The organism is Chitinophaga silvisoli (assembly GCF_003412465.1).
Lineage (GTDB): Bacteria > Bacteroidota > Bacteroidia > Chitinophagales > Chitinophagaceae > Chitinophaga > Chitinophaga silvisoli.
Genome location: NZ_QTJV01000004.1, coordinates 173,015 through 230,685, shown reverse-complemented (window position 1 = coordinate 230,685; position 57,671 = coordinate 173,015). Strand labels below are relative to the sequence as shown.

Annotated in this window: 48 protein-coding genes (2 of these 48 running past the window's edge); 34 read left to right on the top strand and 14 right to left on the bottom strand. The window is 46.2% G+C overall.

Features of this window, described 5'->3' with window-relative positions:
* The 8 genes from DXN04_RS13015 to DXN04_RS12980 all read left to right on the top strand — a co-directional run.
* On the top strand, nucleotides 1-871 hold the final stretch of the coding sequence (locus DXN04_RS13015) for a SusC/RagA family TonB-linked outer membrane protein (RefSeq protein WP_116853790.1). The gene continues 2,327 nt to the left of window position 1, outside the view; only the last 871 of its 3,198 coding nucleotides appear in the window; its start codon lies beyond the left edge, outside the window; the stop codon is at nucleotides 869-871.
* Between the two features lie 39 nt (nucleotides 872-910).
* Nucleotides 911-2,347, top strand: coding sequence for a SusD/RagB family nutrient-binding outer membrane lipoprotein (locus DXN04_RS13010; protein ID WP_116854315.1), 1,437 nt, complete (start codon nucleotides 911-913; stop codon nucleotides 2,345-2,347).
* A 399-nt stretch (nucleotides 2,348-2,746) separates the two neighbouring features.
* Entirely contained in the window at nucleotides 2,747-5,977 is a 3,231-nt protein-coding gene (locus DXN04_RS13005) for a SusC/RagA family TonB-linked outer membrane protein (protein ID WP_116853789.1), read from the top strand.
* Nucleotides 5,978-5,996: 19 nt separating this feature from the next.
* The gene (locus tag DXN04_RS13000) at nucleotides 5,997-7,337 is read left to right on the top strand and encodes a SusD/RagB family nutrient-binding outer membrane lipoprotein (protein ID WP_116853788.1); all 1,341 of its coding nucleotides are present in this window, start codon (nucleotides 5,997-5,999) and stop codon (nucleotides 7,335-7,337) included.
* Between the two features lie 102 nt (nucleotides 7,338-7,439).
* Entirely contained in the window at nucleotides 7,440-7,754 is a 315-nt protein-coding gene (locus DXN04_RS12995; RefSeq protein WP_116853787.1) for a DUF3467 domain-containing protein, read from the top strand.
* A 48-nt stretch (nucleotides 7,755-7,802) separates the two neighbouring features.
* Nucleotides 7,803-8,876, top strand: coding sequence for an Ldh family oxidoreductase (locus tag DXN04_RS12990; RefSeq protein ID WP_116853786.1), 1,074 nt, complete (start codon nucleotides 7,803-7,805; stop codon nucleotides 8,874-8,876).
* A 69-nt stretch (nucleotides 8,877-8,945) separates the two neighbouring features.
* The gene (locus tag DXN04_RS12985) at nucleotides 8,946-10,268 is read left to right on the top strand and encodes an aspartate kinase (RefSeq protein WP_116853785.1); all 1,323 of its coding nucleotides are present in this window, start codon (nucleotides 8,946-8,948) and stop codon (nucleotides 10,266-10,268) included.
* Between the two features lie 286 nt (nucleotides 10,269-10,554).
* Nucleotides 10,555-11,229, top strand: coding sequence for an SdpI family protein (locus tag DXN04_RS12980; RefSeq protein ID WP_158568990.1), 675 nt, complete (start codon nucleotides 10,555-10,557; stop codon nucleotides 11,227-11,229).
* 80 nt (nucleotides 11,230-11,309) lie between these two features.
* Here DXN04_RS12980 and DXN04_RS12975 read toward each other — a convergent pair whose 3' ends face one another.
* Nucleotides 11,310-11,780 (bottom strand): hypothetical protein, encoded by a 471-nt coding sequence (locus DXN04_RS12975; protein WP_116853783.1) that lies wholly within the window; start codon nucleotides 11,778-11,780, stop codon nucleotides 11,310-11,312.
* Between the two features lie 113 nt (nucleotides 11,781-11,893).
* Between DXN04_RS12975 and DXN04_RS12970 the strand changes: the two genes are divergently transcribed.
* Entirely contained in the window at nucleotides 11,894-12,646 is a 753-nt protein-coding gene (locus DXN04_RS12970; RefSeq protein WP_072362664.1) for an XRE family transcriptional regulator, read from the top strand.
* Nucleotides 12,647-12,954: 308 nt separating this feature from the next.
* Nucleotides 12,955-13,251, top strand: a complete 297-nt coding sequence (locus DXN04_RS12965) for a cupin domain-containing protein (RefSeq protein ID WP_116853782.1) — start codon at nucleotides 12,955-12,957, stop codon at nucleotides 13,249-13,251.
* Nucleotides 13,252-13,499: 248 nt separating this feature from the next.
* On the opposite strand, the gene DXN04_RS12960 is transcribed toward DXN04_RS12965, so the two are convergent.
* The 9 genes from DXN04_RS12960 to guaA form a co-directional block, all read right to left on the bottom strand.
* The gene (locus DXN04_RS12960; RefSeq protein ID WP_116853781.1) at nucleotides 13,500-14,396 is read right to left on the bottom strand and encodes a histone deacetylase family protein; all 897 of its coding nucleotides are present in this window, start codon (nucleotides 14,394-14,396) and stop codon (nucleotides 13,500-13,502) included.
* Between the two features lie 133 nt (nucleotides 14,397-14,529).
* Nucleotides 14,530-15,189 carry a ligase-associated DNA damage response endonuclease PdeM gene (gene pdeM / locus DXN04_RS12955; protein ID WP_233525586.1) on the bottom strand — a complete coding sequence of 220 codons (660 nt, stop codon included), beginning with the start codon at nucleotides 15,187-15,189 and terminating at the stop codon, nucleotides 14,530-14,532.
* Between the two features lie 13 nt (nucleotides 15,190-15,202).
* Nucleotides 15,203-17,665 (bottom strand): ligase-associated DNA damage response DEXH box helicase, encoded by a 2,463-nt coding sequence (locus DXN04_RS12950; protein WP_116853779.1) that lies wholly within the window; start codon nucleotides 17,663-17,665, stop codon nucleotides 15,203-15,205.
* A 61-nt stretch (nucleotides 17,666-17,726) separates the two neighbouring features.
* Nucleotides 17,727-18,758, bottom strand: coding sequence for a S66 peptidase family protein (locus tag DXN04_RS12945; protein ID WP_116853778.1), 1,032 nt, complete (start codon nucleotides 18,756-18,758; stop codon nucleotides 17,727-17,729).
* Between the two features lie 189 nt (nucleotides 18,759-18,947).
* The gene (locus tag DXN04_RS12940) at nucleotides 18,948-19,451 is read right to left on the bottom strand and encodes an Lrp/AsnC family transcriptional regulator (protein WP_116853777.1); all 504 of its coding nucleotides are present in this window, start codon (nucleotides 19,449-19,451) and stop codon (nucleotides 18,948-18,950) included.
* Nucleotides 19,452-19,514: 63 nt separating this feature from the next.
* Nucleotides 19,515-21,107: an ATP-dependent DNA ligase gene (locus DXN04_RS12935; RefSeq protein WP_116853776.1), complete on the bottom strand. Its 1,593-nt coding sequence runs from the start codon at nucleotides 21,105-21,107 to the stop codon at nucleotides 19,515-19,517.
* Nucleotides 21,104-22,111 carry a ligase-associated DNA damage response exonuclease gene (locus DXN04_RS12930; RefSeq protein ID WP_116853775.1) on the bottom strand — a complete coding sequence of 336 codons (1,008 nt, stop codon included), beginning with the start codon at nucleotides 22,109-22,111 and terminating at the stop codon, nucleotides 21,104-21,106. The genes DXN04_RS12935 and DXN04_RS12930 overlap by 4 nt, the downstream gene beginning before the upstream one ends.
* Nucleotides 22,112-22,179: 68 nt before the next feature.
* A complete protein-coding gene (locus DXN04_RS12925) occupies nucleotides 22,180-23,469 on the bottom strand; it encodes an ABC transporter substrate-binding protein (RefSeq protein WP_116853774.1) in 1,290 nt (429 codons plus the stop codon).
* 135 nt (nucleotides 23,470-23,604) lie between these two features.
* Nucleotides 23,605-25,143 carry a glutamine-hydrolyzing GMP synthase gene (guaA, locus tag DXN04_RS12920; RefSeq protein WP_116853773.1) on the bottom strand — a complete coding sequence of 513 codons (1,539 nt, stop codon included), beginning with the start codon at nucleotides 25,141-25,143 and terminating at the stop codon, nucleotides 23,605-23,607.
* Nucleotides 25,144-25,241: 98 nt separating this feature from the next.
* Between guaA and DXN04_RS12915 the strand changes: the two genes are divergently transcribed.
* From DXN04_RS12915 to DXN04_RS12865, 11 genes are all read left to right on the top strand, one after another.
* Nucleotides 25,242-25,961 carry a head GIN domain-containing protein gene (locus DXN04_RS12915; protein WP_116853772.1) on the top strand — a complete coding sequence of 240 codons (720 nt, stop codon included), beginning with the start codon at nucleotides 25,242-25,244 and terminating at the stop codon, nucleotides 25,959-25,961.
* Nucleotides 25,961-26,635: a class I SAM-dependent methyltransferase gene (locus tag DXN04_RS12910; protein WP_116853771.1), complete on the top strand. Its 675-nt coding sequence runs from the start codon at nucleotides 25,961-25,963 to the stop codon at nucleotides 26,633-26,635. Before DXN04_RS12915 ends, DXN04_RS12910 begins: the two co-directional genes overlap by 1 nt.
* 239 nt (nucleotides 26,636-26,874) lie before the next feature.
* Nucleotides 26,875-27,795 carry a hypothetical protein gene (locus DXN04_RS12905; protein ID WP_116853770.1) on the top strand — a complete coding sequence of 307 codons (921 nt, stop codon included), beginning with the start codon at nucleotides 26,875-26,877 and terminating at the stop codon, nucleotides 27,793-27,795.
* 272 nt (nucleotides 27,796-28,067) lie between these two features.
* Entirely contained in the window at nucleotides 28,068-29,204 is a 1,137-nt protein-coding gene (locus DXN04_RS12900) for a beta-ketoacyl-ACP synthase III (RefSeq protein WP_116853769.1), read from the top strand.
* 81 nt (nucleotides 29,205-29,285) lie between these two features.
* Nucleotides 29,286-29,687, top strand: a complete 402-nt coding sequence (locus DXN04_RS12895; protein WP_116853768.1) for a hypothetical protein — start codon at nucleotides 29,286-29,288, stop codon at nucleotides 29,685-29,687.
* Nucleotides 29,688-29,702: 15 nt separating this feature from the next.
* Nucleotides 29,703-30,707 (top strand): BtrH N-terminal domain-containing protein, encoded by a 1,005-nt coding sequence (locus tag DXN04_RS12890; RefSeq protein ID WP_116853767.1) that lies wholly within the window; start codon nucleotides 29,703-29,705, stop codon nucleotides 30,705-30,707.
* Between the two features lie 8 nt (nucleotides 30,708-30,715).
* Complete coding sequence (locus tag DXN04_RS12885) at nucleotides 30,716-31,462, top strand: ABC transporter ATP-binding protein (RefSeq protein ID WP_233525585.1); 747 nt, start codon at nucleotides 30,716-30,718, stop codon at nucleotides 31,460-31,462.
* Between the two features lie 9 nt (nucleotides 31,463-31,471).
* On the top strand, nucleotides 31,472-32,758 hold the full coding sequence (locus DXN04_RS12880; RefSeq protein WP_116853766.1) for an ABC transporter permease: 1,287 nt from the start codon (nucleotides 31,472-31,474) through the stop codon (nucleotides 32,756-32,758).
* A gap of 108 nt (nucleotides 32,759-32,866) precedes the next feature.
* Nucleotides 32,867-33,124 (top strand): phosphopantetheine-binding protein, encoded by a 258-nt coding sequence (locus tag DXN04_RS12875; protein WP_116853765.1) that lies wholly within the window; start codon nucleotides 32,867-32,869, stop codon nucleotides 33,122-33,124.
* A gap of 8 nt (nucleotides 33,125-33,132) precedes the next feature.
* Entirely contained in the window at nucleotides 33,133-34,347 is a 1,215-nt protein-coding gene (locus tag DXN04_RS12870) for a beta-ketoacyl-[acyl-carrier-protein] synthase family protein (RefSeq protein ID WP_116853764.1), read from the top strand.
* A gap of 16 nt (nucleotides 34,348-34,363) precedes the next feature.
* Complete coding sequence (locus DXN04_RS12865; protein WP_158568988.1) at nucleotides 34,364-35,377, top strand: beta-ketoacyl synthase chain length factor; 1,014 nt, start codon at nucleotides 34,364-34,366, stop codon at nucleotides 35,375-35,377.
* Here the strand turns inward: DXN04_RS12865 and DXN04_RS12860 are convergent.
* Together DXN04_RS12860 and rpsT are read right to left on the bottom strand one after the other, a co-directional pair.
* Entirely contained in the window at nucleotides 35,338-37,068 is a 1,731-nt protein-coding gene (locus DXN04_RS12860; RefSeq protein WP_116853762.1) for a M14 family zinc carboxypeptidase, read from the bottom strand. The two genes, DXN04_RS12865 and DXN04_RS12860, sit on opposite strands and share 40 nt — an antisense overlap.
* Before the next feature lie 92 nt (nucleotides 37,069-37,160).
* Nucleotides 37,161-37,415 carry a 30S ribosomal protein S20 gene (gene rpsT / locus DXN04_RS12855; RefSeq protein WP_116853761.1) on the bottom strand — a complete coding sequence of 85 codons (255 nt, stop codon included), beginning with the start codon at nucleotides 37,413-37,415 and terminating at the stop codon, nucleotides 37,161-37,163.
* A 286-nt stretch (nucleotides 37,416-37,701) separates the two neighbouring features.
* Between rpsT and DXN04_RS12850 the strand changes: the two genes are divergently transcribed.
* The 3 genes from DXN04_RS12850 to DXN04_RS12840 all read left to right on the top strand — a co-directional run bounded on the left by DXN04_RS12850 (nucleotide 37,702) and on the right by DXN04_RS12840 (nucleotide 43,242).
* Nucleotides 37,702-40,437 (top strand): 2-oxoglutarate dehydrogenase E1 component, encoded by a 2,736-nt coding sequence (locus DXN04_RS12850; RefSeq protein WP_116853760.1) that lies wholly within the window; start codon nucleotides 37,702-37,704, stop codon nucleotides 40,435-40,437.
* Between the two features lie 60 nt (nucleotides 40,438-40,497).
* On the top strand, nucleotides 40,498-42,069 hold the full coding sequence (odhB, locus tag DXN04_RS12845) for a 2-oxoglutarate dehydrogenase complex dihydrolipoyllysine-residue succinyltransferase (protein ID WP_116853759.1): 1,572 nt from the start codon (nucleotides 40,498-40,500) through the stop codon (nucleotides 42,067-42,069).
* Nucleotides 42,070-42,150: 81 nt separating this feature from the next.
* Complete coding sequence (locus tag DXN04_RS12840; protein ID WP_116853758.1) at nucleotides 42,151-43,242, top strand: RsmB/NOP family class I SAM-dependent RNA methyltransferase; 1,092 nt, start codon at nucleotides 42,151-42,153, stop codon at nucleotides 43,240-43,242.
* Between the two features lie 37 nt (nucleotides 43,243-43,279).
* Here DXN04_RS12840 and mnmA read toward each other — a convergent pair whose 3' ends face one another.
* A complete protein-coding gene (mnmA, locus tag DXN04_RS12835) occupies nucleotides 43,280-44,374 on the bottom strand; it encodes a tRNA 2-thiouridine(34) synthase MnmA (RefSeq protein ID WP_116853757.1) in 1,095 nt (364 codons plus the stop codon).
* A gap of 137 nt (nucleotides 44,375-44,511) precedes the next feature.
* Between mnmA and DXN04_RS12830 the strand changes: the two genes are divergently transcribed.
* The 5 genes from DXN04_RS12830 (at nucleotide 44,512) to DXN04_RS12810 (ending at nucleotide 50,467) form a co-directional block, all read left to right on the top strand.
* On the top strand, nucleotides 44,512-45,972 hold the full coding sequence (locus DXN04_RS12830) for a tagaturonate reductase (protein WP_116853756.1): 1,461 nt from the start codon (nucleotides 44,512-44,514) through the stop codon (nucleotides 45,970-45,972).
* An 8-nt stretch (nucleotides 45,973-45,980) separates the two neighbouring features.
* Nucleotides 45,981-47,375 carry a glucuronate isomerase gene (uxaC, locus tag DXN04_RS12825; RefSeq protein ID WP_116853755.1) on the top strand — a complete coding sequence of 465 codons (1,395 nt, stop codon included), beginning with the start codon at nucleotides 45,981-45,983 and terminating at the stop codon, nucleotides 47,373-47,375.
* Between the two features lie 13 nt (nucleotides 47,376-47,388).
* Complete coding sequence (locus DXN04_RS12820; RefSeq protein ID WP_116853754.1) at nucleotides 47,389-48,387, top strand: sugar kinase; 999 nt, start codon at nucleotides 47,389-47,391, stop codon at nucleotides 48,385-48,387.
* 1 nt (nucleotide 48,388) lies between these two features.
* Nucleotides 48,389-49,048 (top strand): bifunctional 4-hydroxy-2-oxoglutarate aldolase/2-dehydro-3-deoxy-phosphogluconate aldolase, encoded by a 660-nt coding sequence (locus DXN04_RS12815; protein ID WP_116853753.1) that lies wholly within the window; start codon nucleotides 48,389-48,391, stop codon nucleotides 49,046-49,048.
* Between the two features lie 114 nt (nucleotides 49,049-49,162).
* The gene (locus DXN04_RS12810; protein WP_233525584.1) at nucleotides 49,163-50,467 is read left to right on the top strand and encodes an MFS transporter; all 1,305 of its coding nucleotides are present in this window, start codon (nucleotides 49,163-49,165) and stop codon (nucleotides 50,465-50,467) included.
* An 84-nt stretch (nucleotides 50,468-50,551) separates the two neighbouring features.
* Here the strand turns inward: DXN04_RS12810 and DXN04_RS12805 are convergent, their stop codons facing one another.
* Nucleotides 50,552-52,198 carry a UxaA family hydrolase gene (locus DXN04_RS12805; protein WP_116853751.1) on the bottom strand — a complete coding sequence of 549 codons (1,647 nt, stop codon included), beginning with the start codon at nucleotides 52,196-52,198 and terminating at the stop codon, nucleotides 50,552-50,554.
* Nucleotides 52,199-52,609: 411 nt separating this feature from the next.
* Between DXN04_RS12805 and kduI the strand changes: the two genes are divergently transcribed.
* The 5 genes in view from kduI to DXN04_RS12780 are tightly spaced (at most 25 nt apart) and all read left to right on the top strand, a layout consistent with a single transcriptional unit that may run on beyond the window.
* Nucleotides 52,610-53,446: a 5-dehydro-4-deoxy-D-glucuronate isomerase gene (gene kduI, locus DXN04_RS12800; protein ID WP_116853750.1), complete on the top strand. Its 837-nt coding sequence runs from the start codon at nucleotides 52,610-52,612 to the stop codon at nucleotides 53,444-53,446.
* A 22-nt stretch (nucleotides 53,447-53,468) separates the two neighbouring features.
* Nucleotides 53,469-54,233 carry an SDR family oxidoreductase gene (locus DXN04_RS12795; protein ID WP_262512471.1) on the top strand — a complete coding sequence of 255 codons (765 nt, stop codon included), beginning with the start codon at nucleotides 53,469-53,471 and terminating at the stop codon, nucleotides 54,231-54,233.
* A 22-nt stretch (nucleotides 54,234-54,255) separates the two neighbouring features.
* Nucleotides 54,256-55,305 (top strand): LacI family DNA-binding transcriptional regulator, encoded by a 1,050-nt coding sequence (locus tag DXN04_RS12790; protein WP_116853748.1) that lies wholly within the window; start codon nucleotides 54,256-54,258, stop codon nucleotides 55,303-55,305.
* Between the two features lie 25 nt (nucleotides 55,306-55,330).
* The gene (locus DXN04_RS12785) at nucleotides 55,331-56,488 is read left to right on the top strand and encodes a glycoside hydrolase family 47 protein (RefSeq protein ID WP_116853747.1); all 1,158 of its coding nucleotides are present in this window, start codon (nucleotides 55,331-55,333) and stop codon (nucleotides 56,486-56,488) included.
* On the top strand, nucleotides 56,485-57,671 hold the 5' portion of the coding sequence (locus DXN04_RS12780; protein WP_116853746.1) for a DUF2264 domain-containing protein. 64 nt of this gene lie beyond the right edge of the window; the window shows 1,187 of its 1,251 coding nt (coding positions 1-1,187); its start codon is at nucleotides 56,485-56,487; its stop codon lies off the right edge, out of view. The genes DXN04_RS12785 and DXN04_RS12780 overlap by 4 nt, the downstream gene beginning before the upstream one ends.

Here is a 57,671-nt window from a genome sequence, read left to right as displayed (position 1 = left end):
GATCAACGCCGGTGATATCCAGAACCAGGGTATTGAATTGTCTGTATTCGGTACTCCTGTCAAAACAAAAGACTTCTCCTGGACCATCAATGTAAACTGGTCACGTAACCGTAATAAAGTAGTATCCCTGCCTGGTATCGACAAACTGCAGTTGGGTGACTACCAGGGAGGTATCACTGTGAATGCAGTATTAGGCCAGCCTTATGGAACTATCACCGGATCTGATTTCATCTATAAAGATGGTCAGAAAGTAGTAGATGCAGATGGTTATTATGAAATCACCAATACTTCCAATCACACAATTGGTAATGTAAACCCTGACTGGATTGGTAGTATTTCCAATACACTGAAATATAAAAACCTGGCCCTGAGCTTCCTGGTCGATGTACGTCATGGTGGCGACATGTTCTCACTGGATATGTACTATGGTCTGGCTACAGGTCTCTTCCCTGAAACAGCACTTGTTAATGATCTGGGCAATGAGTCGAGAGCACCCCTCAGCGAAGGCGGTGGGGTAATTCTGCCTGGTGTAACTGAAGATGGTAAACCAAACGCTACACGTATCGCAAACGAATACGGTACCTATGGTTACTATTACAATCCTGACAAAGCATTCGTATACGATGCGAGCTATATCAAACTGCGTGAACTATCGCTGACATACTCTTTACCAACATCTGTGATCAGACACATCAATCCTTTCAAAGGAGTTGATTTTTCACTGACAGGCCGTAACCTCTGGATCATCCACAAGAACCTGCCTTATGCAGATCCTGATGATGCGCTCAGCTCCGGCAACTCACAGGGCTTTACAGTAGGTGCTTATCCTGCAGTAAGAACATTTGGTGCTAATGTGAGATTACGTTTCTAATCAGTGGAGTAGATGTTTAAAAAAAGTAAAAAAGCAATCATGAAAAAATATATCATATACGGTTCCTTTGCTGCTATGGGCATACTGTCTTCAGTATCCTGTACCAAAAATATTACCGACTTAAATACAGACCCGACTAAACCCAGTGCTGTCAGTTCCTCAGCTCTGTATGCAAGCGCTACAAAAGAAATGGCAGATGCGATCACCAGTACAAACGTAAACCTGGGCATCTTCAGACTCATTGTTCAGCAATGGACAGAGACCACCTACATCGATGAGAGTAACTATAACCTCGTCACCAGAACCATTCCAGACAACTTCTGGGATGCTTTCTACACAGATGCTTTAATGGATCTGAAAGAAGCAAAAAAAGTACTGGAAGCAGATGTAAATACAGATGCTACTGTAAAGAAAAATATGCTGGCGCAGATTGATGTAATGTCAGTATATGGTACATCAGTATTGGTGAATACATTCGGTAACGTACCATATTCCCAGTCACTGAATTCAGATAGCCTGTTCAACAAATACGATGATGCACATACCATCTATACAGATCTGATTGCACGCCTGAATGCAGACCTGGCTAACTTCGACGAAAGCGCAGCAGGTATGGGTGCTTCCAACATGCTGTTCAGCAGTGATGAAATCGTAAACTGGAAAAAATTTACCAATTCACTGAAACTGCGCCTCGGTATCCTGCTGGCTGATGTTGATCCGGCTACAGCACAAACCATCGTAACAGAAGCATCTGCAGGTGCATTCGATACACAGGGAGAATATGCAAAATTCCCTTATTCAACTATTCCGCCAAACACCAACCCACTGTGGGAAGACCTGGTACAAAGCGGTCGCCAGGACTTCGTAGGTTCCAATACATTTGTTGATTATATCAACTCGGTAGAAGATCCAAGAAGACCTTTCTATTTCACAACAATTGGCGGTATCTATAAAGGTGGTACAAATGGTGTGAAGAGCCCGTATGCAAATTATTCTCATCCTGGTTCACTGCTGGAGAAGAAAGATCTGCCCGGTGTATTCATTGATTATTCCGAAGTAGAATTCATCAGGGCCGAAGCCGTAGAAAGAGGCTGGGCAGTAGGCGGTACCGCTATGACCCACTATAACAACGCAATCACCAACTCCATATTATATTGGGGTGGTACAGAAGAAGATGCCCTGACTTATCTGGCCAGACCTGATGTAAATTATCTGACTGCCGCCGGCGACTGGAAACAAAAAATCGGCATGCAGGAATGGATTGCGCTGTACAACCGCGGCTTTGATGCCTGGACAGCACAGCGCCACCTGGATTATCCACAACTGGTACCTCCACCAAAGGCACAGTCCGGATATCCTGTTCGTTTCACTTACCCGATAGCACAACAGAACCTGAATACAGAAAATTACAATCAGGCAGCTTCAGCTATTGGCGGAGATGCAGCAGAGACGAAATTATTCTGGGATAAATTTTAATAAGCAATACCCTAATTATTAGAAAAGGTTGCCGGTTTTTACCGGTAACCTTTTTTTTGCCTAAGCGCCTCCTTATCAAGTGTAAAAAACACGTCCCCTAAATTTCCGGATCCTTACCGCCGCAGTCAATCTTCATACCTTCCTGCGCAATTGAACCATTTATAATAACTGTATGTTATAATAGTAATTTGACGCTTTAAGGAAACTCAAAATCTAATTAACTCGAAGTCTAAGTAACTCAAAGTCTAAAGAAAGGAACCGTGCCCTGATCCTAATCGTCAGGAGCTCTCAATTGTAAGTTTTTTATTCTATACCATCCTCATACTACATGAAACTGTACCGCTATGCGGTATACGACTGTTTTATGCCATATGGTAAACATAATAAATCAACATCGTTATGTTAAAGCACTTACTTACCTTTTTCATTATTGTTACATTCATCACAGGGATACATGCTCAACAGTATGTTGTAACCGGTAAAGTCACCGGTCCTGATGGTGCCCCCGTTCCCTTCGCTACCGTTCAGGTCAAGGGAACTACCAGAGGTACTACTGCCGACCAGGCCGGTAATTTTAAGATAGCCCTGGAAACCGAAAGGGCAATCTTACAAATTCGAAGCGTAGGCTATACCATGAAAGAAGTGCCAGCAACCAGCGGTGGGGTGGTCAATGTCTCGCTGGCACAGGACAATCAAAATCTTCAGGAAGTAGTCGTTACAGGTCTCGGTATCAAACGTGAAAAGAAAGCATTGGGTTATGCAGTACAGGACGTAAAAGGTGACGAACTCACCAAAGCCAGTCAGGGCGATGCGCTCAGGGCTATGTCCGGTAAAGTGGCCGGTATGCAGGTCATCGGCTCCGGTGGTACACCAGGTGCCGCTACATTCATCAAATTGAGAGGTACGAACTCTCTCACAGGAAACAACCAGCCACTGTTTGTAATAGATGGTATTCCGGTGGATAATGGACAAAACTATTCAGGCGACCCTTCAGATGGTACGAACAACCTGCTGCAGGGTGCTTCCAATACCAACCGCGGTGCGGATATCAACCCCGAAGACATTGAAAGTATCTCCGTCTTAAAAGGACCAGCCGCCGCAGCCCTGTACGGTATCGATGCTGCAAACGGTGCAATTATCATCACTACCAAAAAAGGAAAATCAGGCAGAATGCAGGTAGATTTCAGCACCGGCGTTTCCTTCGATGTAGTAAACCGCCTGCCAGGTATTCAGAAACAATTTGTAAAAGGCTCAGGTGGTGCCATCGCACCCTACAGCTCCAGCAACCGTTATTCATGGGGTGCCAATATCGATACCCTCTACTGGGATGGCAATGCCAATGAATTTGATAAACACGGTAATGTAGTAGGTGCTTCTAATCCTAATGCAAAAACAAAGTTTGTTCCCTACGATAATACGAAGGATTTCTGGCGTACAGGCGCTACTTACAATAACTCACTCTCCTTTACAGGTGGTACAGACGCTGCTACTTACCGCATGTCTGTTTCTCACATGTATCAGAACTCCATTGTTCCGCTACAGAGTTATACACGTACTACGATCTCCATGGCAGGTACATTGAAAATCTCTGAAAGAGTGAAAGTATCTGCCAATATGAGTTATACAAATGATGGTGGTAATATGCCTCAGAACGGTAGTAATACTTCAGGTATTATGCTCGGCCTGACAAGAACGCCTATCAATTTTGATAACTCTAACGGAGGACTGAAAGCAGATGATCCCAAAACATACCTGTTATCAAATGGCTTAGTCAGGTCATATAGAAATGGTATTTATGACAACCCTTACTGGACCATCAATAAAAACCCATATACAACAAATGTTAACCGCCTGATCGGTAGCACCCAACTTGACTGGAACATCTGGAAAGACCTCTCCCTCACATACAGGATAGGTACGGATGTATACCAGGATAACCGCCACCAGTATTATGAAATCCAATCCGGTGCTTATTCCGGTGGTCGTGTGTTTGATGACAGGTATACATATAGGAGTGTGAACTCAGATGCGATTCTGACCTGGGCAAAACAACTCTCCAAAGATTTCAGACTGGATATCAAACTCGGTAATAACTATTACTCCCGCAAACTGGATGAGCTGTATGCACAGGGGGATGGTCTGACAGCTGCAGGGTATGACAACATCAGTAATGCGACTGTTCAGAAGTCATATAATTTCGTTACACCCTATAGAAGAGTATCCGGGTATTTTGATATCAACCTTGATTTCAAATCAATGTTGTTCCTGGAAATAACAGGTCGTAATGACTGGTCCTCCACATTACCCAAGAACAGTAATTCCTTCTTCTATCCCTCTGCCAGCTTAGGATGGGCATTCACAGAGCTGGAAGGGCTGAAGGATAATGATGTGCTCAGTTTTGGTAAGATCCGTTTATCAGTAGCACAGGTAGGTAAGGATCCTGGTGAATTCCGTACCCGCTCATTCTTTGCACCTACCACCTTTGCAGATGGTTATACATCAGGGGTTTCTTTCCCGTATGATAGTAAGGGTAGTTTCTTCCTGGACAATGTACTGGGTAACCCTGGTCTGAAACCGGAAAAAACAACTTCATATGAAGCCGGTTTGCAACTCCAGTTTTTACACAACAGAATAGGATTGGATGCGACCTATTATTATTCAAAAGGTACAGATCTGATCGTACAATCACCGATAGCAGGTACTTCCGGCTTCCAGTTTGTAACCCTGAATGCGGGTAGCATCCGGAACAATGGTGTGGAAGTTACCTTAAACGGTAAGATCATTGCAGACAAACCATTCACCTGGGATATGAATATTAACTATTCCATGAACAGGAGTAAGGTACTGAAACTGGCACCAGGTATCAGCCAGATTACAGTTAACGGTTTTACAGGTACAGTGATCGCACACCTGCCTAATGAACCCGCAGGTATCATCTATGCATATGGATGGCTGAGAGATGGTAATGGAAATATCGTGATCAGCGATAAAGCTGATGACTACGGTTATCCGGTAGTATCTACAGAACAAAGGGCAGTAGGTAATCCGAATCCTAAGTTCCTGATGGGATGGGGAAATACATTCAGCTATAAAGGATTCACATTATATACACTCGTAGACTGGAAATGTAAGGGTGATATCTGGAATGGTACCCGTGGCTCACTCCAGGCCATCGGGACATCCAAATATACGTTGAACCGGGGAGAGGAACATACATTTGCAGGGGTAATGGGGCACTTAAATGACGCAGGTGAACTGGTGCACACACAAGGTAGTACGGAAGTAGCCGGTGCAGGTCCAACCAATACCACAGCAGTACCACTGGATGAAGCCTGGTACCTGGGTAATGGCGGTGGTTTCGGTGCACAAACAGAGACCTTTATCGATGATGGTTCTTATGTAAAATTGCGTGAAGTAACCTTATCCTACGATTTCAAAGGATTCAGAGAATCTAAGTTTATCAGGGGGATCACGGTAAGTACGTTTGCACGTAACATTATTTTATGGACACCCTACAAGGGAATTGACCCGGAAACAAGTTTGACAGGGGCTACAAATGCACAGGGTATTGATTACTTCAATATGCCCGGTACCAGCAGTTTTGGTCTGAATTTGAAGTTCCATTTCTAAACCGTTAAAAAGTAAGATCATGTTACGAACAATCAAACTTATCATACCCGTATTGATATTAGTGATAGCGGCAGGAAGTTGTAAACGGGCATATTTTTATGACGGTATCAACGAAGATCCTTCGCAGCTGCACAATCCAACGCCCTCTTCTATGTTAGCGGGAGTGGAACTGACCTCGGCTTACAACTGGGGCGGTGATGCTTCCAGATTTGCATCGCTGTTTACACAGCAAACCACAGGCGCTGCAAACCAGTCTGCTAACTACAGTCTCTACAACCTGACACCAGACGATGTGGATAATATGTGGAATGGCGGATTCTATGCAGGTATCATGTCAAACTGTGATACGCTGATTAAAATAGCTATCTCAGAAGGACAACTCCACTATGCAGCAATCGGTATGATTCTGATGGCTACTAACCTGGGTCAGGTGACTGATTTTTGGGGAGACGTACCCTATTCAGAGGCATTTCAGGGTTTGAATAACACATCGCCCGCCTACGATAAACAACAGGCGCTGTACGATACACTGCATGCCCTGCTGGACAGAGCTATCACTTATTTAAGTACTGACGACGGAGCTGCATTTCAGCCAGGTACTGGTGATGACCTCATGTACAAGGGAGACCTTGAAATGTGGATTAAATATGCGCATTCACTCAAAGCCAAATTCTATCTGCATACAGTAAAGGTGAATTCTTCAGCTATCACCAATACGCTGGCACAAATAGATGATGGGTTTGCTGAAGGGGAGGGCGCATATATCAGTTTTGTAGGCAGCAGTGCAGTAACCACTCAAAACCCCTGGTTCCAGTTCAATGATCAGCGGGCCGATATATCATTTGAGGGATATCTGAACGATACCATGGCTGCTGCGGGCGATCCCCGGTACGATGTCTACTTTGATCCTTCAGACAATACTTTGCTGGGTTCCCTGTATGGTTCACCCAATTCCCCTGTGTACTTTATGTCCTACGATGAACTGAAGTTCATCGAAGCAGAGGCACAATTCAGGAATGGCAACAAAACTGCCGCAGCAACCGCATATAATGCAGCAGTGGCTGCAAACCTGATGAGAACTATTAACAGTACGGCATATCTGGCAACTGTATCAAAGACAGCAGCCAATATTACACTGCAGGATATTATGGTACAAAAGTACATTGCGTTGTTCTTAAGCCCCGAGACATGGACGGATTGGCGCAGAACCGGGTATCCGGCACTCACGGCACCTCCCGGTAATGTGCTGAATGGCTCATTGCCAAGGTCACTTTATTATCCGAGCAGTGAGGTAAGGTATAATACGAATACCCCTTCGAACACCACTTTGACGAGAAGGGTCTGGTGGGATGCTCATTAAGCGGAAATTCTAAAAGAAATGGCTGCCTTTGGGCGGCCATTTCTTTTTTAGAATTTATTTTACATCCTCTTTTTTACATTTGTACCGAAAATTAAATCTAACATGGAAAATCAGCAGGAAGAACAAAGCCAGCTTAATATAGAATTGACCGAGGATATGGCAGAAGGTACCTACGCCAACCTGGCGATAATTACCCACTCCAATGCAGAATTCGTAGTCGATTTTGTGAATGTAATGCCCGGAATGCCTAAGGCTAAGGTAAAATCCCGCGTTATCCTGACCCCTCAGCACGCTAAGCGTTTTATGAAGGCAATGTTGGACAACATTAAGAAATACGAATCGATTCATGGACCTATCCAGGACCAGGAGCCGGTATCCCTCCCTATGAATTTTGGAGGACCTACCGCCCAGGCCTGATAAGCACCGGATCAACTGATACAAAAATCAATAGCACGGAAATCCATCATGAGCCAGATTTTCTCCTATCCTCATTTAAGGGAATTTACCCAGGAAGTTTTTAAACGCATGGGCTGTTCTGACGAGCATGCAGCTACAGCCAGTGAAGTTTTATTATCAGCAGATCTCAGAGGGATTGATTCTCATGGGGTAGCACGCCTTATAGGTTATGTACGCCTTTGGGAAAATGGTCGTGTGAATGCCACCCCCAATATCCGGGTGGTGCATGAAACGCCCAGTACAGCTGTAGTAGATGGTGATCGTGGCCTGGGGCTGGTAGTAGCCCCTTATGCCATGGAAGTAGCCATCGCGAAAGCCGCCAATGTAGGTAGCGGCTGGGTAAGCGTTAAGAACTCCAACCACTTCGGTATTGCCGGCCAGCACGCCATGATGGCGCTGGATAAAGATATGATAGGTATGGCGATGACCAATGCCAGTCCACTGGTAGCGCCTACTTTTGCCACAGAGCGCATGTTGGGAACCAACCCTATCGCCGTGGCCATCCCCGCCAAAACCCAACCCGCTTTTGTAGCGGATTTTGCTACTACTACTGCAGCCAACGGTAAACTCGAAATCCTGCAGCGTAAAAGCCAGGAAGCACCTACCGGATGGATCCAGGATAAAGAAGGACATTCCAGCACTAATCCTCATGAACTCAAAGATGGCGGTGCCTTGCTGCCACTGGGAGGCGACCGTGAACACGGTAGTCATAAGGGATATTGCCTGGGAGCAATCGTAGATATATTTTCAGCAGTGCTGTCAGGAGCCAATTATGGCCCCTGGGCACCTCCATTTGTCAGTTTCCTGCCATTGGCACCTGATCCGGTAGGAGAGGGGCTGGGCCATTTCCTGGGAGCAATGCGTGTAGATGCATTCCGCCCTGCAGATGAATTTAAGGAACATATGGACAAATGGATCACCCGTTTTAGAAATGCAACACCGGTGGCCGGGGAACAGGTATTGATTCCCGGTGATCCTGAACGTGAAATGGAGTCCCATCGCCGTCAGGGAGGTATTCCATTGCTGGATCCGGTAGTGAAAGATCTGAGAGAAGTAGGGGAGAAATTTAAATTGAGCTTTTAAAGTCAGGAATTAAGCGCGAACTTGCGCTTTTTATAACAGTTACGTCAAACACATAACAATACAACAGTAATGAAGATCTTAAAATTTGGCGGCACATCGGTAGGTAAACCTGAACGCATGCATGCCGTGGCCCAACTGGTGACTGCTGATGACGCTCCAAAAATCGTAGTGTTGTCTGCATTATCCGGTACTACCAATGCCCTGGTTGAGATAGGTACATCCCTGTCTGAAGGTAAAAAGGAGCAGGCTAAGGGGCAGATAGACAAGCTGGAAGCTCACTACCGCTCATTTATTGAGGTGCTGGTGAAACAGCCTGAAGCACGCGCAAAGGCTGGTGCTGTTATTGACGAACATTTTGAGTTCCTGAACATCATCCTGAAGATTAGCTTCAATGAAGCTTTGAACAAGGATATCCTGGCACAGGGCGAATTGTTGTCTACCAAACTGTTCAGTGTTTACCTGGAAGAAGCAGGCATTAAGTCCGTATTGCTGTCAGCACTGGATTTCATGAGCATCGACGAGTACGAAGAGCCTGAAATTCCTAAGATTAAAATCCGCCTGGGCAACCTGCTGGATAAACATAAAGGAGAAAAGATCTTCGTTACACAGGGTTATATCTGCCGCAATCACAGGGGAGAGATAGACAACCTGAAACGTGGTGGTAGTGATTATTCTGCATCCCTGATCGGTGCTGCTATCCAGGCTGAAGAAGTGCAGATCTGGACAGACATCGATGGTATGCACAATAACGATCCACGTGTAGTAAATAAAACATTCCCAATCGATCAGCTCTCATTTGATGAAGCTGCAGAGCTGGCATACTTTGGTGCCAAGATCCTGCATCCCGCGTCTATCTGGCCTGCACAGCACTTCAACATCCCGGTGAAGCTGCTGAACACAATGCAGCCTGAGGCACATGGTACCATTATCACTGAGTTGCCTAACGGCGATGGTGTGAAAGCGGTAGCAGCCAAGGATGGCATCATTGCCATCAAGATCAAATCCAGCCGTATGTTGCTGGCATATGGTTTCCTGCGCAAGATCTTCGAAGTATTTGAGAAATACCGAGTACCTATCGATATGATCACTACTTCAGAAGTAGCTGTTTCCCTGACAATAGAAAATACACCACAGCTGGACCAGTTGCTGAAAGAACTGCAGCCATTTGGTTCAGTAGAACTGGATCATCATCAAACCATCGTTTCTATCGTAGGTAATGAAGTAGCAGCAACACCTTCTATCCTGAAGAAGCTGTTTGAAGCGCTGAATGAGGTGCCTTTGAGAATGATCTCTTATGGCGGTAGCCGTCATAATATATCTATCCTGATTGGTGGTCAGCATAAGGAGAAAACTTTGCAGCTGCTGAATAAAGGGCTGTTTGGTCTGGAATAGTCATGAAAGTTTTTATAAAGGAACAGGTCGTCTCCAATAAAGGGGACGACCTGTTTTTTTATGGTGATTGTGAGGGAAAGCCTCGGCGGTAAAAATACTAACATTATTAGTAAATACTAAAAATATTAGCATAATAACAAGTCAATAACAAAAGCTGTTTAGTTATTTGGCCTTTCGCACAAATTAGCCGCCCGGATTCAAACAATTGCCCTTCACAAGTGTAATATATATGTATGCCAACGGTATAGTATTTGTCGCATTTCATTTACACCAAATCCATGTTGTTATGAAAAAGACGGATTTAGGACAAGAACTATTATTGTTGCTCTTACTGTTGATGCCCATGGCATATTTAGGAATCATCTGGCCATCTATGCCGGATCTGTTTCCAAACAATTACAGCGTGACGGGCATTCCGGAGCGGGTAGGCACCAAGGGTGATTTCCTTTTACTCATGACCTTCCTGTTTCTCACCAATCTCATGTTATACTTTCTTTTCCGTTATCTACCTCACGTAGATCATGCTGACTTTCCCGAAGCAAACGAGCACCTGCAGCGGCAGCAGTACTATAGAATCCGCTTCTCCATTCACATATACCTGGCAGTCTTTACCAGCGCCATCATCTGGATGGTTAGTACAGGCAAATCCTTGATGATGGAGCGTTGGGTATTTACGGGAGTGGGTATATTAATCGCCGTAATAGGACTTTATTTGCGCAGATTACAACCTAATTATTTTGTGGGGGTACGTACACCGTGGACGCTGCAAAGCACGGAAATATGGCAGCAAACGCATCTGATGGCGGGCAATTTATGGATGTGGACAGGTATAGCCACATTCCTGTCAGGATTCTTTTTACCCGTAGTAAGCGGGGTATTTGTATTGATTTTTATAGGGGGTATACTGGCAGCGTTGCCATATATCTATTCATTCCGTTTATATCATACGGATAAGGGGTGACAATGATGAAAAAACGACGAAAGTAAAAGGGGCTGATGTGATCACATCAGCCCCTCTGTATTATTGTAAGATAGCGTCGATTAATATAACCATCCTCTCATAGCACCTGCCTCACGGAAAGGCCATGGAGTCAGCAACAGCACCAGTATAAGGACAATACCAAAGAAGATAAGTCCTTTCTTGTGCTTTAATGCATCAGTTGCAGCCTTTTTCACTTTTGCACGGCCAATATGCACCAGTACAAATGCAAGTACAGCCATGGTAATGTGCTCAACTGCGTAAAAGCGGTGTACACCACTTTTCATCACAGCGCCCATGCCCATTTCGGAAATTGCCTTGAAAGCAAAAGGACTGGATACAAAGTACAATAACAGACCTACGAGTAACTGCAGGTCAAAGAAAATCATAAAGAATAAACCAGCCTTGTTGTCAGCACCAGTAAAAGGTGTTTTGCCACTAACGCCTTTCCATGAACGGTAAACGGCCCAAATGCCAGCCAGTAAAATTGCCCACCTTAACAGGGAGTGAATAATAAGCAACGGTGTATACATAAATCTTTGAGTTGGATTTCCGGACAAAAATAAGTGAGAATCACCGGATTTATTTGGTTATTCCAAAAATTATATACTAAATTTGTTAGTAATTCTACTAAATAATTTAGATTATGTCAGTTGTATGCCGCAATTTAAAGTTTCTGCGGAAGCAGAAAGGATGGACGCAGCAGGAGTTTGCTGATAAATTAGGGATCAAACGTTCCCTCCTGGGTGCTTATGAAGAAGAGCGTGCAGAGCCCCGTACAGAAGTACTGGAACTGGTCAGCGATATGTTCCGTGTATCTATTGACGACCTGTTACGCCGCGATGTGGGTTCCCAAAAAGATACATTCCTCGAAAAGCGCCGTCAGCAAAAGCTGGGAACTAACCGCCAGGTCATAGAGTTTGTACCCGTAAAAGCTGCCGCCGGTTATCTGGCAGGTTATAATGATGATGAATTCATCGAAGAACTGAACACCTTCACACTCCCTATGATGGGTGCCGGTAGTTACAGGGCTTTCGAAATCGCCGGAGATTCAATGTTACCTACCCCTTCCGGTTCCGTCATCGTATGCCACAAAGTAGACGGTTGGGAAGATATCCGTAACAATGAAGCCTATGTCGTGGTGACCAGCAGGGAAGGGATCGTGTACAAACGTTTGTTAAAGAGTAACCGCACAAAAGGTAAACTGACACTGGTATCAGATAATCCCCAATTTGAGCCTTATTCCGTAGGAATGGATGAAGTGCTGGAACTCTGGCAGTCCGATGCTGTGATTAGCAAAGCTGGTCCGCAAAGCAGACTGAGTGTGAATCATCTGGCTGATATGGTAAGCCATCTCCAGGACCAGGTGAATATGCTGAAGAAAAAGGCAAGGAATTAATTACAACCTCAATTTACTTTTTGAATAGATAAAATGCATAGGCTTCTAAGCATTGGGAGAGCTATGCGCGGGGACGACGTATGTCGTCTCCTGATCAAAAGAATTATTCCAATCAATCGTTCGTTCCATTAATCGTTCAGGCACTCAGTAGCTTGTTCAGGCATAAAATAGCTTATTCAGGTAACCGCTTAATCAATCATTCACTCAACCTTAAAACGAGAATCAAAGTAACCAAAGAAAGTCATTCAATAAATAATTAAAGCTACTTACTCCAACCCCCTTTATTTAATAATCTCAAAGATTGAACTATGCGTATAGCATTCGTTGACGCATTGCGCCAGCTGGAAAACAGTGGAGAAGCAGCCGTGACCCTATGGGAACACAATACAATGAGGGTAGTATTGGTAGCCCCTGAGGATGTTTACACACAAGAACCGGATTCGCAAAATGAAACGTACATCGTCATGTCAGGATGTGCGGAACTGCAGTATGAAGACAGGACCATAGACCTTGATTCAGGGGATTATCTTTTCGTACCCGCAGGAACCTGGCATCAATTCATTAATGCAACAGAGGATTTTACGCTTTGGAAAATTATTAGTTAATAAGATTTTTTAAAGCGGGAAATATTTTCACTTGTAATAAAAAGACTCTTTTCTAAAAATGAAATAAACCTTTCACGAAAATGGAATCTTCTATTAACTAAAAAGAAAACTTCCATTCAATAAAAGGAAGCTTTTATTAATTGAAAAAAGAATCTTCTATTCAATGAAACCTGCCTTCAGGTAAAAGAAAAGATACGACCCTCTTGCAGAAAATTATCATCTAAACACCGCCGTTCTTAGAGAAAAAATCAGAAGATGGCTGCCGCTGTTTTGAATGTATTACAATGCGCATTCACAATATGCCTCAGCTGTGGGGAATACCCTCCACCCATCGCTACCGCACAGGGAATGTTATATTGTTTAACCGTATTTAAGACCAATTCATCTCTGCAGCGGCATCCATTTTCAGTTATCTTCATCCTGCCATAACGATCCGTCGACAATATATCCACCCCGGATAAATAAAACACAAAATCAGGCCGCTCCCTCTGCATCAACAACGCCAGACTATCAGCCAGCTTACTTAAATATTCTTCATCCGTAGTGCCATCAGGTAAACCAATATCCCACATCGACCGCTCTTTATGAAAGGGATAATTATGCTCACCATGCATACTAAATGTAAACACCTGTTTATGCCCCTCAAAGATGGCAGCCGTCCCATTTCCCTGATGTACATCCAGGTCAATAATCATCACATACCCCGCCAGTTGATGATGCAACAGATAATTAGCCGCTACTGCAAAATCATTCATCAGACAAAACCCTTCACCCCTGTCAGCAAACGCATGATGCGTACCTCCCGCTACATTCAACCCAATTCCATGCTCCAGCGCATGCAACGCACAGTCAATAGTCCCCTGGCAAATCACCCTTTCCCTCATTACAAGTCCCGGCGATTGCGGTAGCCCTATCCGGCGTACTTCCTTCTCACTAAGTTGCTGATTTTTTAATTTATCCCAATATCCGGCTGTATGCGTCAACAGGATCGTTTCTTCACTCACAGGCTGAGGTTTATGAAACACATCCGCTGTAACAACTCCTTCACGCAGCAACTGCGCCGGAATCAACTCATACTTCGCCATCGGAAAACGATGCCCCGCAGGTAAAGGATGTGCAAATATGGGATCGTAAGCTATCAACATGACCTTATCTAAATAACTAAAACTAATCTTTAAAACATGATCGGGAATATTACTACTCAACCTGCAAGAACACTATTTCAGAAATATCCCCCATCAATCAGGAGCACCATTTCAACTACGCAGCCCATCTCGCCTACCCAATTTTTAAAACACTATTATTCGCAATCACAAACACCGCATCCGCTTCCTCTGCATCCAGCATCGCCAAACCCGTAAACCTCCCGAAAGCCGGCAATATGCTACAATTACGCCCGAAGTAAAAACACGGCAACCGCAATCGTTGCCTCCCAGCACCAGACACCGCTACCCCCGGATGAATATGTCCCGAAAAAGTATACTTCGTATCATCCCCCTCCTCACACGGCTCATGCGCAAAATGGATCTCATTAATCTGCAACTCATCATACACCTCCACATCCAGCTCCACATACACCTGCTCCTTCATAATATCATGATTCCCCTTCACCAGCTTAAACCGGATCTTCGGGAACTGCTGCCGCCACAACTTAAACAAAGGCACATCATTATTATGACTACTATGAAACATATCACCCACAATAATCACCTGCGCCGGTTGATAAACAGTTATCAGCTTTTGTAAACGATACAAATCATCCTGCCCGATATGGGCAGGAACAGCAATACCCGCCTTCCTGAAATGCGCAGACTTTCCAAGATGAATATCCGATACAATCAGTGCCTGCTCTTCTTTCCAGAATACAGCCCTATGGGCCGATAACAGCCATGTTTGATTCCTGAAATTATATACCACTTCCTCCATAGATCTCTGCAAGGTCCGATTTTAATTAAAACTCCGGACGCATTTTTTTAATCCTATCCTCCAGTTTCTCACTTGTCAGTTGCTCACGCAAACTATCCACCTTAATCGGGAAGCAAAACGGTGTCAACTCCTCAGGATAAGTAATCACAATCTTACTATTATAAATCCTGTCAAGACTCTCCCTCAATCGCGCCTCTTCCATCTGGTAAAAGAAAGCCTCATTGAAAGCCTGCCTTAGCAACAGGTTTTGTGAATCATATTCAGTAAATACATTGAAAAGTAATGAAGCCGATGATTGCAAGTGCCTGCTCTGTTTATGCTTACCCGGATAGCCCTGGAAAATCAATCCCGCTATCACCGCAATATCCCTGAATTTCCGCCGCGCCATCTCCGTAGAGTTCACGCTCGCCTGCAAATCGATACTCAGATGATCCAATGAAAACAATTCATACACATCATCCGGTGTCAGCGGAATCGGTTGATCAGAAAGCAATTCAAAACCATAATCATTCATCGCAATAGAAAAAGTAATCGGCGTGCGCTTACTCAGTCTGTAAGCCAGCAAAGTGGCCATCACTTCATTCACCAGTCTCCCTTCAAACGGATATGCGAACAAATGATACCCATCCCTCGTATGAATCATCTCTATCAGCAACTCATCCGCTTTTGGCACGTGAGACAGATATTCCTGTAAATTAAAAAGTGGTTGTAAAACCTGCAATTCAGGTTCCGTCGTATTCCCTGAAAGCGCTTCATTAAATGTCTCGCGCAGCACTTTCCCAAGGTTCGGCGAAAGCGGCAATCTTCCTCCCATCCAACTGGGTACAATCGCCTTCTTCGCATTGGATTTTCTCACCAATACCGTCATATCCTTGATCATCACAAACTCCAGGATACGACCTCCCAGGCTGAATGTATCCCCAGCAGTCATCCGGGCTATAAACCACTCCTCGATCATGCCTATAAATCCACCACCCATGAACTTCACTTTCAGCATGGCATCACTTACAATCACTCCAATATGCAGGCGATGACGCATAGCCTGCATACGACTCCGGCAGATGAAGAAATTACCTTCTCTGTCTATCTTTTTAAACTCATCGTAGCTATACAATGCATCTCCCCCCGTAGTCAGAAAAGCCAGCGTCCATTCCCATTCATCTTCCGTCATATCGCGGAAGCAGAAGGTATCCTTCACTTCTTCCCATATTTCAGGCGCATGAAAGCCATCAGAGATAGCAAGTGTCATCAGGTATTGCAGCAATACATCGTAGGCGAGAATCACAGGCATACGGCTTTCAACGATCTGCTGTGCAATAGCCGACTTCAGTGCCGCAGCCTCCACCAGTTCGAGACTATGTGTAGGCAGAAACCATATTTTGCTGGTAGCGCCGGGTTGATGTCCGCTACGGCCGGCACGTTGTAAAAATCGCGCCACCCCTTTAGGACTACCTACCTGGATCACCGTATCTACCGGCCTGAAATCCACACCCAGGTCCAGGCTCGAAGTACAAACAACTGCCTTAAGCGTGCCGGTATGCAGGGCTTCTTCTACCCAGATGCGTAGTTCCATATCAATAGAACCATGGTGCAGGGCCAGGGCACCGGCAAGGTCAGGACATTGCCGCAAAATCTCCTGGTACCAGATCTCCGTTTGAGAGCGCACGTTTGTGAAAATCAAAGTAGTCTTGCTCTCATTCACAATCGGCAATGCCTTGTAAAGCAGCCTTGTACCCAGGTGTCCCGCCCAGGGATATTTTTCTATCTCGTCAGGGAGAATACTTTGCAGCTCTATTTTCTTATCCAGTTTGGCCCGTACGATCACGGCTTCGGGATCAGGCGTTCCGAGCAGTACGTCCATTGCCTCTCCCAGGTTCCCGATAGTAGCCGAAATACCCCATATGCGCAAAGGAGAACGCCCTTCTTTTTTCGCTAATCCTTTCAGTCGGCTCAGGCCTAATTCTATCATCACACCCCGCTTGGTACCCAGCAGTTCATGCCATTCATCTGCTACAACTGTAGTCAGCGATGTAAAGACTTTCGGATATTCTTTTTGTCCGATCAGGAGGTGCAGACTCTCAGGAGTGATCAGCAGTACTTCCGGCATATTTTTTTTCTGGGCGGCACGGGTAGATACCGGCGTATCTCCGCTACGAATACCCACCTGCCAGGGGATGTTTAGCTCCTGCAGCACTTCTTCCATGGCACGCGCAATATCCTTGGCCAGCGCCCTCAGCGGCGTGATCCATAGTAATTGCAGGCCATTCTTTGTTTTGGAATGATAATCCTTCGGATGGCGGTTGATCCAGTCGATAACGACTCCCAGGAAAAGAGAAAAGGTTTTACCGTAACCGGTAGGTGCATTGACAAGGCCTGATTTACCCTGCAAATAATAAGTCCAGGCTTCTTCCTGGAAAGCAAAAGGCTGCCGGTCTCTGGCGGTCAGCCAGTCTGTAATCACTTTCCATCCACTCGCGGTATTTTTCATGAGTGTATGAAATTAAGGAAAAAACATAAGGGCTAACAGTACAGGATCAGCTTTCATGAATTCAACTTATTATTTCTTTTAAAGATACACGGTTATTCTGAACTTCTAACTGATGCATCACCCCACATTTCAAGGCATAATTTCCCTTCTGATGACCTACCGGAAAATTGAAACAAACAGGGAAAGAAAAATCCTTTACTTTTTCTTTCACGATATCGAAAACAGTCCTGCCAAATTCCTCTCCCGGATCATCCGGTTTGAGCCTGTTAAACCCACCAATCACAAGTCCTGCCAGGTTATCCAGTTTATGTGCACGCTGTAAACTATTGAAATAACGATCTATAGTATACAGATATTCACTCACCTCTTCCACGAAGAGAATTTTACCAATGGTATTGATTTCTGAGTTGGTACCCAATACACTTGCCAGCATAGAAAGATTCCCGCCAATGAGCACACCTTTCCCTGTACCTGTTCGGTTATTAGGATCTGCCGGTGTCAGGTATTGCATGGGCTTACCCGTTAGTGCCTGTTGAATAGAGAGGATCGTTTCCTGCACCACAGATTCTGCTTTTGCAAAATCGTCAGGGAAGCTGTTACACATTTTGGAATGCAGCGATGCAATGCCGAACAGCCGGTTGATATGACAATGTAATACGGTGATATCGCTGAACCCAATCACCCATTTAGGATGCTGCCTGAAATTATTGAAATTCACCTGGTCGATAATGCGGGCGCTGCCATAGCCACCTCTTGCACACATGATCGCCTGAATAGAAGGATCATCCAGCATCGCCTGCAAATCCTGCAGCCGTTCCGCATCAGTGCCGCCAAAACTAAAATCACTTTTCCCTACGGTACTACCTACACGGATTTTGAAACCCCAGCTCTGCATAGTACGTATAGCGGGCATGATTTCTTCCTGCGTGATATGACCTGCCGGGCAGGTAATACCAATAGTATCACCGGGCTTAAGATAGGGGGGGAGTATAGTAAAATTCTCATCTTCTGCTATCGGTGCAGGAAGATGAGAAAATGCGGAAAGCCCCAGCGATGTGATGGCAAGAGAAGAAAGAAAATGCTTACGATTCATGTTATTAATGTAAGCATTAATCGGCAATTTTTATGTAGGTTGAATACGCTTTTCCGCCCAATGACGATAACCCGCTTATTCGCACCGATGGCCTTCTTATATTTAGGATAAGTATAAGAGTCGGATTGTAAAACAAGTCCGGTTAAAGTCTTTGGTATATTCCGGATAAGGGATGATTATGGTACTGAATTAATACACTACACGGTGTGTAGCCTTGATTACAGACATCACGAACACACTCTCCATGTGACCGATATTGTCCAGTTCTCCCAGCTTATTCACATTAAAGTCGTGGTAAGCGATCATATCTTTTACCTGTACTTTCAGCATGAAGTCGAATTGTCCGGAGATGTTCAGGCATTCCAGCACCTCGGGGAAGGAGGTGATTTCCTTGATGAATTTGCTACCTGCTTTCTTACCATGCTCTTTGAGGGAGATATAGCATAATACAGTCAGGCCTTTGTCGATTTTGCTGGGGTCTACAATGGCAGCATACTGACGAATAACGCCGGCCTGTTCCATCTTACGGATACGCTCGTAAACGGGGGTAGCGCTCAGGTTAAGACGCGCTGCCAGGTCGCGGATGGTCATCTTGGCATCTTCTTCCAGCAGTTGGAGGATGGCGATGTCTTTTTCGTCCAGCGCAATTTCGGTTGCGGTATCTTTTTTAATTATGTTGTTACCCGGGTTCATATTGTATAGAATATTATTCCAATTAGCCTGCGAAAATAAGTACAATATACTAAATTTCCCCCGTTATTGCTTGTGCATTTTTAATAATAATTGCAGATCTTCCAGGGTATTAATCTCCTCAGGCGGCTTATCCTTCCGCCAGCGGTTGATACGGGGAAAACGCAGCGCCACCCCTGATTTATGCCTGTTGGAAGCGGCAATTCCCTCAAAGGCAATCTCAAAAACCAGTTCCGGTTTCACAGTTCTCACCGGCCCAAATTTCTCTATCGAGTTCCTTTTCACCCAGTTATCCACCTCATTGATTTCTTTGTCCGTCAATCCTGAATACGCTTTTGTAAAAGACACCAGCTGATCCCCATCCTTCACCGCAAATGTGTAATCAGTATACAAATTTGAGCGCCGTCCATGCCCTTTCTGTGCATAGATCATCACCGCATCTATAGTCAATGGATCTATCTTCCATTTCCACCAGTCCCCTCTTTTCCTGCCTACCTGGTAGGGGGAATCCTTTTTCTTCAGCATCAATCCCTCGCTGCCCTGTTCGCGGGACTTTGACCGGAATTCAATCAAGGCATCCCAGTTATGAAACGTGATCACTGGCGATAACCGCAAGGCCGGATGATTCACCTGCTCTACCACCTGCTCTAACAACACTCTTCTTTCAGATAATGGCGATGTCCGGATATCTTTCCCTTCCCACTCCAGCAAATCATAACTCAGGAACACCACCGGTGCCTCCTGCAATTGTTTCTTCGTCACATTCTTCCTGCCTATACGCGTCTGCAAAGTCTGAAATGGTAATGGAAAATCGTTTGTATACGTTAAGATTTCCCCGTCTATCACCGTACCCTCCGGTAAATGCTCCAGCAGTGGCCCATACTCCGGAAACTTCTCTGTGATCAGTTCTTCCCCTCTTGACCATACAAATAATTGTCCCTGCCTTTTAATGATCTGTCCCCGGATCCCATCCCATTTCCACTCCGCCTGCCATTCCTCTGGTGAACCCAGTACATCAGGTGCCGTCTCCAATGGATAAGCGAGATAAAAAGGAAAAGGCTTCGATGCGTCAGCACCAGTTACATCCTCATTCAATAAGCTGTCCAGTGTAATCTCGCGGGGATCCCAATTCCCGCTGATCATATGCGACAAAGTAGGAGCCGGAATATCATGTGTATTGGCCAGCGCATTCACCATCATCTTTTGCGATACCCCAATCCTGAAACTACCAGTAATCAGTTTATTGAACACAAATCTTTCACTGGTATCCAATTCTTCCCATGCATTGAGAATGAATTTTTGTTTCTCTTCTTCCGATGCTTTTTCAAGCGCCAGCAGCCCTTCCAGCCAGTAATGCAATGGATGCACCGCAATACTTTTTCCTTCAGGTAACAACAGTGCAATGGTCTCTGCCAGGTCGCCTACAGTATGATAACACTCTTCAAATAACCAGGAAGGTAAATTGGTCATTTGCAAACACCATGTGGCCAACTGGGTTGCATTCACGGTTCTCTTTGGCCGCCGCCCTGTAAACAGTGCCAGGACCCAAATGCTATCCTTTGGATCAGCACTGCCAAAATATTTGCTCAGCGCATCCAGTTTTTCATTTGTCTTCGTGCTGTTACTCAGCAATTTGATGAGGTCTGCAAATGCTTTCATGATGGATTCGTTTCTTCTTCTTCAGTGACACCATATTCTGTTTTTACCTCTTCGGCAGGAATCCCATTCTCCTGCAGGTAGCGGGCAAAGGCACTACTAAACCCATGCGTGGTATACACCTTCTCGGCTCCCGTTGCTTTCACGGCGGAGAGCAACCCATTCCAGTCAGCATGGTCAGAAAGAATAAAACCCGCATCTGCATTCCTCCTCCGCATATGCCCCCGTACCTGCATCCAGCCGCTACATACACCTAGTGAATAAGGATTGAATCGCCGCATCCAGGTAGTATCTGCAGCCGAGGGAGGGCCGATCACCAGGTTATTTTTAAACACACTATGCGGGGTCTCCGGCGTAATACGATGCAGTTCAGGCAGATCCCAGCCATGCTCGCGCAGCATTTGGTTCGTAATATAAATAGCGCCATGCGCCCAGATCTCAGGACTGATATCTTTTAAATGATACAACAAGCGCTGTGCCTTACCCAGGCTATAACCTAAGAGCACACTGGTTTTACCGGCCTGCTGATTTTCGTGCACCCATTGCCGGATATTATCAAATACCACCTGCTGTGGTTGCCAGTTATAAATCGGTAAACCAAACGTACATTCAGTAATAAACGTTTGACAAGGTACCGGCTCAAAAGCCGCAGAGATGCCATCATGCTCAGTTTTATAATCTCCGCTGGCTACCCATACTTCATTATTAAGCGCTACTCTTATCTGTGCAGACCCAATCACATGCCCGGCAGGATGCAAAGAAATTGTTACGCCATTCATCCGGATGGTTTCTCCATACGCCACTCCCTGCACACTGATGTCTGGCCCCAACCGGAGTTTCAGAATCGGTACACTATCATGATGACAAAGGTAATTTTGACTGCCGCCACGGGCGTGGTCGGAATGTGCATGTGTAATCACCGCCTTTTGTACAGGCTGCCAGGGGTCTATGTAGAAGTCTCCTACAGGGCAATAAATGCCCTTGTCTGTGAATTGAAGTAACTGCATGAGAGAGCATGTACAATTATCATGCACATAAAAAAAGCCTTGCACTGAGGCAAGGCTTTTAAAACTTATCAGAAGTTCATTTTTATATCACTCGAATCTCCTTTCTGTATGATATAAATATTTTTATTTTCGAAATAATCAGGTTCCTTATCACCCTCTTTCAGGTAGATAGGCTGGTAGTTGAAGCTGCTGAATACTTTCTTATTCGGATCATTGATGTCCTTGTTAAAGTACACACCATTTGTGCTCAGTTGCTTTACAAAGTACCAGGTCAGCTCAAATCCTTTGAACGCCATATCCGATGGGCGGGATTTATATACACGTTTCCAGTAGTCAGTGATATAGTGGCTGTAAACATCCGTTTTATCATTGAAGTACGGTGTGGTATAAAAGATCGGCAGGCCTTTGAATTCAGGCTCCTTGAATTTCATGATATCCCATGTAGGCATACCAAATACCTGGATAGGGTACGAAGCCGTCTGTGTGCTCAGTCGGCGGATGATAGCCTTTGCATTGGCCTCATCCAGGGAAGTGACGATCACCAGGTTGGGGCGGTCAGCCAGCAGGTATTGAGAGAGTGCCAGGTCAGACATGTTGTCGTCCCAAACCACTTCTTTGGGTCTGGTCTTCTTGCTGCTCTGCAATTTCTCATATTCAGCCTTGATGTCCGCAGCGATACGTTTTTCGAAAGGCGTATCGCGGTGTATCACCACAATATTTTTAGTCGCAAAGCCATCCTGCAGGTAGCGCTGTAAGGCTTCGCTATGTGTTTTCAGCAAACTGTTGGTGATAATGAAAAACGGGTTGCCGTTTACACCCGCATCATTTGGGTAGGTAGCCGATACCAGGTTAATTTGTTTGGTCTTGGCTATATCACTCAGATCTTTAATTTCTGGCGTACCTACGGCAGCGATGATCAGGTCTGTATTAATCAGGTTTGCGCCTGACAGGTTCTGCTTATTCTTACTGTCGTAAACGGTTACGTTCAGTTTTATACCCTGGTTCTGCAAACTGTCCAGTGCCAGTTGCGCACCTTCGTAGAAGTCCAGTCCCGGCAGAATATAACGGGGCAGCGAGCGGGTAGGCATGTCTGTGTTTACTGAATCCAGGTAAAGTGGGGCGTACAACGCTATATTATAGGTGTCCTTTTTTATCTCCCGGGCAAAAGCTGGTACATTAAACGGAATCACCTTAGCAGTCTTGGAATCCTCCTTAGGTTTTTCGTCTTTCACAGTTTTCGCAGTTGTTGGCGGTGGTGTAGCAGTACTGGTAGTCTTCTTACTGGAAGAACACGCAGACAGCAGTACAACCACAATGGATGCAGTAATCAATGGCCTGCATAAAATGGATTTACTCATAGCGATCGTTAAAATACAAAAATCATGCAAATGCACAGGAGATATGGTTCCTGTTGCAAATGATGTTGGTCAGCTCTCCTTAAAAAGGAACAGGCTGTAAGTTAAAATACTATTACACTTACAGCCTGTCTGGAACTATTCCCATTCGATGGTAGCCGGCGGCTTGGAACTGATGTCGTATACCACGCGGTTAATACCTTTTACCTTATTAATGATGTCGTTTGACATTTGAGCCAGGAACTCGTAGGGGAGGTGTGCCCAATCCGCAGTCATACCGTCCACGGAAGTTACCGCCCTGAGGGCAACCGTGAATTCGTAAGTCCTTTCATCACCCATTACACCTACACTTTGTACCGGAAGGAGGATGGTACCTGCCTGCCATACCTTGTCGTAGAGACCATGTTCACGCAGCCCCTCTATATAAATGGAGTCAGCTTCCTGCAGCATCGCTACCTTATCCGCGGTGATCTCACCCAGGATACGGATAGCCAGGCCAGGACCTGGGAAAGGATGACGACCCAGGAAGATTTCACTGATACCAATTTCACGCCCTACGCGTCTTACCTCGTCTTTGAAGAGGAAGCGGAGCGGTTCTACCAGACCCATATTCATCTTCTCAGGCAAGCCACCTACGTTATGATGTGATTTGATGGTTACAGAAGGACCATTTACAGATACAGACTCAATCACATCCGGGTAAATAGTACCCTGACCGAGGAAGGAGATGTTCTGTAGGAGGGTTGCTTCCTGCTGGAATACTTCGATAAAGAGACGACCGATGATCTTACGTTTCTTTTCAGGATCACTTACACCAGCCAGTTCACCGTAGAAGAGGTCTTTTGCATTTACACCTTTCACGTTGAGCCCCATATGTTTATATGAATCCAACACGGTTTCAAACTCATCTTTACGAAGCAGGCCGTTATCTACGAATATGCAGTAGAGGTTGCTGCCAATTGCTTTATGAATCAGCTCTGCAGCTACAGTGGAGTCAACACCACCGCTGAGGGCCATTACTACTTTTTTATCACCTACCTGAGCCTTGATTTTCTCTACAGTTTCCTGTACAAAAGCAGCAGGTGTCCAATCCTGTTTACAACCACAGATGTGTACGAGGAAGTTGCGGAGCATGGTCTTACCTTCCAGAGAGTGCGTTACTTCCGGGTGGAACTGGAACCCAACCATTGGGAAGGGAGTCCTAGTATCGCATTTGAAAGCAGCTACCGGGATGCTGTCAGTCTGGGCAATGATCTCGAAACCTTCCGGCATCCGTACGATGGTATCAGAATGGCTCATCCATACCTGGCTCCGGGGAGAAATGTCGAAGAGGGCCTTTTCTTCTTTATTATCGTGTACCATAAAGGCACGGCCATATTCCCGGATATTGCTTTTAGCCACTTCACCACCGAAGTTTTTAGCCATCAGCTGTGCACCGTAGCAAACACCGAGCACGGGCACCTTTGCCGCCATGGCAGCGATATCTACGGTAGGTGCGTTCGGCTCGTTCACTGAAAACGGACTGCCGGAAAGAATAATGCCTTTCACTGTATCATCCCATTGTACTGGTTGCAGACAAGGTTTGATTTCACAATAAATATTCAGCTCCCTGATGCTGCGCGCAATCAGTTGCGTGTATTGGGAACCGAAGTCGAGGATAAGAATCTTTTCTGTCATGGTGGTGCAAAGATAAAGGGCTTGGAGCAAATCTCAAGTTATAATGGTATTTTCGTTCCAAACCCAATTGATAATTCCGCCATTTAAACAATTACCTTATGAAACAAATTACCGGCTATGCCGTCCTTGTATTGTTAGCACTTACACACACCGGTTGCGATGAACAGGGAATCAAAGGCAGTGGTGTTGGCAGTTCTGAAACCCGGAAAGTAGGCGATTTCCACGCCGTATCCCTGAGAGGCGCTATGGATATTGAATATACCGACGGCCCGGCAGAAGACGTGGTCATAGAAGCAGAAGACAATATCCTGCCATTAATTATTACCGAAGTAAAAGATGGTCAGCTCATTGTAAGGGAGAAAGATCATTTCCACCTCAACCTGCACAAAAAAATCAAGGTGAAAGTGACCGCCCCCGATGTTGAAGAACTGAGCCTGGCCGGTTCAGGTACTATTCATGTCATGAACGACTGGGAGCAGGATGATCATATTAAATTATCTATTACCGGCAGCGGCGATGTAATCGGTGCTGTAGATGCTCCACAGGTAAGTGTGGCTGTAACAGGTTCCGGCGATGTAAAACTGAAAGGGGAAACCAAAGACCTGGATGTGGATATCGCAGGCAGCGGCTCCTTCAAAGGCTATGACCTGCGCGCTGAAAATACCAATGTTCACGTAGGCGGTAGCGGCGATGCCCAGGTACACGCCAGCGTAAAACTGGATGTGCAGGTTTCCGGCTCTGGAAGTGTAGACTACCACGGTAACCCACAGGTAAATTCAAGTACATCAGGATCAGGTTCTGTGCATAAAAGAGATTAATGGAGCAAAAGAAAATGACGGCTGCGGAAGCTGCAAAACAGCTCCGCCGCCCTACCGGGGAGGATGGGGTGAAGATGGGCGTACAAATGAGTAAGGCCAACCGCCTGATTTATGAAATGACACTCGATTTCCTGCAACTGAAAGCCGGCGACCATGTATTGGAACTGGGCTTGGGAAACGGACATTTTATCCCTGCGCTTCTCGAAAAAGAGAATAACATCCAATATACAGGACTCGACCTCTCCGATGTAATGGTGCAGGAAGCCATTGCTTCCAACCAGGACGCAATCCGCACCGGCAGGGTACAGATCCTGGAAGGCACTGCGGATAGGCTCCCATTTGCGGAAGAAGTGTTTACGAAAGTCTTTGCAGTCAATGTATTGTACTTCTGGCAACCACCCGCTGTTACACTACAGGAGATTTACCGGGTACTACAACCCGGGGCTGAGCTGGTACTGGCCTTTCGCACAAAGCGTACCATGGAGCAACTGCCATTCGTAGATCATGGTTTTACATTGTACGATACAGAGACAGTTCAGGAAATGTTACAAAATATTGGTTACAGTGTGAGTGAAATCCTGACAACAGTAGAACCTCCGAAACCCGCTGCTGATGGGAGTATGCTCGTACAACTGGAGAACGTATGTATGCGGGGCGTTAAAAAATTTAAGTAGTATTTAACACTTTCTTTATAGTACTTACCTCATATTTGCACCTGTAAAACAACTCATTAAGTCCTTTGGCCAAGGTACTGCTGTAAACAATATGCAGAGGTTATGGCAGTACCTGGCTAAGGCACAATCCAACCCCCTCCCTTTCACGCTTTCGTATCATATAATAAAAATATATCTTTACTCTACGGTTGTTTTTCGTAAGTTTACGATTTCAATTGTTCTAACTCCTATTCCTGAATATGAACGAAAGACCTAAGATCCTGGTTATATATTATACACAGACCGGACAACTAAAGCGGATAGTAGATACTGTAATAGGCCCATTGCAGGATACGGCAGATATAGTATACGAAGAATTGAAACCTGTGCAGCCATTTGCATTTCCCTGGAAGAAACAAACCTTCTATGATACAATGCCGGAGACTGTATTAGGCAAGCCCAGAGCTATTCAGGCGCTGAATGTGGATCCCAATGCGCATTTCGACCTCGTAGTGCTGGCCTATCAACCCTGGTTCCTGTCTCCATCTCAGCCTACAGCTGCTTTTCTTCAAAGCGAACAGGGCAAACGCCTGCTGCATGGCAAACCGGTAATTACCCTCATGGGCTGCCGTAACATGTGGCTGAGTGCCCAGGAAACTGTAAAAGGATATTTACAGGCTGCGGGTGCGCACCTGGTTGGAAATATAGTTCTGGTAGACAAATCACCGAATCTCGTTGCCCTGATCACAGTTTTACGCTGGCAGTTCAAAGGCAAAAAGGAAGCAACCGCTTTACTGCCCCCAGCCGGCGTGCAGGAAGCAGACATTATAGCATCAGCAAGATTCGCCAACCCAATCCGTAAAGTATTGACCACCCGGTCCTGGGATGCCCTGCAACCGGAACTGATAGAACTAAAGGCAGTGGAATTATTAGCCCCCCTGATCCTCCTGGAAGACAGAGGTATCAGAGCTTTCCGCTACTGGTCTAAATTTATTAGTGCCAAAGGCGGCCCCGGAGCCCCTGAACGCCAGGGTAGAGTGAGCATGTACCGCGGTTTGTTACTGATAGGTATCTTCGTTTTGTCGCCTATCGCCAAGATTTCATCGTTATTCAAGCTGACTTTTAAGAAAAAGGAACTGGCCGAAAGGGTGGAATATTATAAAGGCATTCACCTCCGTTAAGATAAAATAATAACTAAATATCAGATAATCAGAATAAAAGGCATTGTTATTGTGTTTGAGAGGAAGAGGATGCTTTATATTGGGGGATCATCAATAGCATAGCATATTATATTCTATATTTACGGGCGCTTTTATCTGTCCAGGGAGTATAATTGTGAATAAAAAAAGGGACAAATACGAGTGCAAAGACTGTAAGCCAGGTGGTACACAATTCCTGCCGCTACCAACGGAAGGTCATCAACTTATAACAAAAAACAGGAACCATATTTCAAATGAACGAAGTTTATATTACAAGGCTCTCTAAATTTCTGCCGAATGAGCCTGTTGGGAATGATGAAATGGAGAATATTCTAGGACTGGTGGATGGTAAGCCATCCCGTGCCAGACTGAGAGTCCTGGGGAATAATAAAATCAAGACCCGTTACTATTCGCTGGATAAGGATGGTAAATCGACCCATTCCAACGCTGAAATGACCGCCGAAGCGGTAAAGGGCCTTTTTGATGATAAATTTCCGATCGATAAAATGCAGGTATTAGCCTGTGGTACTACCTCGCCAGACCAGCTGCTGCCTAACCATGCTGCTATGGTTCACGGCCTGCTGAAATGCCAGCCGGTAGAACTGATCGCTGCTACTGGCGCTTGTGCTGCCGGTATGCAGGCCTTTAAATATGCCTGGATGTCCATTAAGTGTGGCAACAGCGCAAACGCTGTGAGCACCGGTTCCGAAAAATTCTCCAGCTGGATGCTGTCAGAGAAATTCGAACCTGAAACTGACCGCGTAAAACTCATAGAAAATAATCCGATCATCGCCTTCGAAAAAGACTTCCTTCGCTGGATGCTCTCCGATGGTGCCAGTGCTGCCCTGTTCCAGAACAAGCCTAATGAAAACGGCCTCTCCCTCCGTGTAGACTGGGTTGAGATCGCTTCCTATGCCAATGAACTGGAAACCTGTATGTATGCAGGTGCTGTGAAAAACGAAGACGGCACCACCAAAGGCTGGATCGATATGACACCTGAAGAATGGGCAAAGGATAGCGTGTTCTCCTTCAAACAGGATACCCGCCTCCTGGGTAAAAACATCGTACCATCCGGTGCACAAATGTGGAAAGAACTGGTGGAAAAATACAACCTGGACCTGGAAAAGCTGGACTTCTTCCTGCCTCACCTGTCCTCTGAATTCTTCCGCTTTAAAATAGATGAAGAAATTACACGCCTGGGCGTACCCATTCCACAGGAAAAATGGTTTACCAACCTGGTAAAAGTAGGGAACGTAGGTACCGCCTCTCCTTACTTCATGCTGGAAGAACTGATGAATACCGGTATGCTGAAAAAAGGACAGACAATCGTGATGATGGTTCCTGAGAGTGCGCGTTTCTCTTATGCATATGCACACCTGACGGTAGTATAATTTTCATTTTCATAAAGCCATTGAGAAAACGCTTCCGCCAGCGGCAGAAGCGTTTTTTTTCCATAATCAAACACCTGTCAAATGAAAAAAGAAGAAGTTCCCCAGGATGGCGATAACATGCATGAAGGGAAATTCAAACAGCTTTTTTACGCAACAGATGATGCCGGCGAATACGTAAAGGTGAACAGCGTAGGCTGGGAGCCGGAAAATATCGCTATGCAGCAGGCATGGGAAGAAGTGAATACAAAAATAGAAGATGCCCGCAGGCGCATGCAGGCGGGAGAAGTCAGCCCTATTTTGTACTACATGGAAAAGACCATTATGGATCTGCCCCTCTTAGCCAGTTATGTGAATAAGTTCCAGTGGCAGGTGAAACGCCATCTGAAACCATCCGTATTCAGAAAACTGAATGACGATATTTTAAGAAAATACGCCGCTGCTTTCAAAATCAGCCTCGAAGAACTAAAAAAGGCTGGCCAGTAATTTATACCAATCAATATGAGCGAAATTCAGTTCAACCACGTTCAGACAGCACACTGTGAATGTGGGGTGATTTCAAATATTTTCAGGTTCTATGGTCTCGACATCAGTGAACCCATGGCACTGGGTATCGGTGCCGGCCTCTTTTTCGGACACCTGCCCTTCGTAAAGGTAAATGGTGTACCAGGTACCACCTATCGCGTTGTGCCCGGTGCCATCTTCAGCAGAGTGTGCAAAAGACTGGGTGTGAAAATGGAATCACATACTTTTTCCAGCGTGGAAAAAGCAACAGCAGAACTGGATCGGGTACTGGACAAAGGAATGCCCGTAGGCCTGCAGAGTAGCGTATACTACCTGCCTTACTTTCCTCCTTCCTACCGTTTTCATTTCAATGCACATAACCTCGTGGTCTATGGTAAGAAAGACGGGAACTACCTCGTCAGCGATCCTATCATGGAGCACGCCACCGAAATAGATCCTGCCAGCCTGGCCGAAGCCCGCTTCGCAAAAGGCTTCCCGGCTCCCAAAGGAAAAATGTATTACCCCGTGGTAGTACCCAAAGAAGTTAATTTTGCAGCACCTATCAAGGCAGGTATCAAACAGACTTGCAGCGATATGCTCAATATACCATTGCCATTTTTCGGTGTAAAAGGTATACGCTTCCTGGCAAAAAGACTTCGCAATTATCCGGAGAAAGTAGGAGACAGAAGAGCCACACTTTACCTGGGCAATATCATCCGTATGCAGGAAGAAATTGGTACCGGTGGTGCCGGCTTCCGCTTTATGTACGCCGCTTTCTTACAGGAGGCAGCAGGTTTGCTCAAAAGAGATGACCTGAGCCAGATGGCACAGGAACTGACAGCAGTAGGCGACATCTGGAGAAACTTTGCCTTCACTGCCGGCAGGGTATGTAAAAGCAGAACCGCAACAGGCAATGGATATGCAGAACTGAGTGACCTGATGATGCAATGTGCGGCCTCTGAAGAAGTGTTTTTCAGGAAACTGGCAGCCTTGAAACTTTAATTGAAATTATGACCAGCATACTTGTACAGGACCTGCATAAAACCTATAAAGGTGCGTTGGAACCATCATTGAAAGGGTTATCATTCAGCTTTCAAAAAGGAATGATCACTGGCCTCTTGGGCCCGAATGGTGCCGGGAAAACCACCACCATCTCTATTTTATGCGGACTGGTGAGTGCTGACAGCGGCCTGGTAAAGATCTTCGACCTGCCCCAGACCGCTGCACACAGAGAGGAGATTAAGAAACTGGTAGGTATCGTACCACAACAGATTGCACTGTTTCCCCAACTGACAGCTATTGAAAACCTGGAATACTTCGGTAACCTGTATGGATTGAAAGGAAAACCACTGCGCAAGTTGATAGATGAATATCTCCAGAAATTCGGTTTGGAACAGAACGGCAACAAAGCCGTACACCGCTACTCGGGTGGCATGAAAAGACGTGCTAATATCATCGCATCTATCCTGCATCAGCCACAACTACTGATCCTGGATGAACCTACAGCCGGAGTGGATGTACAATCGAGAAGCATGATCCTGCAGTTTCTTCGTGACTTCAATGCACAGGGCGCGAGCATTGTATATACCTCCCACCTGCTCGATGAAGCACAGACCATTTGCCAGGAAGTGGCCATCATCGACGAAGGTAAATTGATTGTACAGGGCACACCTGCCAACCTGATTGCTCAACATGCAGCATGTCAGCACCTGGAAGATGTTTTTTTACATTATACCGGTCATGCGGTAAGAGATTAATAGAATGTGATGTTAAGGCTACTCGCTACCATAAAGAAAGAATGGCTGTTACTGCTGCGTGACAGAACAGGTTTATCCCTGCTCTTTGTCATGCCTGTCGTGCTGATCACCGTGATGGCTTTGATAGAAGATGCTCCCTTCAGAGACTACCAGGAACTGAAGTTCGATGTACTCACCTTAGATAATGATCATGGGCGCTTAGGTAAATATATCAGGGAAGGACTCGAGTACACAGGGCAGTTCAATGTAATTGATTCACTCAATGGTAAACCGGTCCAGGAATCACAGGCACTGGAAAAAGTAAATGCAGGTGACTACAAAATCTGCATCATCATACCACAGGGAGCTACAGGATCTATCGTGAGCAATGCAAACCGTATCGTAAATGACCTATCCAAAAGAATGGGCGTACCCGCTATATTGCCGGTAAGCACACGCAAAGATTCACTGAATGTACTGGTATATTTTGACCCTGCTTCCAAGAAGGCATTCAAGAGCGCCATACATCAGGCCATCGATAATTTTCTCACACAGGTAGAAACAGATCTGCTGCTGGAAAGGATCAAACAACAACTGAAGAATAAAGACATTGCACAGCAGGATTCAATGGTGATCCAGCTCAAGGCAGTGGGATTGAAAGAACAGCTCACAGGGCCTTCGCAACAATTGGATGTGATCTCGAATTCCGTGCAGCACAACGTGCCCGCCTGGAGTATTTTCGCCATGTTCTTTATCGCCATTCCGATTGGTGGACATATGATTCGTGAGCGGGAAGAAGGAAGCCTGGTACGCATCCGCCTCATACCCGGTTCATTCCTGGACATCCTTGGTGGAAAAATGCTCTTCTTCATGGCAGTAACCGTAGTGCAGTTTTACCTGATGATGATGGTTGGTATTTTTTTACTGCCAATGTTCGGATTACCAAAACTGATGCTGGGCAATAGTCAGCTCGCCACCTTCATCATTGCAGTGAGCATCGGTTTGACCGCTACTGCATATGGTATACTGGTAGGTACCGTGTTTAAAACACCTAATCAGGCATTGAATTTTGGTGCCATCTCCATCGTCATCCTGTCTGCAATAGGAGGCATCTGGATCCCACTCGAAGTCATGCCGGCAAAAATGCAGCTAATCGGGCATTTATCTCCACTTAGCTGGGGACTGGATGCCATCAATGATATTTACCTGCGCAATCGTGGCGTACAGCACATCTGGTTACACGTAGGGAAATTGATCGCCTGCGCCGTGCTCATGCTGTGTATAGCAGCAGGTGTGGAGCAAAGAAGGATGAGCTGATGGGGGATAATTGAATGTAAAACAGTATTTTTACGGCCACTTGGCAACAAAATTGCTTAAGAGGCTTAGCTTTCCAAATAAAACAGAGAGTATAAACCTACGACTACTATGGAAGATTTAAAACAGAAATTGAAAGTACAGATTATTGAGGCGCTGAACCTGCAGGATACTAAACCTGAAGATATTGATGACAATGCACCATTGTTCGGAGAAGGACTTGGACTGGATAGTATTGATTCACTGGAACTGATGGTATTGCTCGAAAGACATTATCATATCAAGGTGGAAGATCCTCGCGAAGGCAGAAAAATCCTGCAGTCTGTACAATCTATGGCTGAATTCATCCAATCCAAACAACCGGCGTAAGCAGGCTTATGGCGGAACGCGTATTGATAACAGGCCTTGGAATGGTGACTGCCATCGGCGATAATGTAGCTGGCAATTTAAAAAGCCTGCGCATGCAGCAGAGTGGCATTGGTTTTACACAACACATAGACACCATTTACAAGGATAGCCTGCCGGTAGCAGAGGTCAGACATTCAACTGCAACCCTGCAGGAAATGGCAGGAGTAGCAGGTAAGGACGGATATACCCGTACAACCCTGCTTGGCCTGATTGCTATGCGCGAAGCTCTGGCTGATGCAGGCATTGCAGATGCCAGTGAGGAACCAACAGGTTTTATCAATGCTTCTACCGTAGGGGGAATGTGCGATACAGAAAAAGTCTATTTCGATGTAATCAACCCTGAAAAAGAAGGAAATTTTTTACAGTATATAGATACACTGGATTGTGCAGATTGTACACAGCGTATAGCAGATACCGTAGGTATCAGTGAATATATCGCTACAATCAGCACTGCCTGTTCTTCATCTGCCAATGCACTGATGTTTGGTGCACGCCTCATCAGGGCAGGACTCGTTCGCCGCGTCATCTGTGGCGGTACAGAAGCCCTGACCCGCTTTACCCTGAATGGTTTCAATTCCCTGAAGAATATTGACAAGCAACATTGCCGTCCTTTCGATCAGCACCGGAATGGCCTGAATCTGGGAGAAGGAGCAGCATATCTTGTACTCGAAAGTGAATCACTTGCCAGGCAGCGGCATGCAACAGTAAAGGCAGAACTGAAAGGCTATGCCAATACAAACGAAGCATTCCACCCTACCGCACCCTCACCCGAAGGCGACGGTGCATTTGCAGCCATGCAACAGGCATTGGCCATGGGCGGTGTAGCACCGGAGGATGTGCAATATGTAAATGTGCATGGTACCGCTACCCTCAGCAATGATCTCGCAGAAGGCCACGCACTACAAAGATTGTTTGGGAATAAAGTACCTCCCTTCAGTAGTACGAAGCCCTTTACAGGACATGCTTTGGCGGCAGCCGGTGGTATCGAAGCCATCTACGCCGTACTGGCTATTCAACATGCATTGATCTTTCCTAACCTTCATTTCTCAGAGAAAATGGAGGAATTATATATCACACCGGAAACTCAGTTGAAAGAAGGAGTACCGGTATCCAACGTTATTTCCAACTCATTCGGTTTCGGAGGTAATAATGCCTCCCTGCTGATCAGCAAATATGAAGGGTAAATATTACATACAAGGCATGTCGGCTATATCGCCGCAACACTCTTTTGGAGAGAATGTATTTTCTCAGCCACTGATGACGGTGAGTGAGAATGTATTCGCCTGTGTAGAACCTGACTATCGTGCTTATATGCCGCCGAATAGTATACGCCGCATGACGCGTATCCTGAAGGTTGGATTGACGGCTGCCCTGCAATGTATGCAGGATGCAGGTATCACAGTACCCGGTGCCATCGTGACCGGTACAGGAAAGGGAAGCCTTTCTGATACAGAACGTTTCCTGAAAGAGATTAGGGAATACAAGGAAACAGCATTGAATGCGACACCGTTCATTCAGTCTACCTACAATGCAGTCAATGGATTGATCGCATTGCAGCAGAAATGTACACAGTACAACAATACATTTGTACATCGCGGTTTTTCATTTGAGAATGCATTGCTGGATGCGATGTTGTTAATTGCAGAAGGGAATAAAGATATCCTGGTAGGTGCATTTGAAGAAATCACTGCCGAGCATTTTTATATCAAGAGCCGGATTGGGTTTTGGAAGAAAGAAAAGATTGCCAGCAATGAATTGTATCAGCATCCTACGCCAGGCACCATCTCAGGCGAAGGAGCCGCATTCTTCCTCTTGTCAGATACCCCAGGCGAAGTACAGTTATCAGGGCTGAAAATGGTGTACAAACCAAAAGAATCCTACCTCCAAAAGTTCCTGGCTTCGCATGAATTAAACCTGGAAGACATTGATCTTGTCATCAGTGGCCGTAATGGCGACAGCAATTTCGATCATTACTATGATGGCCTGCCCAACGAACTGCCATTTAAACACCTCTGCGGGGAATATGATACTTCCGGTGCATTTGCACTCTGGTTAGGCGCACAAATATTAAAGGCCCAACAGGTACCTGCCAACTGGTTTCCCATGCTTACAGTGCCTGCCGGACCTTATAAAAATATCCTTATTTACAATCACTTCTTCGGAGAGCAACACGTTTACATGTTGCTGACCCTGAATACCGGGTATCTCAAATAACCCGGTTCTCCATAAATCGAATGTTCATATACAAAATGTAATTGCGCATCTGCACTGCCTGCAAATGTACTATCAGCCTTTTTCTTCTCATCTATCAGTGCCCGCAGTTCCGGGTGCCTGCTTACATAGGCTGCTGCAGTATCTTCAAACACATAGGCAGAGTAACCCTCTTTAGGTGTCAGGATCGCATCAAAGAAATTCCATGCAAAGAACGAATCTCCGGCAGTCGGTTCCAATGTTTCTATCAGGTAGCGATTCGCTGACTGATTCATCGGGATATAGAAATCCCCTTTTCTGAAATGAATGCTGTCGCGGCTACTTGTCACCTTCACATGATTGTGCATGTAATGTCCTTCAAAAGGTCTTAAAGCTGTTTTGAAATCAGCAATATGATAGACTTCCACCGCAATCGTGGTATCATGTACCAGTGGATGCATCAGCACCTTGTTGTTCTTTAAAATGTTCAACACGTTCCACCATCCCTGCGGTATGATATAAGCTGTAGGCTTTTGTACAAAATTGCCCGCAGTCACGTAATCATAAAACTTCACCTGTTTTTCAAAAGGCCTGGAGCGGTCATAATACAATCTCGGCATGCCTGACACCTCACTGGGTTTATGTCCTGCCTCATAGCCCTTGAAATTGATATAAGAAAACCGGGTCGTATCTACATTCCATTCCAGGGCAAACTCCTTTTGCGTTTTTACAGACTCCTTCGTTTTTTCACGCAATGCTTTTATCTCTTCACTATGTGAGCTCACAAAACTGATAAATGACTCCATCAATGCATAGGTTGCAGCCACCCTTTGGGGATAAGGCTTTAGCATATGTGTTTCCGGAACAAAGCCAAAGGTGGAAAACAGGGTCGTATATCCACTGGAAAATCGGGGCACATCAGCAAAAGTCATCCAGCCATTCTCAGGCGTTTCACCAAAATGGTTCACATAAGGCACCAGGTCATATCCTTTTTCCTTCATCAGTTGATACAATCCCGGGGTAAAAGTATGGTGCAGGAACTCACCCATGCTACCGCCCAGTTTGTTATACTCTGTGCATAACAAAGTCATGATGTGCTGGTAGTCGGCACCATTGCTCACATGGTTGTCAATAAACACATCCGGGTCGGTGAGCTGGTAAATGGTTTGGAAGGTGAAGCTGTTCCGGGAATCGGTCTTAATAAAATCCCTGTTCAGATCCAGGTTTCGGGCATTGCCCCTGGAGCCAAAGGCATCCGGGCCATTCTGATCAACCCTGAAATATTCACTCCGGTTCAGGGATCCACCGATATTGTAGAGTGGAATGACGGCGAGCACCACATTGGCGGGCAATTGCTTTTTACCCTGGGCCAGGTCTCTCAGCAGCATCATACTGGCATCCACGCCATCCGGTTCACCGGGGTGAATGCCATTATTAATCAGGATAATTCGTTTATTTTTCTTGTGCAGACTTACAAAATTGAAGTCCTTATCCCCTGAATAAATCACCAGGTGCAGCGGATACCCGGCATCCGTATTCCCGATTTCGAGCATACTGATCTGTGGATAGCGCTGGTCCAGTTTTTTATAATAGGCAATGCATTCGCCATAAGTGGCAGTTTCTTTTCCCTGGCTGCGTTCAAATCGGGTAGTGAAATCCTGGGCAAGGAGAGGAGAGGCCCAAAGGATGGCCATCAGGGCAAGGATTATTCTCATAAAAGGAGGACGTTGGTTGACTTTAATGCAAAACAAACAGCCCTTCCTGTTTGCAGGAAGAGCTGTTCATAAATATTTTATTCTGAAAGAGCTTAAGCCAGTGTATTCACTTTCTTAGAAAGTTTGCTCTTCAGGTTGGCTGCTTTATTTTTGTGAATAACATTGCGTTTAGCCAACTTGTCGATCATAGAGATCACGTCAGACAGTTTCTCGCCAGCAGCAGCCTTGTCAGTCAATTTCTTCAGATCACGGATCGCGTTACGGGTAGTTTTACCGTAGTAACGGTTACGCTCATTTCTCGCTTTGCTCTGACGAACGTCTTTTTTCGTTGCTTTATGGTTTGCCATTTTTCTAATTTCAAGTTTCGGACTGCAAAGGTAGGGATTAGTTTTTTAGAAACAAAATAAAAATCGAAGGAAAATGAATAATTTAATTCTTTCCCTTCGCGTTAAAGGCGCTGAAAACTCGCGCCTGCCCGGGGCTTGCCCGCTGCATGGTTAATCTTTCTTACGTATATCATTTTTCCATTTTTTTTCACAAAAGAAGAACGATATTTGCAAACCCATATATTATATATGGGTGCATTCAACAGAATAGCAATTTGAATCGAAGCTTTAGCAAAACTCGTTGTAAATGAAGGACTTCTCATTTGTTACCAACTCACATCCTGCCTACATTGAATCTTTATACCAGGATTACCGAAAAGACCCTGGTGCTGTTGACCCGGAATGGGGCAAGTTTTTTGAGGGGTTTGACTTCGCGGTAAACAATGTAAATGGCAAAGCGCCAGGTGCCGGAGCACCGGTTAGCAGTGATCAGTTAACAAAAGAGCTGAACGTTTACAGGCTGATACAGGCGTATCGCAAAAAAGGTCACCTTATCTCGAAAACTAATCCAATCCGGGAGCGTAAAGATCGTCAGGCCAACTTAGACATCTCCTTCTTCGGACTCACCGAAGCCGACCTGAAGACAGAATTCTTTATCGGCCAGGAACTGGGTTTAGGAAAAACCAGCCTTGAAAATATTGTCAGCCGGCTTAAACAGGTCTATACTGCCGCAGTAGGTCTGGAGTACGCTTACGTTAATGATGCAAAAAAAGTAGAGTGGTTGCAGCGCGAAATGGAAACCACCCTGCAAAGGACGCTCACACTGGAACAGCGCAAACGCATTCTCCACAAGCTGAACCAGGGCGTTATCTTCGAAAAATTCCTTCACACAAAATATATAGGTCAGAAACGTTTTGGTCTGGAAGGTGGTGAAAACACCATTCCTGCACTGGATGCTATTATCAATACTGCTGCCAGCGAAGGTGTGCAGGAAGCTGTGATCGGTATGGCACACAGAGGCCGCCTGAACGTACTGGCTAATATCTTAGGTAAAACATATGAGCAGATCTTCAACGAGTTTGAAGGTCATGCTGTACCTGACCTGACCATGGGTAGCGGTGACGTGAAGTACCACCTGGGCTTCCGCTCCATCGTTGATACCACCGGCGGTGAAAAAGTAAACCTGCAACTGCTGCCAAACCCTTCCCACCTGGAAGTAGTGGACCCGCTGGTAACAGGCTTTGCCCGTAGTAAGGCAGATGTAATTTATAACAGCGATTATGACAAGATCCTGCCTATCCTCATCCATGGCGATGCTGCGGTAGCCGGACAAGGCGTAATCTATGAGCTCATCCAGATGAGCAACCTGAAAGGGTATTATACCGGTGGTACCATGCACCTGGTGATCAACAACCAGATCGGTTTCACCACTGATTTCGACGATGCCCGCTCTTCCGACTACTGTACCTCTATCGCTTCCACCGTACAGGCACCTGTATTTCATGTAAACGGAGACGATGCTGAAGCTGTGGTAAAAGTAGCTGAAATCGCAGCCCGCTATCGCCAGGAGTTCAATTCAGATATTTTCATAGACCTGTTGTGTTATCGCAGACATGGCCATAACGAAGGTGATGAACCTAAGTTTACACAGCCAAGCCTGTATACACTGATCGATAAGCATCCTAACCCACGCGAGGTGTACACCCAGTACCTCCTGCAAAACGGAGAATCTGAAGTACAGGACCTGGCAAAGGAAATGGAGAAAGGCTTCTGGGCACAATTGCAGGAACGTCTGGACGAAGTAAGACAGAACCCGCTGCCTTATACCTACCAGAAACCTGAACAATGGTGGCAGGAACTCCGTAAATCAAAACCGGAAGATTTCGATAAATCACCGGTTACAGCAGTAAAAGAAGAAGAGGTAAGAAGACTCATTGGCCGCCTTATGACATGGCCCAAGGATTTCGTGCCACTGCGTAAAGTGGAAAAACTGCTGCAGGATAAGATCAAACTGTATGAAACCGAAGGTAAAGTAGACTGGGCAACCGGCGAACTGCTGGCTTATGCTTCGCTCCTCAGTGAAGGTAAAGACGTTCGTATGAGTGGTGAAGACGTAAAGAGAGGTACATTCTCCCACCGTCACGCTATCCTGTTCGACGAGAATACCAACGCTACCTACAGCCGCCTGGGCGACTTACAGGAAAAACAAGGTACTTTCCGTATCTACAACTCCCTGCTGAGTGAATTTGCTGTACTGGGATTTGAATATGGCTATGCAATGGCCAATCCAAAATCACTGGTGATCTGGGAAGCGCAATATGGTGACTTCGCCAACGGTGCGCAAACTGTGATCGACCAGTATATCACCAGTGCAGAGCAAAAATGGACAAATCAGAATGGTATGGTCATGTTACTGCCTCATGGTTATGAAGGCGGTGGACCAGACCACTCCAATGCACGTCCTGAGCGTTTCCTGCAGTCATGTGCTGAATACAACATCATCGTTACAAATATTACTACTGCTGCCAACTTCTTCCACGCACTGCGCCGCCAGCTGACATGGGAGTTCCGTAAGCCACTGGTAAACTTCTCACCAAAAGCGAACTTAAGGCATGCAGGTTCTTACTCCCCAATCTCTGCATTCACTGAAGGCGGATTTAAGGAAGTACTGGACGATGAATATGTAGACGATGCTTCAAAAGTGAAGAAAGTATTGCTGTGTACCGGTAAAATCTACTTTGAGCTGGCTGAAAAGCAGGCAAAGGATAACCGTAAGGATGTAGCAATCGTTCGTCTGGAACAATTATATCCGCTGCCTTCCGTACAACTCGAGGCGCTGAATCAGAAGTACAAAGCTGCTACCTGGTTCTGGGTACAGGAAGAGCCCCTGAACATGGGCGCTGCTTCTTACCTGCAGATGAACATGAAGCAGTTGAATTATGGTGTAATCAGCCGTAATCCAAGCGCTGCTACAGCTACAGGTTATGCTAAAGTGCATGCCCGCGAACAGCTCGAGATAATTGAAACAGCATTTAACATATAGGGAAGTTTAGAACAAGTGAAGCAATTCACTTAATACAAATCGCACACAGAAATTAGAAATATGGCTATCGAAATCAAAGTTCCTACGGTAGGAGAATCTATTAGCGAGGTAACAATTGCAAAGTGGTTGAAGAAAGACGGTGATTATGTGCAACAGGATGAGGTGATCTGTGAAATGGAATCTGAAAAAGCCACCTTTGAATTAAACGCAGAGAAAGCAGGTATCCTGAAAATAGCTGCTCCTGAAGGCGCTACATTAAAAATTGGAGATGTGGCCTGTACAATTGATACAGACGCGGCTGCCCCTGCGGCATCTGCGCCAGCTGCTGCGGCAGCGCCGGCTCCTGAAGCCCCTGCGGCACCTGTAGCGGAAGCTGCACCTGCTGCTCCGGCTGTAAATAAAGGAACGATTGAGATGAAGGTGCCAACTGTGGGAGAATCTATCAGTGAGGTTACTTTAATCAAATGGATAAAGAAAGAAGGTGATTACGTAGAGCGTGATGAAGTGATCTGCGAACTGGAATCAGAGAAAGCTACTTTCGAACTGAATGCAGAAGAAGCAGGTGCGCTGATCACCCTGGGTAAAGAAGGCGATGTACTGAAAGTAGGCGACCCAATCGCTAAAATCGATACCAGTGTTGGCCGCCCTGCAGGCAAAGCGCAACCAGCAGCTGCTACCGCAGCACCTAAAGCTGAAACTAAAGCTGCACCACAGGCACAGAATGCACCTGTAACCGCTATTCCTAACGATGTGAAAGCTACCCCGGTAGCTGCCGCAGTTATCGCTGACACACATGTAGATCCGGCTACCATCAAGGGCACCGGCGCTCATGGCAAAATCAAGAAAGGCGATGTACTGGCTGCATTACAAAACCCTGGCGTAGCACTGGATCAGGAACTCTTCACCCGCGGCGAACGTCGTGAGAAAATGAGCAACCTGCGTAAGACAGTTTCCCGCCGCCTGGTAGAAGCCAAGAATACAACCGCTATGCTCACCACTTTCAACGAAGTGGACATGACTAACATCATGGAGCTGCGCGCTAAATACAAAGAAGTGTTCAAGAAACAACATGAGGTGAACCTGGGCTTTATGAGCTTCTTCACCAAAGCCTGTTGCTTTGCACTGAAAGAATTCCCTGCGGTAAATGCTTACATCGATGGGGAAGAACTGGTGTACCACGAATACTGTGATGTATCCATCGCCGTATCTGCACCAAAAGGCCTGGTCGTACCGGTGATCCGCAATGCAGAAAGCCTGGATATGGCACAGATCGAAAAGAAAGTAGTAGAACTGGCTACTAAAGCCCGCGACAGCAAACTGACTATGGATGAAATGACCGGTGGTACCTTCACCATCACCAATGGTGGTGTGTTTGGTTCTCTCATGAGTACACCTATTATCAACATCCCTCAGTCTGCCATCCTGGGTATGCACAAAATTCAGGATCGCCCAATGGCAGTAAACGGTCAGGTAGTAATCCGCCCGATGATGTACATTGCCCTGAGCTACGATCACCGTATCATCGATGGTCGTGAATCAGTAAGCTTCCTGGTACGTGTGAAAGAAATGCTGGAAAATCCTGAACAACTGCTGTTCGGTAAAGATCCGCTGAAAGCATTACTGAAACTCTAAACTAGTTTTTAATAAGCCTTTGGCTAAACGCTCAATGCTGCTTTAAAGGCATTGGGCGTTTTGCTTTTACATTATGTGATTATGACCCGTTGGGAGAATTACTTAGCAGCTGCTGAAAAGATAATAGCGGAATATGATGGAAGCCTGCCTTTACACCATTTCCTGAAAGGTTTTTTTAAGCAGCATCCATATATGGGGAGCCGGGATAGACGGCACATTTCGCAGCTGGTGTACTCTTATTACCGCCTGGGATACCTGTATAAAGATGAAAAATCCGTACAGGAACGGATCCTCTTAGGTAGCTATTTATGTAAAGCTGAGGAAGCGGACAACTTCACGATCGAAACCCCTGCTGACATACCCTTCAATAAGATCTTCCCATGGCAGGAAGCCTTGTCTGCTGACATAAATCCGGAAGTTTTTTCACAGTCATTTTTAAAGCAACCCTATTTATTTATCCGTACCCGGAAAGATAAACAGGAGGCCATTAAAAAACTGCTCACACGCGCGGAGGTCATATTCGAAGAGTGGGGGCCTCACACGCTCGCATTACCCAACAGTACAAAAATAGATACCATCGTAACAGATAAAAGCTGGTACGAAATTCAGGATGCTTCCTCTCAGCAGGTAGGCCATCTCTTCCATCCAAACCCAGGCGAGGCCTGGTGGGATAGCTGTGCGGCCAGTGGAGGGAAATCTATCCTTCTATTGGATAAGGAGCCCAAAGTAAAGCTGATGGTAAGTGATGTGCGTTCCACTATCATCTCTAATCTCCATATGCGCTTCAAAGAAGCCGGCATCAGGGATTATACCAGTATGGTCATGGATCTCACGAAAGAAATCACCCTCGAACGCCGCTTTGATAATATCATTTTAGATGCGCCTTGTTCCGGCTCCGGCACCTGGGGGCGTACACCGGAGAGTCTCTCTTTCTTCAAAAAAGAACAGATCAGGGAGTTCCAGCAATTGCAACAAAGCATTGCAGGAAATGTCGTGAAGTTATTAAAACCAGGAGGCTCATTGATTTATATCACCTGCTCCGTATTCCGCCAGGAGAATGAAGAGGTAGTCGCTCACCTGGAAAATACCACCGGTTTGAAAAAGCAGGAGGGAGGGGTGATCACAGGCTACGAAAAAGGGGCCGATAGCATGTTCGCAGTAAGAATGTCATAAAAAAAGGGTTTGCCGTCAGGCAAACCCTTTTTATTTATTAAAGACTCCTTTGTATTATTCCACCCGCAATCACATCATCCCCCTCATAAAACACCGCCGACTGCCCCGGCGCTATCCCCTTCACATTTCCATAAAAATTCACCTTCACTTTCCCGTCCACATTATACAAATTACTCAGCGCCCCCTTATCCTTATACCGTATCTTGGTAATCGCCTCCATCCCTTCCGGGATATGATCGTACTTAATATAATTGATTCCCGCTACCAGCGTCTCCGTCCTGTTCAACTCCTCTTCATCTCCCAGCACTACGGTATTCGTCTCAGGAATAATCTCCGTCACATAGATCGGCCTACCCAGGGCAATATCCAATCCCTTGCGCTGCCCGATGGTATAAAACGGATACCCCTTATGGTGCCCTACAATCGTACCATCACTCAGCACAAAGTTTCCACCATTCACCTGCTCTTCCAATCCATCTACTCTACGCTTCAGGAACCCCCGGTAATCATTATCCGGTACAAAACAGATCTCATAGCTCTCCGCCTTCTTCGCCAGCTCAGGATACCCAAAATCTTCCGCCATCTGGCGAATCTCAGTTTTCCTGTATTTTCCCAGTGGTAAAATAGTCCGGGCCAATACATCCTGCTCCAGTCCCCAGAGCACATAACTCTGATCTTTCAGCTCATCCAGTCCCTTGCTCAGTACCCAGCGGCTATTCTCTTCACGGATCTGTGCATAGTGCCCGGTGGCGATAAAAGCACAATCCATCGCATCAGCCCGTTTCATCAGGGCACGCCATTTAATATGGGTATTGCACAGTACACACGGATTCGGCGTGCGCCCGGCCATATATTCCTCGACGAAGTTGTTGATGACGTAGTCGCCAAATTCTTCCCGGATGTCCAGGACGAAGTGGGGGAAGCCGTGATGTACAGCCGCAGCCCGTGCGTCATTAAAAGAGTCCAGGTTACAACACCCGGTTTCTTTCTTACTGGAGCCGGCAGAAGCGTAATCCCAGGTTTTCATGGTGATACCCACCACTTCATAACCCTGCTCGTGCAGCATCAGGGCGGTAACGGTACTATCAATACCGCCGCTCATTGCTACCAGCACTTTGCCATGTCTGCTCATTTTTGATGATTTAAGAGTGCAAATTTACAGAAAAAGAGGGGTACTGAATAGATCGATTTTTTTCGATTTATAAATAAGCTGTCTGCTGGGTGTAAAAAAAATAAAAAACAAATTCGCGGATTTAGCTAAATTTAAATATGTTACCAACATTAAATAAAGCATACTTGCTGCAACACCCCGAGCTGGGTGTCAATGAGCGCTACTTTACTTTCCCGGAGAAAATCCTCCAGTTCGGTACCGGCGTACTCCTTCGCGGCCTTGTCGACTACCTCGTAGACAAAGCCAACAAAGCCGGCCAGTTCGAAGGAAGGATCGTAGTCGTAAAATCCACGGATGGAGAAACCACCGAATTTACTTCGCAAGACAATCTCTTCACTACCCACATCAAGGGCGTAGCCCAGGGGGAATTGGTAGATCAACAGCTGATCAACGCTTCTATTAGTCGTGTTTTGCAATCGAATGCAGAGTGGGGCGAAATATTGAAAGCCGTCCACCAGCCTGCATTACAGATCATTATCTCCAATACCACCGAAGTAGGCATCCAATACGTTCCCGAGAAGATTGAAGGCATCGTCCCCGTATCCTATCCCGGCAAATTACTCGCCGTGCTCTGGGAACGCTACCAGTGTTTTAAAGGTGCCTCCCATACCGGGTTTGTCATTGTACCCACCGAACTGGTCGTGAACAATGGCAACTTATTAAAGGAAACCGTACTCAAACTGGCAGCTTACAATGAGATGCCGGCCGATTTCCGGGCATGGATCGAAAAGGACAACACCTTCTGCAACTCCCTGGTAGACAGGATCGTTCCCGGTAAACCTAAGGAACTGCCACCTGCTGGCTATACCGACCAGCTCTGGATCAATGCAGAACCCTTCCTGCTCTGGGCCATTGAAGGCGATGACCAGATCCGCCAGGTCCTGAACTTCCATAAGACTGATGCCCGCATGCTCATAGCCCCTGATATCACTCCCTACAGGGAGCAGAAGCTGCGTATCCTCAACGGGAGTCATACGGCATCCGTACCATTGGGCTATCTCAGGGGACTGAACACCGTATATGAATGTATGGAAGACCCTTACATGCGTGCATTTTTCAGAACCGTGGTGATAGACGAAATACTCCCTACTATTAAGGATACCTGCCCGCAGGCACCCGCTTTTGCGGAAGATGTGCTGGATAGATTTGCCAATCCGTCCATCGCCCATAAATTGCTGAGCATTACCTTCCAGGAAAGCAGTAAGATGAATGCCCGCAATGTGCGCACCTTTGTACGCTATTACGAACAGCAGGGCAAAGTTCCCGCCGCTATGTGCCAGGGGTTTGCCGCCATGATCCTCTTCCTTCGCCCTGCGAAACAGGAAAACGGTCAGTACTTTGGCGCAAGAGGTAAAGAATTTTACCCGATCACCGATGACCGTGCAGCCATCTTTGCAGCTTATTGGGAACAGTATACCGATATTCCACAACTGGTACAGGCTATCAGTGCTGATACCAGTTTATGGGAAGCTGACCTGTCAGCATTGTCCGGCTTCACAACAACAGTAGCAGGACATTTACAGGAAATGTTGGAGAATCAAGCAGCGTTAATCAAGTAATTCAAGTTATGAAGGCTTTTATGGATGCCGATTTTCTGTTAAAAACAGAAACAGCAAAGAGATTATTCCACGATTATGCAAAAGAGATGCCTATCATCGATTATCATAATCACTTACCTCCTGATGAAATAGCAAATAACCGGCAGTTTGAAAACCTGACAGCCATCTGGCTGAAAGGGGATCATTACAAATGGAGAGCCATGCGCGCTAATGGTGTAGCAGAGCAATTCATCACCGGCGATGCAGATGACCTGACCAAATTCAAACATTGGGCTGCCACCGTCCCTTATACCATGCGCAATCCTTTGTACCACTGGACCCATATGGAACTGCAAAATCCATTTGGGGTAAAGCAATTACTGGATGCTTCCAATGCTGAATGGGTCTACAATCATTGTGGTGAACAACTCTCCCGATGGCGTACACAATCCCTGCTCAAACACTTTAAAGTTACCACGCTGTGTACAACAGATGATCCTTGCGATAACCTGGCGCATCATACCGCCATCAGGCAATCTGGTTTCGACATCCGCGTATTGCCTACTTTCCGCCCCGATAAGGCGATTGCAGTAGAAAATGTACAAGCCTTCAATGAATACGCCGATAAGCTGGGAATGGTCGCTAATATGCCTACAGGTAGCTATCAGCAGTTTATGGAAGCACTGCGGAGCAGGCATGATTATTTTCATGAAGCAGGTGGCCGCCTTTCTGATCATGGTATCAGCACCTTTTATTCCGCAGCATTCACCGCATCAGCACTTGAATCCATCTACGCCAAACTCAGGGCCGGTAAGGATCTCACAACCGAAGAAGCCTTGCAATTCAAAACCGGTACCCTGCACTTAATCTGTGAATGGAACCATGAAAGAGGCTGGGTACAGCAATTTCATGTAGGCGCTATCCGTAACAACAACAGTCGTCTGGTACAGCAGATAGGTGCCGATGCAGGAGTAGATTCCATCGGCGACTGGCAGGTAGCCATTGCAATGTCTGGTTTCCTGGATGGCCTGGACAGGAAAAATAAATTAGCTAAAACCGTCGTATACAACCTGAATCCTTCTTACAACGAAGTATTTGCTACCATGGCCGGCAATTTCCAGGATGGCACGGTGCCCGGGAAAATGCAGTTTGGTTCCGGCTGGTGGTTCCTGGACCAGAAAGATGGCATGGAAAAACAAATGAATACTTTGAGCAATATGGGACTGCTGAGCCGCTTTGTAGGAATGCTCACCGATTCAAGAAGTTTCCTTTCCTGGTCACGTCATGAATATTTTCGCCGTATTTTGTGCAACCTCCTGGGTGATGATGTGGAAAACGGAGAACTGCCTGGCGATATCAACTGGTTAGGAAAGATGGTACAGGATATTTGTTATAATAATGCCAGCGCGTATTTTGGATTTTAGTTAACCGAACTATATGAAACCAGTTAAAGTCATTTCCTTTGGAGAAATACTGCTCCGCCTGTCACCACAATGGGAACAGCACAATGCTGCCCTCTATGTAGGAGGGGCGGAAGCCAATGTAGCAGCCGCCCTGGCTAAGTGGGGTACACCTGTAGCCTACATCAGCCGCATGCCTGACAATGGTATTGCGCACGAAGTAGATCAACAGTTACAGGCCTTAGGTGTCAGCACAGATCGTATGCTGAAAGGTGGAGACCGCATCGGCATCTACTACCTCGAGCAGGGCAAAGACCTGAAAAATGCCGGTGTAGTATACGACCGCAAATATTCTTCCTTCAGCCAGTTACAGCCGGGAACGGTAGATTGGGACAGCCTGTTGGGAGATGCGGAATGGTTCCACTGGAGTGCACTCACCCCGGCGCTGAACGAGGATACCGCCATTATTTGTAAGGAAATACTGGAAGCAGCTACCCGCAAAGGATTGTTCATTTCTACAGACCTCAATTACCGCAGCCGCCTGTGGCAATATGGCAAACAACCATTTGCCGTGATGCCTGAACTCGTAGCATATTGCGACCTGGTAATGGGCAATATCTGGGCAGCACACACCATGCTGGATACCAACCTGAATACCGTAGCACTGGAAGCAAACAGCCGGGAAGTATACCTGCAGGAAGCACTGGCGGTAGCAAAGGAGATCACAGAAAAATTCCCCCGTTGCAAACAGGTGGCATTTACCTACCGCTTCTCACATGCACCTGCACATAACCTGTACTACGCTACCTGGTATGACAATGGTTCATTGAGTGTATCCAAACAATACGAAACCAATGATGTTGTAGACAGGGTAGGGAGTGGCGATAGTTTCATGGCAGGCCTGATCCATGCCCGCTTAAGCGGGATGGATGCACAGGAAACCATTTCATTTGCCGCTGCCGCAGCATGGTCAAAACTCTTCCTGAAAGGAGATTTCAATTTAACAGCTAAAGAAGATATCCTAAAACTCATTTAATATGGCAATAGCCGCATCTACCATCGTCTCAGCTTTCGAAAAAAGCAAAATCATTCCTGTGTTCTATCATGATGATGAAGAAGTTTGTTGTCAGGTGATGGCAGCCTGCTATGCCGCTGGTATCAGGGTGTTTGAATTCACGAACAGGGGAGAGCATGCACGTCGCAATTTCGCCACCATGCGCGACAGAAAACTGGTAGACATGCCTGATATGTACCTGGGCATTGGTACCATCAAGGATGCAGAAAATGCAAAGGCATTTGCAGGCGCAGGTGCTGATTTCATCATCAGCCCGATCACCGATGTAAGTATTGCAGATGCCTGCAAATCGCTGGACATCGTATGGGTACCGGGATGTATGACACCTTCAGAAATCGCTACCGCGGAAAAAACAGGTGCCCGTTTTGTAAAACTGTTCCCTGGTAGCCTCTTAGGCCCGGATTATGTCACCGCCATCAAGCCACTTTTCCCTGACATGAAATTTATGCCCACAGGAGGAGTCGCACCCACGAAAGAAAGTATCCAAACCTGGCTCAATGCAGGCGTGGTATGCGTAGGCATGGGCTCCAACCTGCTGAACAAAGACCTGATCGCTAAAAAAGATTGGGAAGGCCTGAAAACGCAATTGTCCAAAGTAGTGGACATCGTAAAAAGCCTGTAATCAACAGCTGTAACCAGTCATGGACTAATATACTGTCAATCTTGTGCAAACGTTTGCACAATTCGCGCCGGTTTTGTATCTTAAGTCCTCTTTATAAATTCCAAAATGAAAGGCATGGATTCCACATCAATAGGTAGATATCGCTGGCGCATTTGTGCGTTATTGTTTTTTGCGACTACCATCAACTATATAGACCGTCAGGTGATTGGCCTGCTCAAGCCAACATTATCGGAGTCATTTCACTGGACCGAAACTGACTTTGCCCATATCATGACTGCCTTTTCTGCTGCCTATGCTGTCGGATTATTATTCTTCGGCCGCCTGGTAGATAAGATAGGTACGAAGATGGGGTATATACTTTCCATCGTGGTATGGAGTGTAGCTGCCATCCTCCATGCACTGGCCAAAACCACCCTGGGTTTCGGCTTTGCGCGCGTATTCCTGGGATTGGGTGAATCGGGTAATTTCCCTGTCGCTATCAAAACTGTAGCAGAGTGGTTTCCTAAAAAAGAAAGAGCACTGGCCACCGGTATCTTCAATTCAGGAGCCAATATAGGTGCCGTACTGGCACCCATAGTCGTACCCTGGTTAAATGGTAAATATGGCTGGCAACAGGCATTTATATGGACAGGGGTGATTGGTTTTGTATGGCTCATCTTCTGGGTGATCTGGTATGAGATTCCTGCACGCCATAAGCAACTCACACAAGCTGAATATGATTACATTCATAGCGATGATGCAATAGAAGCACCTGTAAAAGATGTGGACCCTCATCCCAAAAGTGTGTCCTGGAGAAAGCTGCTGAGCATTCGTCAGACCTGGGCATTTGTATTCGGCAAACTGCTCACGGATCCTATCTGGTGGTTCTTCCTTTTCTGGTTGCCTTCTTATTTTGCAGATACTTATCATCTTGATTTTACGAAGCCCAATCCGCAACTGATGCTGATTTATACTGCTACAACCATTGGTAGTATCGGAGGTGGTTATTTGTCTTCATTCCTCATCAAAAAAGGATGGCCTGTATTCAAAGCAAGAAAGACATCGATGTTTATATTCGCGATCGCAGTAACGCCGATTATATTTATTCAATATGCTTCCAGTATCTGGGTAGTAGTAGGGCTCATTGCACTTGCAGCAGCTGCACACCAGGCATGGTCCGCAAATATCTTTACCACAGCTTCTGATATGTTCCCGAAGTATGCGGTAAGCTCAGTAGTTGGCCTGGGAGGTATGGCCGGATCAGTAGGAGGGAGCTTCTTCCCCTTTATCGTAGGTTATCTTTTGGATCATTATAAACTGTTAGGCAACATCACAGTAGGTTACAATATTCTCTTTGTAATCTGTGGTTGTATCTACCTTGTAGCCTGGCTAATGATGCACATCTTCGCACCAAAAATGGAACGGGTATCATTCGATTAAAAAAATACTTTGTATTAAACAAAAACGCTTTTGCCGAAGGCAAAAGCGTTTTTGTTTAATATTCAAAATTCAAATCAATTCTTCTTACAAACTCACCCCTCTCTTCCACGGAATAAAATCATCCTGATGCAGCAACTCTGCCTTCGTATGCACCTCCCCACTCGCTGCCTTTATCACATACTCCAAAATCTCTTCACCCATCTCCTCGATACTCACCTCTCCACTGATAATTGTGCCTGTATTAATATCAATAATATCCGGCATCCGCTGCGCCAGCTTCGTATTCGTTGCCAGCTTCACCACCGGTGCAATCGGGTTCCCTGTCGGCGTACCCAGGCCAGTTGTAAACAACACAATGTTCGCCCCGGATCCCACTTCAGCCGAAGTAGACTCTACATCATTCCCCGGTGTACAAAGTAAATTCAATCCCGGTTTCTTCACATACTCCGTGTAATCCAGTACATCAATCACCGGAGAAATACCCCCCTTCTTCGCCGCACCCGCACTCTTGATCGCATCTGTAATCAAACCATCCTTAATATTACCCGGAGACGGATTCATATAAAAACCAGATCCCACAGACTCTGCCTGACTCTCATACGCACGCATAATACGAATGAACTTATCAGACACATCTTTCTCCACACAACGGTTGATCAGCTCCTGCTCCACACCACACAATTCCGGGAACTCAGACAGGATAGAAGTACCACCCAATGCCACCACCAGGTCAGATGTATGACCTACCGCAGGATTCGCAGAAATACCTGAAAAACCATCAGACCCGCCACACTCCAGGCCAATCACCAGTTTGGACAGCGGACTTGGCTGACGACCCTGTTTATCCGCCTCAATCAGCGCCAGGAAAGTATCTTTAATCGCTGAAGACAACATCGCAAATTCAGAAGCACTCTTCTGCTGCTCATATACTAATACCGGTTTATCGAACGCCGGGTTCAGTTTCTTCAATGCTTCCTGAAGAATAGATACCTGCGCATGCTGGCAACCCAGACTCAGCACAGTCGCACCCGCCACATTCGGATGGTGAATGTACCCGGCCAGGAGCGCACACAGCGCATCAGAATCCTGCCTTGTACCACCACAACCACCTTCGTGCATCAGGAACTTAATACCATCTATATTATTAAATACAGTATGCCGTTTATTACTCAGGGTTACAGCTTCTGCCGTATAAGTCTTTATCGCATTCAGATCTCCTTTCTTATATAAAGAAACCAGATCCTGTACCTGCTCATTATATACTTCCGCAGGCGCAAACCCCAGCCCTTTTTCAAAAGCTGTCTTGATCACGCTCACATTGCGGTTCTCGCAAAATACCATCGGGATCACCAGCCAGTAATTACGCGTACCTACCTGCCCGTCATTACGGTGATACCCCATAAAAGTACGGTTCGCCCATTTACTCACATCAGGCTGTTCCCATGCTACAGTTCCTTCTTTCTCATGAAAAGCACTTGCATCGTGCTTAACATTTGTAATAGTGATCAGTTCTCCTTTTGCAATGGCGCAATTAGCTTTGCCTACCAGTACACCATACATAGTAATAGGATCGCCTTCCTTTACATCAGCGATCATGAATTTATGCTTAGCGGGAACGTCTTTTAATAAGGTTATAGTGGAACCATTAAACCCGACTTCCGTACCTTGCTGCAGGTCTTGCAAAGCAACAAGTACATTGTCGCCGGGATGTATTTGCAGATACTTATTCATATAAGCTAAAGTATAAAATTACCTTACTGCCTGTTAATACTAAAATCTTAATCTATAATGAGATTTTGCCTTTAGAATGATGCAAAATCACTCGATAGGTTGGCTAAAAGGTTTTAGCCAAACCGGGCAGCCCAAATCCCCGTCAGAAAAGGAAACCCCCGGATACAGCGTTCTCACCTTATGCAATTATTTATAATGTGATTAAATGCCGGTAAAGCCCTCAAACACCCGGAACCAGGTAGATTAGCCAAAAAAAGAGTGATCGGTGATAAAAAAGTATCAGTTTGCTGGCTATGCAAACGTTTGCATTTATGAGCATTTAGCACTATCTTTCCATTCAGTTATGAAAAGATGCACTGATACGCATCACCCACTATTTAATATCATTTCTAAAAATTAATTGTCAGCCATATGACTGCCGAAACGAGATATGCCACCAGCCCAACCTCCGTGTTGCGGTGGACGACAGACGAAACCAGAAAAGAACTGCTCATTGAAAAGCTCTTCATTGCCGACGATGCAGTACTTGTATATAGTCATTATGATCGCTTTATCACCGGGGGAATCATGCCGGTGAATAAAACCGTAAAACTGCTGGCACCCGATCAGCTGAAAGCTACCTACTTCCTGGAACGCAGAGAACTGGGGATCATCAATGTAGGCGCTCCCGGCCAGGTAAAGGTAGATGGAGAAATATTTGAAGTAGGCTTCAAGGAAGCACTCTATATAGGCAGAGGCAAACAGGAAGTGCTGTTCAGCAGCAATGACTGCGAACAACCCGCTAAGTTTTATCTCAACTCTACACCAGCTCACCAAACTTATCCAACACGCCTGGTCACTAAAAAGGAAGCCGAGATCGTAACCCTGGGTAGCATGGAAACTGCCAACCACCGTACCATCAATAAACTGCTGGTTGCTTCCGTATTGCCTACCTGCCAGTTGCAGATGGGCATGACAGAACTCAAACCCGGCAGCATCTGGAATACCATTCCTGCACATACACATGACCGTCGCATGGAAGTTTACTTCTACTTCGAAGTACCCGACGGGCAATCCGTTTGCCACTTCTGGGGCCAGCCACAGGAAACACGGCATATCTGGATGCAGAATGAACAGGCAGTGATTTCTCCGCCATGGTCCATTCACTCAGGTGCCGGCACCAGCAACTATACATTTATATGGGGCATGGCTGGCGAAAACCTCGACTATAGCGACATGGATGTATGTGCAGTGCCTGATTTACGTTAACCTGAAAAAAATAAACTTTATGATACTGCAGTCATTCAACCTCTCAGGCAAGGTGGCATTGGTCACCGGTGCCAAACGAGGTATTGGTAAAGGTATTGCCGTAGCACTGGCAGAAGCTGGCGCAGATATTATAGGTGTATCTGCTTCCCTGGAACCCACAGGGAGTGAAGTAGAAAAAGCGGTGCTGGCAGCCGGCAGAAAATTCTATGGCTATACCTGCGATATGGGCAATCGCGAAGCCCTGTATACTTTTATAAAAGAAGTAAGTACCCGCTTTCCTGTCATCGATATCCTGGTCAACAATGCAGGTACCATTCTTCGCAAACCGGCTGCAGAGCATCCGGATGAATACTGGGACGAAGTATTGGGCATCAACCTCGATGCACCATTTATATTGACACGCGAAATTGGTAAACAGATGCTTTCCCACGGCCACGGAAAGATTATCTTTACAGCATCGCTACTTACCTTCCAGGGAGGCATCAATGTGCCGGGATACGCTGCCAGCAAAGGCGCGGTAGGATCGCTGGTGAAAGCATTTGCCAATGAATGGGCAGGAAAAGGGGTCAATGTCAATGCTATAGCCCCGGGCTATATTGCTACTGACAATACCGCCGCCCTCCGCGCAGATGAAGAACGCAGCACTGCCATCTTATCACGCATCCCCGCCGGCCGTTGGGGTACTCCCGAAGACTTCCAGGGACCTGCCGTATTCCTGGCATCAGCTGCCTCGGACTATGTACATGGTACCATACTAACAGTTGACGGAGGCTGGATGGGTCGGTAGTACGATGGCTACACACTGATATATGAATAAAAGAACAGAAAAAACGATCGTTGATATTGCTGAAGAATTGGGTCTTTCCGTGTCTACTGTATCCAGGGCATTGAATGACCACCCCAATATCAGCGCACGCACCAAGGAGAAAGTGAAAAAGATGGCCCGTAAACTGGGCTACCGTCCCAATGCAATGGCTGCTGGCCTGCGCAATAACCGAAGTAAAACAATCGGTCTGCTCGTGCCCCGCATCTCCATGTTCTTCCCTGCCACTATCAGTACTGTCGTTCAAAACAAACTCCAGGAGCATGGCTATAATGTGATCATCTGTCAGTCCAACGATTCCTATGAACAGGAAGTGGCGCTAACCAATACCCTCTATTCAGCACGAATCGATGCACTGGCAGTATCCACTACATTATATACTACCGACTTCTCCCACTTCGATATCTTTAAGGATAACAATATTCCATTGGTATTCTTTGACAGGGTACCAACGGACTACGATGTCACCGTCGTGAAAGGCGATGATTACCTGGGTGGTTTAACTGTCACGAAACACCTGATAGAACAAGGTTGTAAAGACATTGTGCATATCTCCGGTCCGCTCACCTGCAGCCTCTATGTAGAACGGGTAGCTGGCTTCAGAACTGCCCTGCAGCAACACAAAATTCCTTTTAAAAAATCAAGGGTTTTTTACCAGGAGTTAACCCGTGAAAATGCATGGCAGGCATGCGAAAAGATCTTTGCAAAACAACCCTACCCCGATGGTGTATTCGCTGCCAATGATACCACTGCCATTACCATCCTGGAATATTGCAGGAAGATCAATGTCAGGGTACCGGAAGACCTGAAGATAGTGGGCTACTCCAACGACCCGAGAGCCGAAATCATCAACCCGGGCATCACTTCAGTAGACCAGTTTCCCGCACTGATGGGAGAGCGGGTGGCCGAAGCATTGCTGGACCTGATGCAACAACCCAGGCAATCGCCACAGCGCCACGCTGCGGCAATGGTACCCATTCAATTAATAAAACGTGCTTCTTCCGAAGTAAAATCAACAAAACGAAAAAAGAGTTAACAGTATAAACGAAAGTTCGTCACGTATGAAAAAACTACTCTTCCTCCTGGGCAGCGTGCTGCTTACAGGTGCTGTAATTCCCGTAAACGCACAGGTGGCGGCAGACAAAGCCCTGCACCTCGCTATTCAACAATACAAGCAAATGATGACCCATGTGCCGGATAGCCTGCTGCCCCGCACAACCGATAATAAAACCGGTAAACTGGTGACCTCCGGTACCGAATGGTGGACCTCCGGATTTTATCCCGGTACACTATGGTACCTCTATGAATATTCAAAAGATAAAACCATTCTTAAGGAAGCCCGCAAGCGCACTACAGAGGTGGAAAAAGAGCAATATAACAAGACCACCCATGACCTGGGATTCATGATGTATTGCAGCTTTGGCAACGCTTACCGCCTGACCGGGAATCCTAAGGACAAACAGGTGCTCATTACCAGTGCCCGCACACTCACTACCCGTTTCAACCCGGTAGTTGGTTGCATCAAATCATGGGATCATGGCAAGTGGAAATTCCCTGTGATCATCGACAATATGATGAACCTGGAATTGCTCACCTGGGCCACGAAAGAAACAGGCGATACCTCCTTCGCACACATTGCCCGTACCCATGCTAACACTACCATGAAGAACCATTTCAGACCCGATTTCAGCTCTTACCACGTCATCGGTTATGATCCCGCCACCGGTGCTGTCGTAGCCAGAAATACCGCGCAGGGATTTGCTGACAGCTCTGCCTGGGCCCGCGGTCAGGCATGGGGCTTATATGGTTATACCATGATGTTCAGAGAAACAAAAGATGGAGCTTACCTGGAACAGGCAAAGCAAATAGCCAACTATATCATTCCTCATCTGCCGGCTGATAAAATTCCTTACTGGGATTTTGATGCACCCGATATTCCAAATGCAAAACGCGATGCCTCAGCAGGTGCAGTCATGGCCTCCGCATTGCTGGAACTGAGTCAGTATACAAAGAACCAGACTTATTTCCAGACGGCGGAACAAATCCTGCAAACACTGAGCAGCGATGAATACCTTGCCAAAGCCGGTACTAACAATAACTTCATTCTCAAACACAGCGTAGGCCACCTGCCGGCAAATTCAGAAGTAGATGTACCGCTGACCTATGCGGACTATTACTTTGTAGAAGCATTACTCCGTTATAAAAAATACAGTAAATGAACAGGCGGCGTTTTATACAGGCAGTACCACTAGCCGGTCTGGCCACCGCCGTAAAAGCAGGCAGTATGTTACCCACATCCACTACAACCCATTCCGATGCCCCGAACGACAGGGAATACTGGACCTCACTGATGGTCCGCATCGCAGAACCGGTCCTGTTCAACCTGAGTAAAGGACAACTGAAAAAGCTGATGCCTTTGGAAGTAGCTCCTGCTTATAGCAAGCCCGTTGAAAAAGTGACCTATCTTGAGGCTTTTGGCCGTACTATGGCCGGTATCGCCCCCTGGCTGGAACTGGGAGCCGACGATACGGAAGAAGGCAAAATGAGGGGGCGTATGATCAAACTTGCCCTGGAGGCTACCGCCCAGGCTGTGAACCCCTCCGGACCTGACTTCATGAACTTCACAGCTAAGTACGATGCCCAGCCCCTGGTAGACGGTGCCTTCCTGGCACATGGTTTTATCCGTGCCCCGAAGCAACTCTGGGATCCCCTGCCAGATAAGGTAAAGCGCCAGGTCATAGCCGCCTTCAAAAGTCTGCGGAGCATCAAACCGGGCTATAATAACTGGTTGCTCTTTGCTGCCATGATAGAAACAGCCCTGCTGCAGTTCGGCGAAGACTGGGATGCCATGCGGGTGGACTTTGCCGTAAAGAAACACCAGGAATGGTACAAAGGCGATGGCATGTATGGCGATGGTGCCGACTTTCACTTTGACTACTACAATGGTTTCGTGATCCAGCCTATGCTCGTGGATATTCTAAAGGTCCTGCTTGCCAATGGCAAAGCCAATAAATCAGAGTATGAGCAGGCACTGCAGCGGATGCAGCGCTATGCCGTGATCCAGGAAAGACTGATTTCTCCTGAAGGCACATTCCCTGTAGTAGGCCGTTCTATGGCTTACAGGAATGCAGGTTTCCAGCCCCTCGTGCAATTGGCTTTATACGATCAGTTACCGGACAGCCTGTCACCGGCACAGGTAAGGTGTGCATTGACAGCAGTCAAGAAGCGCATCTTCGAAGCGCCCGGTACTTTTGATCAGGAGGGTTGGATGCAGCTGGGTTTCTGTGGCCATCAGCCGGAAATAGCAGATATCTATACTTCTACAGGCAGCTCTTACTTGTGTACAGTCGCATTTCTCGCATTAGGTTTAGCGCCCGGACATAAATTCTGGACCGGGGCAGC

Excerpts from the sequence above, each read along its gene's own strand:
- DXN04_RS13010 (WP_116854315.1), top strand. The coding sequence starts at position 911 with ATGAAAAAATATATCATATACGGTTCCTTTGCTGCTATGGGCATACTG.
- DXN04_RS13005 (WP_116853789.1), top strand. The coding sequence starts at position 2,747 with ATGTTAAAGCACTTACTTACCTTTTTCATTATTGTTACATTCATCACA.
- DXN04_RS13000 (WP_116853788.1), top strand. The coding sequence starts at position 5,997 with ATGTTACGAACAATCAAACTTATCATACCCGTATTGATATTAGTGATA.
- DXN04_RS12995 (WP_116853787.1), top strand. The coding sequence starts at position 7,440 with ATGGAAAATCAGCAGGAAGAACAAAGCCAGCTTAATATAGAATTGACC.
- DXN04_RS12990 (WP_116853786.1), top strand. The coding sequence starts at position 7,803 with ATGAGCCAGATTTTCTCCTATCCTCATTTAAGGGAATTTACCCAGGAA.
- DXN04_RS12985 (WP_116853785.1), top strand. The coding sequence starts at position 8,946 with ATGAAGATCTTAAAATTTGGCGGCACATCGGTAGGTAAACCTGAACGC.
- DXN04_RS12980 (WP_158568990.1), top strand. The coding sequence starts at position 10,555 with ATGAAAAAGACGGATTTAGGACAAGAACTATTATTGTTGCTCTTACTG.
- DXN04_RS12975 (WP_116853783.1), bottom strand. The coding sequence starts at position 11,780 with ATGTATACACCGTTGCTTATTATTCACTCCCTGTTAAGGTGGGCAATT.
- DXN04_RS12970 (WP_072362664.1), top strand. The coding sequence starts at position 11,894 with ATGTCAGTTGTATGCCGCAATTTAAAGTTTCTGCGGAAGCAGAAAGGA.
- DXN04_RS12965 (WP_116853782.1), top strand. The coding sequence starts at position 12,955 with ATGCGTATAGCATTCGTTGACGCATTGCGCCAGCTGGAAAACAGTGGA.
- DXN04_RS12960 (WP_116853781.1), bottom strand. The coding sequence starts at position 14,396 with ATGTTGATAGCTTACGATCCCATATTTGCACATCCTTTACCTGCGGGG.
- DXN04_RS12950 (WP_116853779.1), bottom strand. The coding sequence starts at position 17,665 with ATGAAAAATACCGCGAGTGGATGGAAAGTGATTACAGACTGGCTGACC.
- DXN04_RS12945 (WP_116853778.1), bottom strand. The coding sequence starts at position 18,758 with ATGAATCGTAAGCATTTTCTTTCTTCTCTTGCCATCACATCGCTGGGG.
- DXN04_RS12940 (WP_116853777.1), bottom strand. The coding sequence starts at position 19,451 with ATGAACCCGGGTAACAACATAATTAAAAAAGATACCGCAACCGAAATT.
- DXN04_RS12935 (WP_116853776.1), bottom strand. The coding sequence starts at position 21,107 with ATGAAAGCATTTGCAGACCTCATCAAATTGCTGAGTAACAGCACGAAG.
- DXN04_RS12930 (WP_116853775.1), bottom strand. The coding sequence starts at position 22,111 with ATGCAGTTACTTCAATTCACAGACAAGGGCATTTATTGCCCTGTAGGA.
- DXN04_RS12925 (WP_116853774.1), bottom strand. The coding sequence starts at position 23,469 with ATGAGTAAATCCATTTTATGCAGGCCATTGATTACTGCATCCATTGTG.
- guaA (WP_116853773.1), bottom strand. The coding sequence starts at position 25,143 with ATGACAGAAAAGATTCTTATCCTCGACTTCGGTTCCCAATACACGCAA.
- DXN04_RS12915 (WP_116853772.1), top strand. The coding sequence starts at position 25,242 with ATGAAACAAATTACCGGCTATGCCGTCCTTGTATTGTTAGCACTTACA.
- DXN04_RS12910 (WP_116853771.1), top strand. The coding sequence starts at position 25,961 with ATGGAGCAAAAGAAAATGACGGCTGCGGAAGCTGCAAAACAGCTCCGC.
- DXN04_RS12905 (WP_116853770.1), top strand. The coding sequence starts at position 26,875 with ATGAACGAAAGACCTAAGATCCTGGTTATATATTATACACAGACCGGA.
- DXN04_RS12900 (WP_116853769.1), top strand. The coding sequence starts at position 28,068 with ATGAACGAAGTTTATATTACAAGGCTCTCTAAATTTCTGCCGAATGAG.
- DXN04_RS12895 (WP_116853768.1), top strand. The coding sequence starts at position 29,286 with ATGAAAAAAGAAGAAGTTCCCCAGGATGGCGATAACATGCATGAAGGG.
- DXN04_RS12890 (WP_116853767.1), top strand. The coding sequence starts at position 29,703 with ATGAGCGAAATTCAGTTCAACCACGTTCAGACAGCACACTGTGAATGT.
- DXN04_RS12885 (WP_233525585.1), top strand. The coding sequence starts at position 30,716 with ATGACCAGCATACTTGTACAGGACCTGCATAAAACCTATAAAGGTGCG.
- DXN04_RS12880 (WP_116853766.1), top strand. The coding sequence starts at position 31,472 with ATGTTAAGGCTACTCGCTACCATAAAGAAAGAATGGCTGTTACTGCTG.
- DXN04_RS12875 (WP_116853765.1), top strand. The coding sequence starts at position 32,867 with ATGGAAGATTTAAAACAGAAATTGAAAGTACAGATTATTGAGGCGCTG.
- DXN04_RS12870 (WP_116853764.1), top strand. The coding sequence starts at position 33,133 with ATGGCGGAACGCGTATTGATAACAGGCCTTGGAATGGTGACTGCCATC.
- DXN04_RS12865 (WP_158568988.1), top strand. The coding sequence starts at position 34,364 with ATGTCGGCTATATCGCCGCAACACTCTTTTGGAGAGAATGTATTTTCT.
- DXN04_RS12860 (WP_116853762.1), bottom strand. The coding sequence starts at position 37,068 with ATGAGAATAATCCTTGCCCTGATGGCCATCCTTTGGGCCTCTCCTCTC.
- rpsT (WP_116853761.1), bottom strand. The coding sequence starts at position 37,415 with ATGGCAAACCATAAAGCAACGAAAAAAGACGTTCGTCAGAGCAAAGCG.
- DXN04_RS12850 (WP_116853760.1), top strand. The coding sequence starts at position 37,702 with ATGAAGGACTTCTCATTTGTTACCAACTCACATCCTGCCTACATTGAA.
- odhB (WP_116853759.1), top strand. The coding sequence starts at position 40,498 with ATGGCTATCGAAATCAAAGTTCCTACGGTAGGAGAATCTATTAGCGAG.
- DXN04_RS12840 (WP_116853758.1), top strand. The coding sequence starts at position 42,151 with ATGACCCGTTGGGAGAATTACTTAGCAGCTGCTGAAAAGATAATAGCG.
- mnmA (WP_116853757.1), bottom strand. The coding sequence starts at position 44,374 with ATGAGCAGACATGGCAAAGTGCTGGTAGCAATGAGCGGCGGTATTGAT.
- DXN04_RS12830 (WP_116853756.1), top strand. The coding sequence starts at position 44,512 with ATGTTACCAACATTAAATAAAGCATACTTGCTGCAACACCCCGAGCTG.
- uxaC (WP_116853755.1), top strand. The coding sequence starts at position 45,981 with ATGAAGGCTTTTATGGATGCCGATTTTCTGTTAAAAACAGAAACAGCA.
- DXN04_RS12820 (WP_116853754.1), top strand. The coding sequence starts at position 47,389 with ATGAAACCAGTTAAAGTCATTTCCTTTGGAGAAATACTGCTCCGCCTG.
- DXN04_RS12815 (WP_116853753.1), top strand. The coding sequence starts at position 48,389 with ATGGCAATAGCCGCATCTACCATCGTCTCAGCTTTCGAAAAAAGCAAA.
- DXN04_RS12810 (WP_233525584.1), top strand. The coding sequence starts at position 49,163 with ATGGATTCCACATCAATAGGTAGATATCGCTGGCGCATTTGTGCGTTA.
- DXN04_RS12805 (WP_116853751.1), bottom strand. The coding sequence starts at position 52,198 with ATGAATAAGTATCTGCAAATACATCCCGGCGACAATGTACTTGTTGCT.
- kduI (WP_116853750.1), top strand. The coding sequence starts at position 52,610 with ATGACTGCCGAAACGAGATATGCCACCAGCCCAACCTCCGTGTTGCGG.
- DXN04_RS12790 (WP_116853748.1), top strand. The coding sequence starts at position 54,256 with ATGAATAAAAGAACAGAAAAAACGATCGTTGATATTGCTGAAGAATTG.
- DXN04_RS12785 (WP_116853747.1), top strand. The coding sequence starts at position 55,331 with ATGAAAAAACTACTCTTCCTCCTGGGCAGCGTGCTGCTTACAGGTGCT.